General features: G+C 38.0%; 54 protein-coding genes, 1 rRNA gene, 2 riboswitches and 1 other annotated feature. Of the genes, 42 read left to right on the top strand and 13 right to left on the bottom strand.

Annotation, left to right across the window (positions count from 1 at the left end; genetic code table 11):
- The first annotated feature begins 243 nt into the window (after positions 1-243).
- The 5 genes from GLW08_RS20695 to GLW08_RS20675 all read left to right on the top strand — a co-directional run bounded on the left by GLW08_RS20695 (position 244) and on the right by GLW08_RS20675 (position 4670).
- The gene (locus tag GLW08_RS20695) at positions 244-603 is read left to right on the top strand and encodes an SH3 domain-containing protein (protein WP_160850510.1); all 360 of its coding nucleotides are present in this window, start codon (positions 244-246) and stop codon (positions 601-603) included.
- Positions 604-886: 283 nt separating this feature from the next.
- Positions 887-1945, top strand: a complete 1059-nt coding sequence (locus GLW08_RS20690) for a M20/M25/M40 family metallo-hydrolase (RefSeq protein ID WP_160850509.1) — start codon at positions 887-889, stop codon at positions 1943-1945.
- Positions 1946-2033: 88 nt separating this feature from the next.
- A riboswitch (FMN riboswitch) is annotated at positions 2034-2186 on the top strand.
- A gap of 176 nt (positions 2187-2362) precedes the next feature.
- Positions 2363-2941 (top strand): ECF transporter S component, encoded by a 579-nt coding sequence (locus GLW08_RS20685; protein WP_160850516.1) that lies wholly within the window; start codon positions 2363-2365, stop codon positions 2939-2941.
- A gap of 649 nt (positions 2942-3590) precedes the next feature.
- Complete coding sequence (locus tag GLW08_RS20680; protein ID WP_160850508.1) at positions 3591-3926, top strand: hypothetical protein; 336 nt, start codon at positions 3591-3593, stop codon at positions 3924-3926.
- Positions 3927-3941: 15 nt separating this feature from the next.
- A complete protein-coding gene (locus GLW08_RS20675; protein ID WP_160850507.1) occupies positions 3942-4670 on the top strand; it encodes a GNAT family N-acetyltransferase in 729 nt (242 codons plus the stop codon).
- Positions 4671-4816: 146 nt separating this feature from the next.
- Here the strand turns inward: GLW08_RS20675 and GLW08_RS20670 are convergent, their stop codons facing one another.
- The 3 genes from GLW08_RS20670 to GLW08_RS20660 form a co-directional block, all read right to left on the bottom strand.
- A complete protein-coding gene (locus tag GLW08_RS20670) occupies positions 4817-5185 on the bottom strand; it encodes a hypothetical protein (RefSeq protein ID WP_160850506.1) in 369 nt (122 codons plus the stop codon).
- 29 nt (positions 5186-5214) lie between these two features.
- Complete coding sequence (locus GLW08_RS20665) at positions 5215-5595, bottom strand: hotdog fold thioesterase (RefSeq protein ID WP_160850515.1); 381 nt, start codon at positions 5593-5595, stop codon at positions 5215-5217.
- Between the two features lie 479 nt (positions 5596-6074).
- Positions 6075-7022 (bottom strand): 1,4-dihydroxy-2-naphthoate polyprenyltransferase, encoded by a 948-nt coding sequence (locus GLW08_RS20660; protein ID WP_160850505.1) that lies wholly within the window; start codon positions 7020-7022, stop codon positions 6075-6077.
- Between the two features lie 252 nt (positions 7023-7274).
- On the opposite strand from GLW08_RS20660, the gene GLW08_RS20655 reads away from it, so the two are divergent.
- The 7 genes from GLW08_RS20655 to GLW08_RS20625 all read left to right on the top strand — a co-directional run bounded on the left by GLW08_RS20655 (position 7275) and on the right by GLW08_RS20625 (position 16248).
- The gene (locus GLW08_RS20655; protein WP_160850504.1) at positions 7275-8663 is read left to right on the top strand and encodes an isochorismate synthase; all 1389 of its coding nucleotides are present in this window, start codon (positions 7275-7277) and stop codon (positions 8661-8663) included.
- The gene (menD, locus tag GLW08_RS20650; RefSeq protein ID WP_160850503.1) at positions 8660-10396 is read left to right on the top strand and encodes a 2-succinyl-5-enolpyruvyl-6-hydroxy-3-cyclohexene-1-carboxylic-acid synthase; all 1737 of its coding nucleotides are present in this window, start codon (positions 8660-8662) and stop codon (positions 10394-10396) included. Before GLW08_RS20655 ends, menD begins: the two co-directional genes overlap by 4 nt.
- Before the next feature lie 13 nt (positions 10397-10409).
- Positions 10410-11216 carry a 2-succinyl-6-hydroxy-2,4-cyclohexadiene-1-carboxylate synthase gene (gene menH, locus GLW08_RS20645; RefSeq protein WP_160850502.1) on the top strand — a complete coding sequence of 269 codons (807 nt, stop codon included), beginning with the start codon at positions 10410-10412 and terminating at the stop codon, positions 11214-11216.
- Positions 11217-11260: 44 nt separating this feature from the next.
- Positions 11261-12079, top strand: coding sequence for a 1,4-dihydroxy-2-naphthoyl-CoA synthase (gene menB, locus GLW08_RS20640; protein WP_160850501.1), 819 nt, complete (start codon positions 11261-11263; stop codon positions 12077-12079).
- A gap of 114 nt (positions 12080-12193) precedes the next feature.
- The gene (locus GLW08_RS20635; protein WP_160850500.1) at positions 12194-13690 is read left to right on the top strand and encodes an o-succinylbenzoate--CoA ligase; all 1497 of its coding nucleotides are present in this window, start codon (positions 12194-12196) and stop codon (positions 13688-13690) included.
- On the top strand, positions 13687-14787 hold the full coding sequence (gene menC / locus GLW08_RS20630; protein ID WP_160850499.1) for an o-succinylbenzoate synthase: 1101 nt from the start codon (positions 13687-13689) through the stop codon (positions 14785-14787). The genes GLW08_RS20635 and menC overlap by 4 nt, the downstream gene beginning before the upstream one ends.
- Before the next feature lie 429 nt (positions 14788-15216).
- Complete coding sequence (locus tag GLW08_RS20625) at positions 15217-16248, top strand: anthranilate phosphoribosyltransferase (protein ID WP_160850498.1); 1032 nt, start codon at positions 15217-15219, stop codon at positions 16246-16248.
- A 167-nt stretch (positions 16249-16415) separates the two neighbouring features.
- Here the strand turns inward: GLW08_RS20625 and GLW08_RS20620 are convergent, their stop codons facing one another.
- Positions 16416-17459, bottom strand: a complete 1044-nt coding sequence (locus tag GLW08_RS20620; RefSeq protein WP_160850497.1) for an ABC transporter substrate-binding protein — start codon at positions 17457-17459, stop codon at positions 16416-16418.
- 209 nt (positions 17460-17668) lie between these two features.
- On the opposite strand from GLW08_RS20620, the gene GLW08_RS20615 reads away from it, so the two are divergent.
- Genes GLW08_RS20615 through GLW08_RS20600 form a run of 4 tightly spaced genes read left to right on the top strand, consistent with a single transcriptional unit; the run spans position 17669 to position 21310 of the window.
- The gene (locus GLW08_RS20615) at positions 17669-18676 is read left to right on the top strand and encodes a FecCD family ABC transporter permease (protein ID WP_160850496.1); all 1008 of its coding nucleotides are present in this window, start codon (positions 17669-17671) and stop codon (positions 18674-18676) included.
- Positions 18673-19719, top strand: coding sequence for a FecCD family ABC transporter permease (locus tag GLW08_RS20610; protein WP_160850495.1), 1047 nt, complete (start codon positions 18673-18675; stop codon positions 19717-19719). The genes GLW08_RS20615 and GLW08_RS20610 overlap by 4 nt, the downstream gene beginning before the upstream one ends.
- A gap of 23 nt (positions 19720-19742) precedes the next feature.
- Positions 19743-20549 (top strand): ABC transporter ATP-binding protein, encoded by an 807-nt coding sequence (locus tag GLW08_RS20605; protein ID WP_160850494.1) that lies wholly within the window; start codon positions 19743-19745, stop codon positions 20547-20549.
- Positions 20550-20554: 5 nt separating this feature from the next.
- Positions 20555-21310 (top strand): IucA/IucC family C-terminal-domain containing protein, encoded by a 756-nt coding sequence (locus GLW08_RS20600; RefSeq protein WP_160850493.1) that lies wholly within the window; start codon positions 20555-20557, stop codon positions 21308-21310.
- A 375-nt stretch (positions 21311-21685) separates the two neighbouring features.
- Here GLW08_RS20600 and GLW08_RS20595 read toward each other — a convergent pair whose 3' ends face one another.
- Positions 21686-21952 carry a DUF6154 family protein gene (locus GLW08_RS20595; RefSeq protein WP_160850492.1) on the bottom strand — a complete coding sequence of 89 codons (267 nt, stop codon included), beginning with the start codon at positions 21950-21952 and terminating at the stop codon, positions 21686-21688.
- Between the two features lie 122 nt (positions 21953-22074).
- Here GLW08_RS20595 and GLW08_RS20590 point away from each other — a divergent pair, with 122 nt between their 5' ends.
- The 3 genes from GLW08_RS20590 to ytkD all read left to right on the top strand — a co-directional run bounded on the left by GLW08_RS20590 (position 22075) and on the right by ytkD (position 24314).
- Entirely contained in the window at positions 22075-22434 is a 360-nt protein-coding gene (locus GLW08_RS20590; protein ID WP_160850491.1) for a hydrolase, read from the top strand.
- 761 nt (positions 22435-23195) lie between these two features.
- Positions 23196-23801 (top strand): hypothetical protein, encoded by a 606-nt coding sequence (locus GLW08_RS20585; protein WP_160850490.1) that lies wholly within the window; start codon positions 23196-23198, stop codon positions 23799-23801.
- A 39-nt stretch (positions 23802-23840) separates the two neighbouring features.
- Positions 23841-24314: an RNA deprotection pyrophosphohydrolase gene (ytkD, locus tag GLW08_RS20580; protein WP_160850489.1), complete on the top strand. Its 474-nt coding sequence runs from the start codon at positions 23841-23843 to the stop codon at positions 24312-24314.
- A gap of 233 nt (positions 24315-24547) precedes the next feature.
- Here ytkD and GLW08_RS20575 read toward each other — a convergent pair whose 3' ends face one another.
- The 3 genes from GLW08_RS20575 to GLW08_RS20565 are packed head-to-tail and all read right to left on the bottom strand — an operon-like array spanning position 24548 to position 27122.
- Positions 24548-25360 (bottom strand): ABC transporter permease, encoded by an 813-nt coding sequence (locus GLW08_RS20575; RefSeq protein WP_237458526.1) that lies wholly within the window; start codon positions 25358-25360, stop codon positions 24548-24550.
- Complete coding sequence (locus GLW08_RS20570; RefSeq protein WP_160850487.1) at positions 25344-26117, bottom strand: ABC transporter ATP-binding protein; 774 nt, start codon at positions 26115-26117, stop codon at positions 25344-25346. Before GLW08_RS20570 ends, GLW08_RS20575 begins: the two co-directional genes overlap by 17 nt.
- Positions 26118-26129: 12 nt before the next feature.
- Complete coding sequence (locus tag GLW08_RS20565) at positions 26130-27122, bottom strand: ABC transporter substrate-binding protein (protein WP_160850486.1); 993 nt, start codon at positions 27120-27122, stop codon at positions 26130-26132.
- Between the two features lie 93 nt (positions 27123-27215).
- On the opposite strand from GLW08_RS20565, the gene GLW08_RS20560 reads away from it, so the two are divergent.
- Positions 27216-27992 carry an alpha/beta hydrolase family protein gene (locus tag GLW08_RS20560; protein WP_160850485.1) on the top strand — a complete coding sequence of 259 codons (777 nt, stop codon included), beginning with the start codon at positions 27216-27218 and terminating at the stop codon, positions 27990-27992.
- Between the two features lie 65 nt (positions 27993-28057).
- Here GLW08_RS20560 and pckA read toward each other — a convergent pair whose 3' ends face one another.
- Positions 28058-29644 carry a phosphoenolpyruvate carboxykinase (ATP) gene (gene pckA, locus GLW08_RS20555; protein WP_160850484.1) on the bottom strand — a complete coding sequence of 529 codons (1587 nt, stop codon included), beginning with the start codon at positions 29642-29644 and terminating at the stop codon, positions 28058-28060.
- 318 nt (positions 29645-29962) lie between these two features.
- Positions 29963-30073: riboswitch (SAM riboswitch) on the top strand.
- A 374-nt stretch (positions 30074-30447) separates the two neighbouring features.
- Between pckA and metK the strand changes: the two genes are divergently transcribed.
- Complete coding sequence (metK, locus tag GLW08_RS20550) at positions 30448-31647, top strand: methionine adenosyltransferase (RefSeq protein WP_160850483.1); 1200 nt, start codon at positions 30448-30450, stop codon at positions 31645-31647.
- Positions 31648-31903: 256 nt separating this feature from the next.
- Complete coding sequence (gene asnB / locus GLW08_RS20545) at positions 31904-33811, top strand: asparagine synthase (glutamine-hydrolyzing) (protein ID WP_160850482.1); 1908 nt, start codon at positions 31904-31906, stop codon at positions 33809-33811.
- Here the strand turns inward: asnB and GLW08_RS20540 are convergent.
- Positions 33804-34694 (bottom strand): C39 family peptidase, encoded by an 891-nt coding sequence (locus GLW08_RS20540; protein ID WP_237458525.1) that lies wholly within the window; start codon positions 34692-34694, stop codon positions 33804-33806. The two genes, asnB and GLW08_RS20540, sit on opposite strands and share 8 nt — an antisense overlap.
- Positions 34695-34902: 208 nt before the next feature.
- Entirely contained in the window at positions 34903-35418 is a 516-nt protein-coding gene (locus GLW08_RS20535) for a gamma carbonic anhydrase family protein (RefSeq protein ID WP_160850481.1), read from the bottom strand.
- Positions 35419-35495: 77 nt separating this feature from the next.
- Here GLW08_RS20535 and GLW08_RS20530 point away from each other — a divergent pair, with 77 nt between their 5' ends.
- Positions 35496-36284, top strand: coding sequence for an alpha/beta hydrolase (locus tag GLW08_RS20530; protein WP_160850480.1), 789 nt, complete (start codon positions 35496-35498; stop codon positions 36282-36284).
- A gap of 15 nt (positions 36285-36299) precedes the next feature.
- On the top strand, positions 36300-37367 hold the full coding sequence (locus GLW08_RS20525; RefSeq protein WP_160850479.1) for a tetraprenyl-beta-curcumene synthase family protein: 1068 nt from the start codon (positions 36300-36302) through the stop codon (positions 37365-37367).
- 15 nt (positions 37368-37382) lie between these two features.
- On the opposite strand, the gene GLW08_RS20520 is transcribed toward GLW08_RS20525, so the two are convergent.
- Together GLW08_RS20520 and GLW08_RS20515 are read right to left on the bottom strand one after the other, a co-directional pair.
- The gene (locus GLW08_RS20520; RefSeq protein WP_160850478.1) at positions 37383-37946 is read right to left on the bottom strand and encodes a class I SAM-dependent methyltransferase; all 564 of its coding nucleotides are present in this window, start codon (positions 37944-37946) and stop codon (positions 37383-37385) included.
- Positions 37927-38901, bottom strand: a complete 975-nt coding sequence (locus tag GLW08_RS20515; RefSeq protein WP_160850477.1) for a TIGR01212 family radical SAM protein — start codon at positions 38899-38901, stop codon at positions 37927-37929. The genes GLW08_RS20520 and GLW08_RS20515 overlap by 20 nt, the downstream gene beginning before the upstream one ends.
- A 1037-nt stretch (positions 38902-39938) precedes the next feature.
- Here GLW08_RS20515 and GLW08_RS20510 point away from each other — a divergent pair.
- The 18 genes from GLW08_RS20510 to GLW08_RS20425 form a co-directional block, all read left to right on the top strand.
- Positions 39939-40214, top strand: a complete 276-nt coding sequence (locus GLW08_RS20510; RefSeq protein ID WP_237458524.1) for a DUF2524 family protein — start codon at positions 39939-39941, stop codon at positions 40212-40214.
- Positions 40215-40315: 101 nt separating this feature from the next.
- Positions 40316-40535, top strand: a binding site (T-box leader).
- Positions 40536-40613: 78 nt separating this feature from the next.
- Positions 40614-43028, top strand: a complete 2415-nt coding sequence (gene leuS / locus GLW08_RS20505; RefSeq protein WP_160850476.1) for a leucine--tRNA ligase — start codon at positions 40614-40616, stop codon at positions 43026-43028.
- A 540-nt stretch (positions 43029-43568) separates the two neighbouring features.
- Complete coding sequence (locus GLW08_RS20500) at positions 43569-43880, top strand: rhodanese-like domain-containing protein (protein ID WP_160850475.1); 312 nt, start codon at positions 43569-43571, stop codon at positions 43878-43880.
- A 15-nt stretch (positions 43881-43895) separates the two neighbouring features.
- Entirely contained in the window at positions 43896-44231 is a 336-nt protein-coding gene (locus GLW08_RS20495) for a rhodanese-like domain-containing protein (RefSeq protein ID WP_160850474.1), read from the top strand.
- Between the two features lie 528 nt (positions 44232-44759).
- Complete coding sequence (gene cpaB / locus GLW08_RS20490; RefSeq protein ID WP_160850473.1) at positions 44760-45509, top strand: Flp pilus assembly protein CpaB; 750 nt, start codon at positions 44760-44762, stop codon at positions 45507-45509.
- 23 nt (positions 45510-45532) lie between these two features.
- On the top strand, positions 45533-46690 hold the full coding sequence (locus GLW08_RS20485; RefSeq protein WP_160850472.1) for an AAA family ATPase: 1158 nt from the start codon (positions 45533-45535) through the stop codon (positions 46688-46690).
- A 12-nt stretch (positions 46691-46702) separates the two neighbouring features.
- A complete protein-coding gene (locus GLW08_RS20480; RefSeq protein ID WP_160850471.1) occupies positions 46703-48052 on the top strand; it encodes a CpaF family protein in 1350 nt (449 codons plus the stop codon).
- Positions 48049-48972 carry a type II secretion system F family protein gene (locus GLW08_RS20475; RefSeq protein WP_202406276.1) on the top strand — a complete coding sequence of 308 codons (924 nt, stop codon included), beginning with the start codon at positions 48049-48051 and terminating at the stop codon, positions 48970-48972. The genes GLW08_RS20480 and GLW08_RS20475 overlap by 4 nt, the downstream gene beginning before the upstream one ends.
- 4 nt (positions 48973-48976) lie before the next feature.
- Positions 48977-49909, top strand: a complete 933-nt coding sequence (locus GLW08_RS20470) for a type II secretion system F family protein (RefSeq protein ID WP_160850470.1) — start codon at positions 48977-48979, stop codon at positions 49907-49909.
- A 30-nt stretch (positions 49910-49939) separates the two neighbouring features.
- Positions 49940-50155, top strand: coding sequence for a hypothetical protein (locus tag GLW08_RS20465; protein WP_160850469.1), 216 nt, complete (start codon positions 49940-49942; stop codon positions 50153-50155).
- 39 nt (positions 50156-50194) lie between these two features.
- Positions 50195-51610: a vWA domain-containing protein gene (locus GLW08_RS20460; RefSeq protein WP_160850468.1), complete on the top strand. Its 1416-nt coding sequence runs from the start codon at positions 50195-50197 to the stop codon at positions 51608-51610.
- An 11-nt stretch (positions 51611-51621) separates the two neighbouring features.
- The gene (locus GLW08_RS20455; RefSeq protein WP_160850467.1) at positions 51622-53397 is read left to right on the top strand and encodes a hypothetical protein; all 1776 of its coding nucleotides are present in this window, start codon (positions 51622-51624) and stop codon (positions 53395-53397) included.
- Between the two features lie 82 nt (positions 53398-53479).
- Positions 53480-54067, top strand: coding sequence for a hypothetical protein (locus tag GLW08_RS20450; protein ID WP_160850466.1), 588 nt, complete (start codon positions 53480-53482; stop codon positions 54065-54067).
- Positions 54068-54888: 821 nt separating this feature from the next.
- Positions 54889-55170, top strand: a complete 282-nt coding sequence (locus GLW08_RS20445) for a hypothetical protein (protein ID WP_160850465.1) — start codon at positions 54889-54891, stop codon at positions 55168-55170.
- Positions 55171-55190: 20 nt separating this feature from the next.
- Positions 55191-55661 carry a DUF4234 domain-containing protein gene (locus GLW08_RS20440; RefSeq protein ID WP_160850464.1) on the top strand — a complete coding sequence of 157 codons (471 nt, stop codon included), beginning with the start codon at positions 55191-55193 and terminating at the stop codon, positions 55659-55661.
- Positions 55639-56037 carry a TadE/TadG family type IV pilus assembly protein gene (locus GLW08_RS20435; RefSeq protein ID WP_337193969.1) on the top strand — a complete coding sequence of 133 codons (399 nt, stop codon included), beginning with the start codon at positions 55639-55641 and terminating at the stop codon, positions 56035-56037. The genes GLW08_RS20440 and GLW08_RS20435 overlap by 23 nt, the downstream gene beginning before the upstream one ends.
- Positions 56021-56662 (top strand): Tad domain-containing protein, encoded by a 642-nt coding sequence (locus GLW08_RS20430; RefSeq protein ID WP_160850463.1) that lies wholly within the window; start codon positions 56021-56023, stop codon positions 56660-56662. Before GLW08_RS20435 ends, GLW08_RS20430 begins: the two co-directional genes overlap by 17 nt.
- Before the next feature lie 289 nt (positions 56663-56951).
- Positions 56952-57062: ribosomal RNA gene (locus GLW08_RS20425) — 16S ribosomal RNA — on the top strand; the annotation flags it as partial.

Raw genomic sequence — 57062 nt, 5'->3', positions numbered from 1 at the left:
TTTTTTTATATTATATTAGTCTTTAATAGATGCTGTAATGATTTATTAGCAAACAAAGATAAACAAATGAATGTATTTGCTTTTGTTAATTTGTTACATTTATGTGTGTATTGTTATAGTTTTCTAAAGATATGTTTGTTTTTAATCTTAATGCTACAATTACCCGTTAGAATTAGGTAGAATAGGTTTGCCGTTACAAATGGGATAAATGAATTAGCTTGTAATGGAAAAGGGGTATCAATCATGATTTTTGAGGTTATAAAAGAGCATCAAAGCAGCCAACAAGAACCTATACAGCTAAAAATAGGGGATCGTGTTTCGTTTAGTGATCGCTTGAGTGGACCTGAAGGGTGGGAACGTTGGATTTATTGCTATATTGAAGAGACAAACCTCGAGGGATGGGTACCAGAGCAAATTATATATAAATATAAAGAAAACCAAGGCGTGTTAATGAGAGATTATGTCGCGAAAGAATTAAATGTGAAAGTCGGAGATAAATTTCAGTTAATAGAAGAATTAAATGGGTGGATAAGAGGACGATTGATATCATCAAGCGAAGAAGGCTGGCTGCCGAAGGATCATATCGAACCAAGCAGAGAATAAAACGTGCATGTAACCTAGGAACTGTGGGTTACATGTTTTTTATTGTCTAGATAAGATGTACGTTCGATTCAATGTTGGTGCGTTATATAGATGCTGCATAATAACGCTCCTTTTAATTGAGCAACATTATATATATAGTCACATTCATTCTAATTTTATTTTCCCCTTTTGATTAAGTTTCCAAACTTTAACAAAAATCTACATATAAACCATGATTCTTGGTGATTCATAATTGAAATTGGTAAGATTATATAGAGATACATACTAAGGAGGAACTTGACTAATGGAAAATACACAAAAAGATTTTTTATTTGAATTATTAACAACAGCATCTCCATCAAGTATGGAGATGGGCATCCAGAAGAAATGGATGGAATACATTAAACCGTTTGCTGATGAGATTCGTACTGATAATGCTGGTAATGTTATTGGTGTACTTAATCCAGATGCCGACTTTAAAATTTTATTGGCTGGACATTGTGATGAAATTGCTCTAGTCATTAATCGCATTGATGACCATGGTTTTCTTCACTTTGATAAAATGGGGGGCATTAACCCTAAAGCTGCAGTAGGTATGAAAGTTACTGTGCTTGGACAAGGTCGCTCGATTACTGGTGTAGTTGGAGTCAATGCTCAACACCATGGTGGTCTAAAAGGTGACTTTGGGTTAGATGATTTATTTATTGATTGTGGAGCGAAGTCAAAAGAAGAAATAGAAAAATTTGTGCAAATTGGGGATTTAGCTGTCTATAAACGAGAGCCAGAACTATTAATGGATCGCTATATTTCTGGTAGGGGATTAGACAATCGAACAGGAGCATTTATCGTGGCGGAAGTATTACGTCGCCTATCTGAAAAAAATATTAATATAGGTGTCTATGCGGCTAGTACTGTGAATGAGGAAACGAACATGGGTGGAGCTTATTTTGCAGCAGCTGGCTTAGAACCTTCAATGGCAATTGCAGTAGATGTTACCTTCGCTACGGATTATCCACATGTGAATAAAAATAAATATGGGGATGTCCGCTTAGACCATGGACCTGTGTTGGCAAAAGGAGCTCCAATCAATCTGAAAATCAATCGATTATTGGAAAACGCTGCACGTTCTCTAGATATGAACGTACAATATGAATTAACGCCACGGATGACAGGGACAGACGCAGACAAAATGCGCTTAACTGGACGTGGTGTTCCTGTTAGTTTAGTATCTCTACCTTTACGTTACATGCACTCTCCTGTGGAAACAGCTAGTGTTCAAGATATGGAGGAAGAAATTGACTTACTAGTGCAAATGATCAGTGGCATGACAGGAAAGGAAAGTTTAAATCCATTGGAAGACTAATACACACTATTTATGGCAATTAAAACATTTTGCTGTTCAAATTGATTCTTTTTGATTATAATGAGAATAGTATTCAACTAAATAACGATTCCATCTTCGGGGCAGGGTGAAATTCCCGACCGACGGTGAGGAACCCACTTGGTGTTCTAAGTCCGTGACCCGGGAGGCCTTTTTTGGCCGAGCGGTGGACCTGGTGAGAATCCGGGACCGACAGTTACAGTCTGGATGGGAGAAGATGTAGAGCGAAAAGTAGGTATTTTTATACCTTTATTTGCCTATGGTCTTTTTTAACGAACCCTGAAGTCAATGAAACATGGCTTGAGGGTTTTTTTGATGGACTTTAATCAAATAGGTACTGTTCGCTCACCTTCATCTGGGATGTGAATCGGTAGAAAGAGATGAAGGAGGAGATCGATGATGCAACCAAGCAAAGGGCGCTCATCAAAGCTTTTGAAGCTCATTACGTTATCGTTAATGAGCACAATTTCACTGTTACTAATGCTACTAGATTTTCCTTTACCACTTTTACCTGGATTTCTTAAGGTAGATTTAAGTGATGTGCCAGCATTATTTGCTGCACTATTATTCTCTCCAATCGCTGGTGTGATTGTGGAGGGAATTAAGAATCTATTACATTTTATACTTGGAAGTGGCGACCCTATAGGAGCATCTGCAAACTTCTTTGCAGGGCTGATGTTAGTTTTACCTGTATCTATGATTTATCACAGATATAAGAGTGTAAAAAGTGTCGTATCTGGTCTAGTGACAGGAACAATCGTAATGGCTGTTGGAATGTCTGTATTAAATTACTTTGTAATTCTACCTGCATATTCATGGATGATGGGTTTTGAACTTGAAGGAACTAAACTAGGCTACATCACAGCGGGGATTATTCCGTTTAATGTGATCAAAGGAATCCTCGTCGGTATTTTATTTGTACCACTGTTTGTGAAGCTGAAGCCTTGGTTTGAACAAAAGCGAGTAAATGTAACGTAATGAATCACTTAATAAAAAGTAGATAGAGCCTGTGGCATTGTGCCGCAGGCTTTTCTTATGCGTAAAGAAAGTATAAGTTCATTCGCTTACAGGTCTCGTTCCAGCGCTTACTCCTTTTTGGTTTTAAGCAAATCCTATCCCTCCCGAAACGTAACAAGAACAGGGGAGCGCTAAAACGGTGAAGTAAAACACCTTAGTAATATCGTAAACATAAAAACTCTGATCGCCATTTTTGGTGATTAGGGTTTTTTAAGGGAAATTACTCTATTTAAGGATGTTTGTATTTGATAAACTAATAACCAATATTTGTTATTAGTTGAGTTTATCAATCTTGAAAAAATGATAACTTTAATAAAAGTAGTATATTACATTTTTGCGATAGCAGTATTAGTGTTGGCGTTGAATTTTGAAGGTAAATATGTATCTTATTTACTTCTCCCTATGATAGCGTTATTTTTAACCCAAGGTTATCTACAACGGAAAGTAAAAGAGAGAGAAAATAGTTGATTATGCTCTGTAGCAAAATGCAACATGACCAGGCTTTGGTCAAGGCGCATGAGCCTTTCCATTGTCTATATTTATCATTGAGAAGATAAGTTTAAAATTATAAAAAGGTAAAGAAAAGGCGAACAAGTGAGGGGGAGTGTTTATGCACTATGAAGAAAAAATAGTTGCCTATGCTGAAATGTTCAATCAAAAAAAGGATTATGTACAGTGCCATCACATTAGTCGAGAGATGCTATTAGAGGGGGAGCATCGGGATGTCGCGAAGTGTTTGGCTACATTATCGGCTTTGTTGGAGCAGGCTGAGAAGGAAAAGTGGGCTGGGTATCAAAAATTATATAGTAAGTTGATGTTGCAATTGAATCAAGTGGAGGGATTTCCTTTTGATCGACCGAGCCTTATTCGTCAGTTGCAAACATTTGATGAGCAAGTGAAACAGAGTGTGGAGGTCCCTACTATTACCCTTTATAAGACAATGTAATGGGAAGTGTTTAAAATGAGAGCTATGGATAAAATTAAAGTCATAGAAGCTGATGCATACCTAACGATTGAGGATACAAATGTTCTGTCCACAGATGAAATGATGCAGTTGGTCAAGCATGAATTATCCGAGAAACTCCTTAACCAATATAAAAATATAACCGTTCTGGTACATAGCAATTTTCCAGAACAGGTAGAGCAATCTTTAATACAAAGAGGGTTCTATTTCCATGATGAAACTCTCTTTGTACAGAAGAAATTACAGAACGAAGAAATAACTTTCGATTCAGCAATAACTTTGTCATCATTACACCATGTATCCTTAGATACCTTTAAAGAAACTTGGCTAGAAGTAATGTCTGGTTCTCTTAATGCACCTTCTTCTTTACATATGAATGAGCAAATGATGGGTGTTAAAAAAGAGTTGGGGGAGGCATATAAGCATTCTTGTCTTCTTGCATATGAGCAAGAAAAGATAATTGGGATTGTTATGCCTCATATTGAGCCTGGAACAATGAATGAAGGGAGATTGTTTTATTTTGGGCTCATTCCATCTGAGAGAGGAAAAGGCAAGAGTCGAAAACTACATCAAAGAGCATTGGGAATATTGCAACAAGACTTTCAAGCCAGGTATTATATTGGAGCGACTAGTGTTCATAATAAGCCTATGGTTAATACATTTATTTGGAATGGATGCGAAATAATGGAATCTTATAAAGTATATAAGCGTGTAAGGGGAAACTAAAAAGCATGGTGATAAGAGGTAGTTCTTTTCACCATGCCATGATTAATTATCGCACTTTTATTCCCTCTTTTTAAAGGAAGAATATATAACAACGAAGCCGCTGCCGCAGCATAGACGTCGCTATACGGGGGTGCCAAATCTTTTCTTTACGCGTTTTCTTCCTCTTCTACAAGGTAGCGTGCTGTAGGCATCGCTTGTAGACGTTCGAAAGGAATTGGTTTACCAGACTTCTCTGAGTATCCGTATTTTCCATTTTCAATACGCTCTATTGCAGCATTAATTTCCTCCAACTGTTCTCGTGCATGAATATTGAGGGTGTAATCCTTACTTTGTTCAAAGTTTTCTGTTCCTACATCACCTGGGTGATTATCGACTTCTGATAGTTCACCAACTGAGCTTTCTGGTCCACCCTCTGAGCTTTCGTATCCTTTATGGTTATCGAGTTCTTTTTCAGCCTCTTGTTTCATGTTGTATAGTCTGTTTTTAAGGTCTTGTATTTGTTCATTCGTTAACATGACTGGGCTCCTTTCAAGTAGAGGAGCTTCTATTTTGGAACGACACCTACTGTACAACGGGAAACGCAAATTAATGCGTCACTTTCATCGACAATGTTGATTTCCCAAACCATTGTACTTTTACCAATGTGTGTAGGTGTTGCAACTCCATAAACAAGGCCACTGCGTTTACTTTTGATGTGGTTGGCATTGATCTCAATACCAAATACATTATACTGTTCCATGTCCACGTGGAGAATGGAACCAATACTTGCCGCTGTTTCAGCTAGTGCGACACTGGCCCCGCCATGCAAAAAACCGAGTGGCTGGTGAGTTCGTTCATCCACAGGCATAGAAAGTACAACACGGTCCTTGGTTAGAGTTACTTCTTCCATTCCAAGAGCTCCTAGCATTGTATTTTTGTAATCCATTTCCATTAGTTCATCTTCCTTTCTAAAATATTTCCTTTTTAACGAAGTACAAAACATCAGTATTGGGTATGTATTCAAGTTACTATATGAAAAATCCTTCCAGTAGTTTATAAAGAAAGGTGCAAGCGACCATTAATCGACACCGGTACATCCCATGAAGACATGGTACGCCAGTTTGTGGCCTGCTCGTTTTGTGGTGGTCGCTTCTAATTTTCAAATGTCGCTCCTGTTTTGCGATTCTCGCTCGGAAAACACGGAAAGTCGCTCCAGAGATGCTGTGACCTTATATTCTTTAGTCCGGCTTCAAGCATCTATGTTGAGCCATCTTACATTATATATGCAAAGCAATCCGATATTTACCTGTTGTAAGGAGGAGCAGAAAGTTTGCTAGTCGCTAGGCGCAGTAGCTGGATATGTAAGAGCCAAAAGTTAACCCTTCTGTCCTTTTGAAAAAAAAGACAAGCACAATAGGCTTGTCTTTATAAGGTAACGGGTATTAGTAATTGTAATAAAAGGGAAATCCCGAGTAGAATTCCAAAAATCGTATTGGTTTGTGCTGTGAATTTCATTGCTGGAAGCATTTCTAATGGTGACGTTTTGTTTGAAAAGCCTTGAACAGCTTTCTTTGGTTTTGGGATGCTTAAGAATACAATTAACGACCATATAGGAAGCAAACCTGATATAATATAAATGACAATTAGTAGGTAGGCTGAACTAAATAATATGCCTAAAAAGGTGACAGCACCCTTATGTCCAAATAGAATGGCTAATGTTTTACGGCCGTTTTCCTTATCACCTTCAAGGTCACGTATGTTGTTCGCTAATAGTATAGCACCAATCAGGATTGCTACTGGAATGGATATGATAATCACATCGCTAGTAAGATATAACGTCTGAATATAATAGCTAATGCCAATAATAACAGTTCCCATAAAAAATCCTGATATCATTTCACCAAATGGGGTATAAGCAATAGGATAAGGTCCGCCAGTATATAGATAGCCAAATGCCATTGATATGAGTCCAATTAGTGCAATCCACCAACTTGTCGCGATACAAATATAGACTCCCAGAAGCATAGCAATACCGAAAAAGCTTACCGCTAATGCCAAAACTTTCTTAGCAGGTATCCCATCACGAACGATTGCACCACCAATACCAATCGAATGTTCGGTATCTAAACCGCGAACATAATCATAGTATTCGTTAAACATATTCGTTGCAGCTTGTATTAATATAGAAGCGAATAGCATGGCTAGAAACAATCCTATATGGATAGGTTCTTGTAAGCTAGCAAGCATTGTTCCGATAAATACTGGGACGAACGCTGCCGTTAAGGTATGAGGTCTTAAGAGTCGCCACCAGACTTGCCAACCTTTACGTTCATTTAAAGCAGTTTGTATATCTTGTTTTTTCATGCTTTGCATACGTTTCTCTCCCTTAGGAATAGGACAATTAGTTTATATTTGCCCCTAATTAAGTTTAGGCAAACTAGACGACCCTGTCAATTCCCTATTCCCTTTATAATACAGGGAAATATAAGCATTTCTTGAGTCAAACTACAAAAGAGAATACAATAAAGATGGGATTTTGGGAATTTCGTTTATTTTTCGATATAATTATCATTGTCGTGTTGCATAATAGCTAAGCTAGTCCCTGGTTGATTGGAGGGCAATATTTTGATTCAAACAACTTCAACATTATATGAAAAACTATACCGCTCAATAGCTACAATAGATTCTTTACATTCAAGTAAATTAGTAAGTGTTACCACTGAACTAGAGGAAATAAATCCTCTGGCATTTTATCAAGCAGGTAGCACATTTAAGGGAGAAAGGTTCTATTGGTCAAGTGCTGATCGTTCTTTTACCCTGGCAGGTATTGGGGAAGCGGTTAAGATAGAATCGGATGAAGAAGGATTTCAAATTACTGAAGAGCAATGGGTTGACTTAATCAATCATGCTGAAATAGATAACGTCACGAATGCTTCAGGAACAGGACCTGTTGCATTTGGGGGTTTTGCATTTGATCCTTATAAACAATCTTCGGTTACATGGAGTGAATTTCCAAATAGTTCTACAATGGTTCCAAGGTTCTTGTTAACCAAATCTGGAACGAAGTATTTTATTACCATTAACGCGCTTTTGTCTCCTGAGGATTCTACGGCCTTATTTTATCAGGAACTAGTAGACCAGTGTACAAAACTCCTCGGAAAAGAGTTCAAGCAGAATCCAGAACCACAGTTAATCCAACAAGAAGAAGTGGCACCTGAAGAATGGAAACGAATTGTTAAAGACACAACAGAGGAAATAAAAGCAGGGAAGTTAGGGAAAGTCGTTTTAGCTAGGGAAATGATTGCAACATTTTCTTCTGATATAAATATAGCGTCGTTGTTAAACACGTTGCAGGAGCAACAGCATCAAAGCTATGTATTTGCTTATGAACGTGGCGATTCTTGCTTTGTTGGGGCTACACCTGAGCGATTGGTGAAGCTAGAAGATCAAGAACTTCTCTCTACGTGTTTAGCAGGCACAATTGCAAGGGGGAAGACTGTTGAAGAAGATCGCTACTTTGGAGAGCAATTATTGCATGATGATAAGAATCTCCAAGAGCATGAATTTGTCGTGAATATGATTAAGACCGCAGTGGAAACGTGCTGTCATGATGTAGATGTACCAGAGCATCCTGTGTTATATCCATTACGTAATTTGCAGCATTTATACACCCCTGTGAGAGGAAAGTTGTATAATGGCTACACAATTTTAGATGTCGTCAAGCAGCTTCATCCAACTCCAGCATTAGGGGGATATCCCATTAAAGAGTCTATCGAATTCATACGTGAGAAAGAACCCTTCCATAGAGGTTGGTATGCTTCTCCAATCGGATGGTTCGATGCACGAGATAATGGGGAATTTGCAGTAGCGATTCGTTCTGCCCTTATTAGTAATAATCAAGCAGTTCTTTTTTCTGGATGTGGTGTTGTGGAAGATTCTCATCCTCAAGCGGAATACGAAGAAACGGCTATAAAATTTCTACCAATGCTTCATGCTCTAGGAGGATATGAATGACACACACGTCTGAATTAACAAAGTTTGTTGGAAACTTTATAGATGAATTAGCTAAAGGAGGGATGACGGACATAGTCATCTCTCCTGGTTCACGTTCAACCCCTTTATCCATGATGATTGCTGAGCATGAAAGCATCAAACATTGGGTTCATATGGACGAACGTTCAGCAGCTTTTTTTGCACTTGGGATGGCTAAACAACAACAAAAGCCAGTTGCCCTTGTATGCACATCGGGCACAGCTGCAGCGAATTATTATCCTGCTATTGTTGAAGCTTTCTATAGCAGGGTCCCGTTGGTTATTTTAACTGCTGACCGACCACATGAACTTCGTGATGTTGGCGCTCCCCAATCGATTGATCAGATTCACATGTATAGTCGGTATGTGAAATGGTTTCAGGAAGTGGCAATGCCAGAAGATAGCGATACGATGTTACGGTATGTTCGGAGTATTGGCGCAAGGGCGTTACATCAATCCTTAGACGGTAATGCAGGGCCTGTGCATTTGAATTTTCCTTTCCGAGAACCACTTGTACCAGACTTCTCTATGGAAGATGTTTGGGGGAATGATCGACAGGAAAGTTATCATCCTGTAACAAGCGGTAAACGAATGCTTGATACAAGGCAAATCGAGAAGATTAAAGAAGAAATTGTTGGACTTGAGCGGGGGTTATTGGTATGTGGCCCCCAAGAAGACCGGGATTTGGCTGAAGCCGTCACGTCACTAGCGAAACATCTGCAACTACCATTACTAGCAGATCCTCTATCTCAGGTGCGAGCTGGAGAACATGAGAAAGACCATGTGATCGAATGTTATGACGCGATGTTAAAAAGCGAAGAAACTCGTGAAAGGTTTAAGCCTGACTTTATTATTCGCTTTGGAGCTATGCCTGTTTCAAAGCCATATAAATTACTAATTGAGAATCACCCTGACATCGTTCAGTACGTTGTGGAAGATTTTGAAGGTCACCGGGAACCGACTAATAATCATACGAGAATGATTTATGCTGATGGAACGACTTTTTGTAAGCAATGGCTTCAAGAAGTTGGGACGTGGATGTATGATAAATCCTGGCTTGATAACTGGCGAGAAGCCAATAGCATTACAAAAAAGTGCTTGATAGAGGACAAAGGGGTTGGATCACTATCGGAAGGACACGTCATTACAGAGTTAACAGAGTTGCTTCCGGAGAAAAGTTCCATTTATATTGGAAATAGCATGCCAGTTCGCGACTTAGATACTTTCTTCATGACTACACCTAAGCATATAAGAGTGTTAGCCAATCGTGGTGCAAATGGGATTGATGGGATGGTTTCAAGTGCATTAGGTGCTGCTGCTCATGGTGAATCAGTAACATTGATTCTAGGCGATTTATCCTTCTACCATGATTTGAATGGCTTATTGATGGCCAAGCAATATGGAATTGATGTCCGAATTATTGTCATTAATAATGAGGGCGGAGGTATTTTCTCGTTTCTTCCGCAAGCAAATCATCCAAATCATTTCGAGCCCTTGTTTGGCACACCTTTACAGCTTGATTTTCAAAAAGCTGTTGAAATGTATAACGGAAGTTTTACTAGAGTGGAGACATGGGAACAATTTCGAGATGCTGTGACCACGAGTTTTTCTGCCAACGATTTGCACGTTATGGAAGTCATAACTAATCGGGATGAAAATGCACAGTGGCATCGGGATAAATGGAAACGAATCGAAGAATCATTACGAGGTGTATAGGAGGACTTAGAAATTGTATATCACAATAAATGGTACCCATTATTGGGTAGAACAGCATGGTCATGGTCCTCCAATCCTGTTGTTGCACGGATTCACAGGAACCCATCATACATGGGATAACTTTGTAAACGATTGGAATGATCAACTTACAATCATTACAATGGACTTACCAGGGCACGGTAAGACGGATGGTAATACACATTTTACGATGGAGTCTGTTTGTAAGGATATTGACCATCTACTACAGGAATTAGGGATGGAGCGCCTGGATGTATTAGGTTATTCCATGGGAGGACGAACGGCCCTTTCTTTTGCAATGAATTATCCACGGCGGGTGGAGCGTTTAATTCTTGAAAGTGCAAGCCCAGGTTTGGAAGCAGCTCGAGAGCAGCTTACAAGGCAAACGAAAGATGAGAGTTTGGCAGTTGAAATAGAGCGTTATGGTGTAAAGGCGTTCATTAATCGTTGGCAAGAACTACCGATGTTCTCCTCTCAGCAAACTTTATCTGCAGAAGTGAAGCAAGCAATTAGAGAGGAACGTTTATCTCATACTGCAGAAGGATTAGCAGCTTCCCTTAGAGGAATGGGGACGGGGATTCAACCTTCATGGTGGGACTACCTCTCCACCTTTTCTGGAGAGGTTCTACTACTATCAGGAGAGTTAGATGAAAAGTTTACGTCAATTGCTCAAAACATGGAAAAAGCATTTCAAAAAGCGCGTCATATAAAAGTTTTGAATGCTGGACATGCAATACATGTGGAACAACCGAAATTTTTTGGTAAAATAGTAACTGAATTCATTTTTCCAAGTGAGGAGTAATGAAAGCGTTTTAAAGTGTAAAATTAGGTGAGGAGGAATTAATTATGACAGTAGAATGGATTAATGAACGTCATTATGAAGATATTTTATATCAGACATATGACGGTATTGCAAAAATCACAATTAATCGCCCAGAGGTACGAAATGCATTTCGCCCAACAACGGTTAAAGAATTGTTGGATGCATTTGCATATGCGCGCGATGACTCCAAAATTGGCGCTATTGTCTTAGCGGGTGCTGGAGACGATGCTTTCTGTGCTGGAGGAGACCAAAAAGTACGTGGCCATGGTGGTTATGTAGGAGAAGACGAAATTCCACGTCTAAACGTTCTAGATTTACAACGCTTAATTCGCGTAATACCAAAACCAGTTGTAGCCATGGTGTCAGGATATGCCATTGGTGGTGGACATGTTTTACATATCGTATGTGACTTAACCATTGCTGCTGACAATGCTATATTTGGTCAAACAGGTCCTAAGGTAGGAAGCTTTGATGCTGGATATGGTGCAGGATTGCTTGCCCGTATTGTTGGTCATAAAAAAGCCCGTGAAATTTGGTACCTATGTCGTCAATATTCTGCTAAAGAAGCGGAGGACATGGGTCTTGTCAATACAGTCGTTCCTGTTGATCAATTAGAGGCAGAAACGGTTCAATGGTGCCAAGAAATGCTAGAAAAATCACCAACTGCATTACGTTTCTTGAAAGCATCCTTCAATGCTGATACAGATGGTTTAGCTGGTCTTCAACAAATGGGGGGAGATGCTACGCTACTTTATTACACTACTGATGAAGCAAAAGAAGGTCGCGATGCATTCAAAGAAAAACGTAAGCCTGACTTTAAGCAATTCCCGAGATTTCCTTAATTCTTTTTATACCCTTGCCCCATTCCGGGCAAGGGTTTTCTGTCTTATTGATAGGTTAGTCACAGTCCTATAGGGTATCCTATAGGAACCAAAATAAAAAGGAGTAGAGTACCCATGAATGCTGAAACCATTCCGCACTGGTTAGAGAAGCGGGTTGAATTAACTCCAGAACGTGTTGCCATTCATACACAAGAAAACTCGATTACCTTTAGAGAATTACGTAAGCAATCCATGTGTATGGTGGGAAAATTAGCTTCTTTAGGTGTCAAAAAAGGAAGTCACGTAGCCATTTACGCCAATAATTCTTTAGATTTTGTTCGGTTTGTTCATGCTATTTCTTATATAGGTGCCGTAGCTGTTTTTTTAAACACTCGTCTCACACAAAAGGAAATTCGTTTTCAATTAGAAGATGCTAAGTGTGAGTTGGTTATATATGAACAAAATCTATCACCTATTATCGAACCGCTTGGTCAAGAGATGCCAATACGTGTTCACTCATTTAAAGATGTATCAAAACAGCTAGAAGCACCTTTCAAAGCTCAGCAAGAGGTAAGACTAGATGATATTTATACCATTCTTTATACGTCGGGAACAACAGGAAATCCTAAAGGTGTTATGCTTACATACGGAAACCATTGGTGGAGTGCTGTAAGTTCTGCTTTAAACCTCGGTCTGAGTGAAGAAGACCAATGGTTGGCAACGCTTCCTTTATTTCATGTAGGTGGCTTATCGCTTTTATTTAAAAATGTCATTTACGGCATGCCAATTACTCTCCTTACATCATTCGATGAACAAGAAATACATAAGGCAATTATGGAAAAAGGTGTCACAATTGTTTCGGTTGTTTCTGTTATGCTCAAACGACTATTATCACAATTAGATGCTGGGGAAACGTATCCAACGAGCTTTCGTTGTATGCTTTTAGGAGGAGGTCCTGCACCGAAACCATTATTAGAAGAAGCAGCCTCTAAGCATGTTCCTGTCATTCAAACGTATGGGATGACGGAAACTTCCTCGCAAATTGTTACCTTAAGTGCCCAGGATGCATTGCGGAAAATTGGTTCTGCAGGAAAACCCTTATTTCCAGCGCAACTGAATATTATTAACGACCAACAAAACACGAAAGACCAATCCATTGGAGAAATTGTTGTGAAAGGCCCTATGGTGACAAGTGGCTACTATAAACGTCCTGAAACAAATGAGTACACAATAAAAGATGAATGGCTGTATACTGGGGATCTAGGTTATGTAGATGACGAAGGCTTTTTGTATGTTGTAGATCGCCGTAAAGACTTGATTATTTCCGGTGGTGAAAATATATATCCTGCTGAGATTGAAGAAGTTTTAGCTGGATTAGATAGTATTAAAGAAGTAGGTGTAATTGGTCAAGAAGATGATCGTTGGGGTGAAGTCCCGGTTGCATTCGTTGTTTTCCATGAGGGGGTATCCTTATCTACCGAAGAGATTCTATCCTATTGTGCACGTTCACTTGCTAAATATAAAATTCCAAAAATGATTTATTTTGAAGACCATCTACCTCGAAATGCTTCAAACAAATTACTCCGAAGAGATTTGGCGAAGTGGTTGAAGCAAAGGGGAGAAATGGAATGAAGCTAACAAACGTCACATTACACCGTTATGACATGGACCTCGTATCGCCATTTAAAACCCATCTTGGTAAGGTGAGCAAAAGGGAAGGGATTCTTGTAGAGGTAAAGGTTAACCAGGGGATAAGTGGATGGGGAGAAGGAGTAGCCTTTTCCACTCCTTTTTATACTGGTGAAACGGTCCAATCTTCTTGGGATATTCTGACTCAACAGTTTCTTCCTTTTTTAAGAGAGCAATCAATTGAACACCCGCAAGATGTTGCTAGGCTTTTATCAGGTTTTCAAGGTAATCAAATGGCAAAAGCCGCAATTGAAACAGCGGTATGGGATGTATATGCCAAAATAATGCAAAAACCTCTATTTGATTTAATAGGTGGACATAAGGAGAAAGTTGAGGTAGGTGTAGTACTTGGTTTACAAGATGATTTACAAGCTCTCCTTCCTCAATACAAAGAGGCCGGGTATCGTAGGTTTAAGTTGAAGGTTGAAAAAGGGAAGGAACGAGAGCGTTTAGAAGTGGCACGTACGATAGTGCCACCTCATCTATTAATGTTTGATGGAAATGGAGCTTACAACAAAGATGATTTTGACCATTTAAAGTCGTTAGATGATCTCGGTTTAATGATGATGGAGCAACCCTTTCAAGCAGGCGATTTTTATTTGCATCAACAACTCCAAAAGCAAATGAAGACTCCAATTTGTTTAGATGAGAGTATTACGAGCTATCATGATGCTTATCAAGCCATTCAGTTGGAAAGTTGTACGGTGATGAATATTAAAATTGGTAGAGTAGGTGGCTTAACAGAAGCTATAAACATTCACAATCTTTGTGCGGAGCATAATATCCCCGTTTGGTGTGGAGGTATGCTCGAGACAGGTATCTCTAGAGCCCACAATATTGCTCTTGCAAGTCTCCCGAATTTTACAATCCCAGGTGATATTTCAGCATCGAAGCGGTACTGGGAGAAGGATGTTATTATTCCTGAAGTAGAATTAGAAAATGGTTATGTCGTGCTCCCGAGGGAAGATGGAATTGGCTATCATGTTGACCTGGATTACATAAGTGAGATAACAAAGGACTTGTTTGTTATCGATTTATAAAGGGAGTACTGAAGAGCAGGTTACTATTCATAGTAATCTGCTTTCTAATTTATTCTAGCGTACTATAAATATGTTGGCTCGTGCATGACTTAATAAGTTATAGAGACCACGTCCAGCTCCAGCACCCAGAGACTAGTATGCTTCTCTCTCCTCTGTATGATAAGTTAACATCGAATCATTCCGTTCTTCGTGATTCACTTATCTCTTACGGAATCAGGTGGAATTTTGGAGTGATGGAAGCAACATCGAACCAATCCACGTCCTGTGGGCAGCAGCATATAAGTCGCTAAACGGGCGACCTGAGCTTTTGTTCAACAAAAACCCTATTAAACCACTAAGTTTTATTCACTTTTGTGTAGACACCACTTAGGCAGGTATGAAAGAATATACAAAACTGACTCGTACTATTTAGAAGAGAGGTGCCCATACATGCAAGAATGGCTCAAAGAAGTAGCAAGAGGGAAACGAGGTTCAAAAGACTTATCCTATGAACAAACAAGAGAAGCGGCTGCATCTATATTAAATGGTGAAGCAACGGATGCTCAAATCGCAGGGTATCTCGTTGCGGAACGAATCAAAACCGAATCACCTGATGAGATGCTCGCTTTTGTACACAGTTTACGAGAACATAGCCAAGCCATTCCTGTCCCTACACCTATACAAAATAAACTGGTGGATTTCGCAGGCCCCTATAATGGAAGAAAATCTTTTATAGCAACGATTCCTGTTTCCATTCTTTTATCAGAGTACGGAATTCCTGCTTACTTGCATAGTAGTGATGCGTTACCACCTAAATATGGAACGACGGTGAAAGACGTTCTGACCGCATTAGGAATAAAAGTAGAACAAACAGGCCAGCAGATTGCAAATTCTATTAAAGAAAAAGGAATAGGCTTTGCATCTACAGAATCTTTTTGTGCTTCTCTTGGAAGATTAAGACCTATTCGTGAACAATTGCACGTAAGAACGTTATTGAACACTGCAGAAAAGGTATTAAATTTATCAAGTGCTCATTCATTGATGATGGGAGCTTATCATCGTACTGCTATTAATAAAATTTATCCACTGTTTGAAGGACTTACCTATCAAAATGTGTATATTGTTCAAGGTGTTGAGGGATCTGAGGACTTACCGGTTCATCGGAACAGCTTTATTTTTAAGATATCCAATGAGACGTATGAGGATTGGGTAGTAAAACCAAAAGATTATGGTTTACTGGATAAAGAATTTGATAAAGATCATAAGCTATCCATTCAAGAACAGGCAGAGATTACTACTACCCTGTTAAGTGGAGAAGTGCCCGAATCGTATCGATACTACTATAACCAAGTCCTATTTAATGCAGGAATTCGATATTATTTATTTGGGGCCGTGGAGACGATAGAAGAAGGGATCTCGATTGCAAAGGAACAGCTTCGGAGTCAAAGGGGATTACATCAGTTAGAGAGTTGGAAAGAGTAGTAGAATAGAAAATAATATGAAAGTATTTGGTTTTTAAAAGAACTTACCATCATGAAAGGTAAGTTCTTTTTTATACTTATCATGAAATGGTTGGCATTAGAGATACAGTAAGTAGAATAAAAAAAGCAGGCCTAAACATAATGTTTAGGCCTGCTTACTATTGACAATTAATTTGATTCACCATTAAGGATAATTTCTTCTAAATCATCTACCATTTTATTTGCAGCTAGATAGCCGCCAGCTGTATTCCAAATAGCATCACTTACTTCGTGAACATTTCCTTCTTTAACAACGTCTAGGTTTTGGAATAATGGGTCATTTGTCCATTCTTCTTTTAGCTCTGTAGCTGCACCGTCACCTGTTTCATAAGTGAAGTGGAATAGAATGTCCCCGTCCATAGCTGGGATACGTTCTTTTGTTACTTTTTCCATGAAGGCATCTTTGTCTTGTGGTTCAGGACGGTTAAAGCCAATTTGTTCTAAGATTACGCCTGAGAAGGAATCCTTTTGATAAATACGAGCATGGTCAGGTAGGAAACGGACAACAGATACTTCTTGATTTAGCTTGTCGCCGGCTTCGCTTGCAAATTTCTCTAAACGCTTATCGTATTCTTTAATTAGTTCTTGACCTTTTTCTTCCATGTTCAGTGCTTTTGCGTATGTCTTGAAGTTATCTTTCCATTGTCCTTTTAATGTTTCAGAGAAAATAGTTGGAGCAATTTCATTTAATTGATCGTAAATTTTTTCTTGGCGTAGTTTATTACCGATAATAAGGTCTGGTTGAAGGGAAACGATTTTTTCGATATTCACTTCAGATTCAGTACCAACTACTTCTACACCTTCCATCTTGTCAGAGATATGATCATACCAAGGATCTCCTGTCCAAGATTTAACCGCACCTACTGGTGTTACACCAAGTGCTAGAAGAGCTTCTGTTCCTTCGTTAGTAAGAATAACTACCTTTTCCGGCTTTTCTTTCACCGTAGTCTCGCCCATAGCATGTTTTACTGTATATGGTTCAAAGTTGCTGGATGAACTGTCTTCAGAGTTTTCGTTCTCATTTGAAGAAGCCTCTTGGTTTTCATCGTTATTTGAAGATCCTTCGTCAGAAGAGGAACCTTCTGAATCTGAAGAGCCACATGCTCCAAGAATGGCCATTGCCATCACAAGCATAAGAGTAAGTATAAATTTCTTTGAATTAATATGTTTCATGATTTTCCCCCTAATTGAATATGATTCTCATTAGCATTACAAATAACAGAATACCCTGATTGGGATGAAACGTCAAGAAGTAATTGAGAATTCATTTCAATTATAGATGAAAATGATTCTCAAAATCGTTGACATGCGCTTTACAGAGTCATAGACTTAAAGAGGGAAACATTTTAATAGGGAAGTTAGTAGGTTAGGAGTACGTCAATATGTTGTTCCAATCACATATGTCAAAAGGATTTGGTTTAGCGTTTAGCTTCATTCTCATGCTCGTTTGTATGGGATTGAGCGTCGTTCTAGGATATACAGATACAACGATTGGAGATGCCATAACAGCATTTACAACCAATAATACACAAGAGAACGCATATATTGTTATAAGAAATCATCGTTTACCTAGAGCCTTAATCGCTACCTGCGTAGGTGCTTCATTAGGTGTAGCAGGTGTACTTATGCAGGCTTTGACTAGAAACCCACTAGCATCTCCGGGAATATTTGGCGTAAACGCCGGTGCATCTTTTTTTGTGGTGCTAGCCGTATCATTTTCCCAAACTCTGTCACTAGGAATGCTATCATGGGTTTCCTTTATTGGAGCAGCATTTGCTGCAGGACTCGTTTATTTCATAGGAGCAATAGGAAAAGAAGGATTAACGCCAGTTAGATTGACTTTGGCAGGAGCCGCTATTGCTGGTCTGTTTTCATCTTTTACTCAAGGTATTCTAGTTTTAAATGAGAAGGCATTAGATGAGGTATTATTTTGGTTAGCTGGTTCCGTGCAAGGTAGAAGCATGGATGATTTAGTCGACATTTTTCCATATATATTGGTGGCATGGGTGTTGGCTTTCCTTATTAGCCGGCATATCAATATATTAACGATGGGGGAAGATGTAGCCACTGGCTTGGGTCAGAAAACGGCTTGGATCAAAGCGCTAGCTGGAATTATTGTTGTATTGTTAGCTGGAGGTTCCGTGGCGATAGCTGGTCCAATTGGTTTTATTGGTATCGTTGTACCTCATTTTGCCCGAAGCCTCGTTGGCTATGACCAACGCTGGTTGATTCCGTATTGCGGGGTGTTAGGTGCGGTATTGTTAACTGCTGCAGATATTTCCGCACGATATGTTATCATGCCAGAGGAAGTACCAGTCGGAATTATGACAGCTATCATTGGTACTCCATTCTTTATCTATATAGCAAGAAAGGGGCTTAAATCTACATGAGTAAATACATCCCCTTTCGAACAAAAAAAGACCATATTTCATTCTTTTTCGATAAAAAATCGATTAAATATACAAGTGTTTTCGTTATTGTCACGCTGCTTTTATGCTTGGCCTCTACATCATTAGGTCAAGTTCTCATCTCTCCGCTAGAAGTCATTCAAATTCTGTTTGGTAGTGGAGAAGGTGGGAATGCATACATTGTTCAAATTCTACGATTGCCACGAATTCTAATTGCCTTATTTGTAGGAATTGGCTTGGCTGTAAGTGGAGCTATTTTACAAGGGATGATACGCAATCCGTTGGCCTCACCAGATATCATTGGTATTACAAGTGGTGGCTCGGTAGCTGTTGTAACCTTTCTTACCATTTTCAGTGATGAGAATGATGCTTTAACCGTAAGTATTCATTGGCAACCAGTTGCTGCTTTTATAGGGGCGATGGTCATTGGACTAATCGTGTATGCCTTATCTCTAAAAAGTGGTACAACACCAATCAGACTCGTTTTGATTGGTATTGGACTTGCAACATTAATGGACGCATTAACGAATTTGTTCATGATTTTAGGTCCAATCTATCGTGCCGCTGACGCCAATCTTTGGTTAACAGGGAGTGTTTATGGCACGAACTGGGATCAGGTGAAAGTCATTATTCCTGCGATAGTAGGTTTAGTGATACTAGCGTTATTGATTGCCAGACGTATTAATGTGCAAGAATTAGGCGATGAATTAGCTTCAGGAGTTGGTTCTCACATACAACGAGATCGTCTATTGTTTATTGTAGTTAGTACAGCACTTGCTGGAGTATCCGTATCCGTTGCAGGTGGTATTGGTTTTGTAGGATTAATGGCACCTCATATTGCCAGAAGATTAGTAGGAGCGTCATATGGTGCATTGATTCCCATTTCAGCTTTAATTGGTGGAATCCTAGTTGTAGGTGCAGACTTAATTGGGAGAACGCTATTTTTACCTATAGAAGTTCCAGCTGGGGTTTTCACTGCAACGATTGGTGCACCTTACTTTATTTACTTATTGTTTAAAAAATAAGCGCTCCTAAAGGAGAGATTGACATGTCTTCATTACAAACAAAAGAATTAACATTAGCTTACGGTGAAAATACAATCATTAATTCATTAGATATTGATATACCAGAAGGGGAAGTGACAGTTTTAGTAGGAAGTAATGGTTGTGGGAAATCAACTTTACTGCGCTCGATGGCTAGATTGTTAAAACCGCAAGAGGGTGGCGTTATCCTTGACGGTGAAGCGATTGCTAAACTTTCTACAAAAGATGTGGCACAGAAAATGGCCATTCTACCTCAGAGTCCCGTAACGCCAGAAGGCTTAACTGTATTACAATTAGTTAAACAAGGTAGGTACCCTTATCAAAGCTGGTTTAAGCAGTGGTCAAAAGAAGATGAGGAAGCGGTAGAAAGTGCGCTTGATGCGACCAATATGCAGGAATTTAAAGAACGTTCTGTTGATTCTTTATCTGGTGGTCAACGTCAGCGTGCGTGGATTGCAATGACACTAGCTCAAGATACAGATATTATCTTGTTAGATGAGCCTACAACGTATCTGGACATGACGTATCAAATAGAAATTTTAGATTTGCTTTTTGAATTAAATGAACAAGATGGCCGAACCGTTGTAATGGTGCTTCACGATTTAAATCTTGCTGCACGCTATGCTCATCATATAGTTGCTCTTAAAGATCAATCTATTTATGCACAAGGGCGTCCAGAACATGTGGTAACGTGTCAATTCGTGCGTGATGTATTCCAAATGAACTGCAACGTTACAAGTGATCCTATTTTTGGTACACCAATGTGTATTCCACACGGAAGAGGTCGTTGCATTCTTCAGCAAAGTGGGTGAGGGTATTGATCAAGGCTTTCACACAAGAGGAAGTTCAACTGTTAGATGATCATTTTCGCTATTACAACCCAGAAGCATATAGTCATTGGGCACACTATGAAGTCATCCCATTTTCGAAATTAGAAAAGAAGGAAGGAGTAAAGGAAGTATTAGATCATCTTCATTCTTTTTTACAATCTGAAGATTATGTCGCTACAGCTTCCATCCTTACCAAGCGTTTTGCTTATTATATTGTGACAGGTATTCTTGTTCCTATGTCTGCATTTGATAAAGCACCAGTACTTGACAAAAAGCAGTTACAATTGATTCGAGTCGATGAGGATAAGAATTGGTTTCCGAAGTTTAAGGGAAATCATGAAAGTGTTACTTCACCTGGACAACACTCAAGAGAGGACTGGGTTCATGATATAGCTGAAGAAATATTCTCTACTATCGTGCGCCCTGTATTTGCAAATGTTCAGCAAGTTTCCAAATTACCTATGAAAACAATGTGGGAAAATCTTGCTATCTATATCTTTTGGTTTTATGAACTATTTTATCCTGAATTCACATTGGAAAATCATCAGCACATTCAACAGGATTTTCACTATCTAGTTCAATCACTAGAAGGGGAAGCATTCGGAGAAAAACGAAATCCGTTATCTTATTTTCAACAACAAGATTGTCTTAAAAATGGAACTAGAATGCGAAAATTCTGTTGCATGACCTATAAATTAAACGAACAAAGCAATTATTGCAGAACTTGTCCCAATCTTCCTTAAGGAGGATTGGGACTTTTTTAAAATAAAATTTGGGGTTGTACACCTCATGAAATGGTAAAGCAAAGTGTTGAGCAATACTGCCCGAGCGTTTCTGAGCAACCATAATTTCTGTGCTTACATATGTAGCCCAGTGTCCATACGATAAGCTACTCTCATGTTTTCATATTCCCTCTATCTCCTACAGTTTTAGAGGAGGTTCGATTAAACCTGTTGTATCACGTAGCCATATCGAACCAACCTCGGTCCTGTGCAGCAGCACCTACACTGCGCTTTTAGTTGAGGATTTGTTGCAGATTGATGTTATTAGAGGGAACAAGATAGGTTAGAAAAGATACTTAGGATTGGATATAAGCTTTCTATGCACTTACATATTTTTTACGCTTTGAATTGAATGGGTGATTTGTTGTGTTTATCTTGTTGTGATGATGGTAAAGAGATTATCTTCTGGTCTCGACTTTCTATTTCATTCAATACGAATGTGGATACGATTGTTTGTAATTCTTCTTTGCTGCATTCACTTAAGATATGCAGTAAGTCATTCTTGTCTAACTGTTCAATAACAGAGTTTGTAAAAATAGGTAAGTAATCTTTCTCAGAGAAATGTTTGTTATATAACTCGTATAAATTATCAGCGAATTTCATCTCACTCGTCCCTTCCGTTCTTTTTTATAGCTTCTCTTTGTTCATTACATTATGCAGTTATTTTTGAAAGTTGTTCATAATTACGAAAAAGAGTGAAAAAGTAAAGGAAGGAGGGTGATGTTATGGATGATAAGAAGAAAGCTTTTTATGTTAATTTAGGAAGTCGTGAAATATCACAGCTTCGAGATGGGAACAATGACGTATTTAAGATAGAAGCTACTGAAGAGGACATGTTCCGACTACGTCAAGTTTTGAATGAAGTATTCGATTCAGATGAGCGATCATTTTGGAGGGCTCATGTACCGTATCGTCATTACTCCCAAGATATGGATAATGATGAATATGACTCCAATATGAGAAAGGCTTACCAGATGATCTATGAATTTGGTGACGAAGAAACGAGAAAATTTATCAAGGAAATTGGTATGACAGATGACGAACAAGAAGGAACCGTGTATGGAGAAGAAGACCCTTTGGCTTAGCTGAAGGGGTTTTTCATCATTTAGGAGATAGTAAGTTGTCATATGTTAATCAGGAAATTTGATAGAAGAGTTATTCAACAAACGAGGCATAATCTGGAATGCTTGAAATCGAGATAAATTTGGTGATCGTACAGAAAGAGCGATGTACCCGTAGATTTAGTTAGAATAAAGGTGGTGGGACTATATGTTTCATGCTTTGCAGAACAACCAAGATATCTTTTAATAAAATGTGTTTTGTCACAAAAAGATATGTATTTGCCTAACGAAGAACGTATATCATTTGTGTACACCCACAACAAATGGCGATGTTTCCGTTAAACCAAACGAATGCAAAGATGGGCCTGGAAATGGCGAGACTCCCGCGGAAAAACGGATGTGTCGAGACCCCACAGGGCCGCATTTTGGCCCGAGGAGACGAATCGATCCAGATGAAGTTCGACTCAAACCGTCACATCGTGTGACAACGTCGAACGACCCTACATCCTGTAGGGCCGCAGGAAAGCGAGCTATTTCCAGGCCCATCTTTTCTCTAAATAATACAACGGAAACATTTCTCTTACCCAGATTATCTCGAATTCAAGTCTTCAAGATAATGGGGCGATTATGGAGTATCAACAGCTATAGCTATAGAGAGAATTTTTTGTACAAAATGGTCTCTTCCTACTTTATGGGCATGTAAATCACAATTTTTTTAATGTTTATCTACTATCCAGAAAAGGAAGTATATAACTAGAACATCACAGATTTAAGGGGGAGACAATATGAGTAGGTCAGTTATGAGAAAAACATCAGGACTTTTATGGGTAATCATTTCCATTATAATGCTATCAATGCCTCAAAGTACGTATTCTATTCATGCAAATGATACTGCTAAAGGCACTGACCATATTGAACGTACTACAACCTCAATGCAGAAAACGGAGATGAAAGCAGAACAACCTGTATTGGCCAACAATGTTTCAACAGAATCTAAGAGAATGACTACAATTTCTCATAAAATCATTGCGAAACGTACAAATCAATTTATGAATAAACTTGTACAAGAGGCTGGACCTAATAATAAGGTTAAAGCATATGATTCCAAAAATGAACTTATACAATCATTTAAATCCATAAGCACAACTGCTCTTGCAAAGGAATATGTTGATTTTTATTATAAAGAGTATAATAATGGACTGTATATCATTCCAACTGAAACACCACCTTGGTTCAATAAAGAAAAAGAATACCAAACAAAGCAATTAGGCAACCAACATGTTATGGTTATTCAAGAGAATCAAAGTGAGATGCATGGGAATTATACCATTGAGATTGAATTTGCATATGAAAATGATCAATGGAAAATGGTTAGCGTGAACCATAAGTAATGGAATAGGAAATGAAGCATTAAAGGCAGTTGATTAGGATTGTTTACCTTTTATGATTTTTACAACAATGAAGTAAAATTATCATTTAGTGATCACCCTTTTTCTACCTCCCCTAAGCACGTCTGGGTAATTAGTCGATATAAAGAGAAATGGCTGTTAACCGAACACAAAGATCGTGGTTTGGAGTTTCCTGGAGGTAAAGTAGAAGAAGGAGAAACGCCTGAAGAGGCAGCAAAAAGAGAAGTTATGGAAGAGACAGGAGGAGTTGTTGAAGACCTCACCTATATAGGGCAATATTATGTTGATGGTAAGGGTGGATGCATTATCAAGAATATTTACTTTGCACATATCGAGGATCTTACTTCTCAACCAAATTACTATGAAACGAAGGGTCCAGTATGCTTAAGTGAGCTCCCTTCTTCAATTCAGCGAGATTCTTCGTTTAGTTTTATGATGAAGGATGCTGTGTTACCTCATAGCCTCAAATACTTAAAGAAAGCTCAGTTGCTCTAATAAGCAACTGGGCTTTTTATTACTAAAGAGAATGTTAAGCTCTACCACATTACTCTATGAAAGAAAATTAACTCTTTAACATCGAATCACGCATATTTTCGTGTTTCCTTTATCTCCTACTGACTAAGGGGAAGTTCGATTAAGATCGCTGCATCGTGCAGCAACATCGAACCAACCCACGACGTGTGGGCGCAGCATATATGTCGCTAAACGGGCGCCCCGAGCTTTTGTTCTTATTTAGAGTTCTTAATAAGCTTTCGTTCCAACCGATCTACAGCTTGATACATTATGGCAGCACACAAGGCAATCAACATTAAGCTGGATAAGACTAACGTGAAGTCAAAAACTTGGAAACCATAGATGATGAGATACCCCAATCCTTTTTGAGAAACAAGAAATTCTCCTACGATAACTCCAACCCATGAAAGACCAACATTCACTTTAAAGGTGGAGATGATTGTAGAAAAGGAAGCGGGTAACACTGCTTCATTAAAGCATTGGTAACGACTTGCCCCAAAGCTATTTAGCACCTTCAAATAGTTTTCATCGACACCTTGAAAGGCTGAATATACAACGATGGTCGTGATAATAACGGAGATAATTGCTCCCATTGCAATGATCGATACATAACCTGGCCCAAGTGCCACAATAATAATAGGTCCGAGTGCAACTTTAGGCATTGCATTCAGAATAACCAAATAAGGGTCAATAATTTTTGAAAAACGGGGGGACCACCATAAAACTGCTGCAAGAAAAATCCCAATAAAAGTTCCAATTATAAATCCTGCTATCGTTTCGAGTAATGTCACACGTAAGTGCAAAAAGATGGATCCATCTGATACTTTTTGGAAGAGTAAATCGGCAATACTTGATGGAGAACTGAAAAGTAATGGATCAATCCATTGCAATTGGCTTGATAATTCCCATATAGAAAAAAATACAATGAATATAACGAACTGCCATGCCCAAACGTGCTTTTTCTCCTTCTGAAGCTGTTTTAGGTGATGTTCAAATCGTTGTTGATCTTGTTTAGGAGTTGTGTTCAAGCGCATTCAACTCCTTCCATATTTCTTGGAACAATTCATTAAAGTCAGCGTCTTGCCTGGCATCAAAAGGGTCTAGCGATTTTAAATGACTGGGTACGTGAAACGTTGCTGCTACTTTTCCAGGATTGGCACTAAGCAAATAGATGCAATCGCTCATAGCAATGGCTTCTCCAATATCGTGCGTAACGAGTAGGGACGTTTTGTTGTACTTTTTTAATGTATTAGCCACTAAGTTCTCTAGTTTTAATTTAGTTTGATAATCAAGAGCTGAGAATGGTTCATCCAACAAGAAAATGTGCGGGTTTGTGATGAGTGTCCTTGCCAATGCTGCTCTTTGGCGCATTCCACCAGAAAGTTGGGAAGGATAATCCGTCACAACCTTGCCTAGCCCCATATCTTCTAAAATATGAATGGCTTTTGCCTCTATCTCTTGCGTAACATTTCGTTGGATATGTGGACCTAGTAATACATTTTGTTGGATGGTTTTCCACGGAAACAAATAATCTTCTTGGAGCATATAACCAATGGTTGTTGATTGTTTGGAAATAGGAGAACCATTAACAAATACGTTACCTTCTGTAGGTGCTATTAATCCAGATACAATGGAGAGAATCGTGGATTTTCCGCACCCACTTGGTCCTAGAAATGATACAAAATCTCCTTCTTCAATAGTAAGGTTTATATCTTCTATAGCCTTTGTATAGCTCGAAGTAGTGAAGTATTGATGAGAAATATTTTCTAAGGTAAGGAAACCCATGATTCTCCCCCCTTATTCATTTATAATCTTCTCGGCTATTTCTGTATTTACTAACGTCGAATGATCTACATCTTTAGGAAGCTCTCCTGCTGCATCCATAATGTCTTTCAAGTTGTTCCATTCATCTTGATCTAGTATTGGGTCTAGTGCATAAGAACCTTGGCTTTTATAGCGATCCACCACTGTTTCAATTAATTTAGGTTCTGTATCTTCAAAATATGGTTGGATAACATCTGCTATTTCTCCGGCACTATGGTCTTCCACCCAGTTCTGTGCTTTGTATAGCGCACGAGTGAATTTTTCCATATCTGCTTTGTTTTCGTTTATAAAACTATCCTTTGCCATAAAAACAGTGTAAGGTACATGACCAGATTCTGTTCCAAATGAAGCTACAATATGCCCTTTACCTTCTCTTTCAAAAATACTTGCTGTTGGTTCAAATAGCTGAACGTAGTCTCCTGTACCTGAGGCAAAGGCACTTGGGATATTGGCAAATTCTACATTCTGGATTAAATTTAAATCATTTTGAGGGTCAATCCCTTTTTGCTTCAACACATATTCTCCAACCATTTGAGGCATACCACCTTTACGCTGACCTAGGAAGGTACTGTCGTTTAGGTCCTCCCATTCGAAATCAAGCTGTTCTTCCCTTGCAACGAGGAATGTACCATCTGTTTGGGTGAGCTGAGCAAAGTTGATAACGGGATCACTTGCACCTCTTGCATACACGTAAATAGATGTTTCAGAGCCTACAAGGGCTACGTCAGCACCATCTGACAATAAGCTGGTCATTGTTTTGTCACCACCCCATGTCGTCTTCAAATCCACGGATAATCCTTCTTCTTCAAAGAAACCTTTTTCTAATGCTACATATTGAGGGGCGTAAAATATGGACCGTGTTACTTCGGCTACTCGAATATTTGTTGGTTCATTGCCACAAGATGCGAGTGGGAATAGAACCATCAGAGCTAACGAAAAATATAGAAGCAGACGCATTTTTTTCATTCGAGGTCATCCTCCTGTAAGATAAGTATCAAAAGCTATGATAGCTTATGCTCTTGTGCAAAATGTGTGATTGCCTAGAAAGGAAGTATAGTTATGAAAGACGCTACAATTATTTCAAAGCAACGCTACCCATCTCCTCATCCCAGGTTAACGGTATCGCTTGTTACATATTGGAGTGATGGGTTACAAGTGAAGGGTTTTATGGTAGAGCCCAATGATGGGGAGCAATATCCTGGTTTTCTTTATCTACGTGGGGGGATTAAGAATGTTGGAAAGGTTCGAATAGGTCGAATCATTCAATTTGCTTCCTATGGATTTGTAGTATTTGCTCCCTGTTATCGAGGTAATATGGGAGGGGAAGGGAGCGAAGACTTTGCACTACGGGACCGCTTAGATGGTCATAATGGAGCTAGGCTTCTTTTTAATCACCCTCAAGTTAATGGAGAGGTCAATGTGTTTGGCTTTTCAAGAGGTGGGGTTATGGCACTCTGGACGGCTTTGGAGGTTCCTAATATTCACAAAGTTGTATGCTGGGGTGGAGTAAGTGATATCGAGCTTACGTATTGGGAGCGTGAAGACCTTCGTAGGATGTTGAAGCGAGTCGTAGGAGGTACACCTAATAAATACCCAGAGCGATATGAACAACGAACGCCTTTATCTAAAATGGATGAGATCGAGAGTCCTGTTCTCCTTATCCATGGAGCGCATGACCAAAATGTATCGGTGGAACATTCTGAAAAGCTAGAAGACGTGCTGCAGCGACAGGGGAAGCCTGTGACGAGTTGGATTTTTCATAATCTTGATCATTATTTTCCTCCAGCCATTAATCGACGTACCGTGAAACAGCTAGCAGAATGGCTTAAAGAATAAAAAATGGCTAACCCTTTTTTGGGCTAGCCATTTTATATAAAGGAGATGAGGGAGTAAATTTGGTGTTACTTATATGTTGGGCCAGCGTTACGAATTTTTTGGCTAACCCCATCAAATTTGTTGAAATTCTCATGGAATTTCTTAGCTAAATGTTTTGCTTTTTCTTGGTAGTCTGATTCATTCTTCCATGTTTTCTTCGGAATTAATACATCATCTGGAACACCAGGACAATGTGTAGGGATATTAAGACCGAAGATGTCGTCTATTACAGTCTCGCTGGAATTTAATTCACCTTCTAGAGCAGCTTGAATCATAGCACGGGTATAAGAAAGCTTCATTCGACTTCCTTCTCCATATGCTCCACCAGTCCACCCTGTATTAACTAGGTACACATTTGCATCAAACTGATCGATTTTTTCACCTAACATCTCCGCATATGTGGAAGCATGTAATGGTAAAAATGGGGAACCAAAACAAGTTGAGAAAGTAGCTTGAGGGGATGTCACACCTCGTTCTGTTCCAGCTAGTTTACTTGTGTATCCACTTAAAAAGTGATACATAGCTTGTTCTTTTGTTAGCTTACTGATCGGTGGCAGTACCCCGAAAGCATCAGCTGTTAAGAACACAATTGTGTTTGGATGTCCAGCAATACTTGGCTGAACTATGTTATCGATATTTTCAATCGGATAAGCAGCACGTGTGTTTTCTGTTAAAGATGTATTTTCGTAATCAGGTTCTCTTGTTTCTTCATCGAGGACAACATTCTCAAGGACTGAGCCGAATCGAATGGCATCATAAATCTGTGGTTCTTTTTCTCGACTTAAGCTCACACACTTTGCGTAGCAACCGCCTTCGATATTGAAGACTCCACGATTCGACCAAGCGTGTTCATCATCGCCTATTAAGCGACGGTGCGAATCGGCTGATAAAGTAGTCTTTCCTGTTCCAGATAGACCAAAGAACAAAGCAACGTCACCCTCTTGCCCAACGTTGGCAGAACAGTGCATTGGTAGTACATCTTGTTGAGGTAGTAAATAGTTCATGACAGAGAAAATGGATTTCTTGATTTCTCCTGCATACTCGGTACCACCTATTAACACGATACGGTGTTTAAAGGAAACCATGATAAATGCTTCAGAATGAGTACCATCAACTGCTGGATCTGCTTTGAAAGTAGGAGCAGACACAACGGTGAATGCGGTTTCATGATTGGCAAGTTCCTCATCCGTTGGACGAATGAATAATTGTTGTGCGAAAAGATTATGCCATGCAAATTCAGTTAGGACATGAATGGGCAGGCGATATTGCTCATCAGCACCAGCAAACCCTTTAAAGGAATAAATCTCATCCTGAGCTCCGAGATGGTGCATTACTTTTTCGTATAAACCTTCGAAAACTGCCTCAGAAATAGGCTGATTCACACTACCCCAATCAACCTCCTCCTCGGAGGTTTCATCTTCTACGATAAATTTATCCTTAGGGGAGCGGCCTGTGTATCGACCTGTTTCCGCCTGGATGGCTCCTGTTGCTGTTAGTCGCCCTTCCTTACGAAACAATATTTTTTCTACTAATTCTGCGACAGAAAGGTTTTTCATAACTGTTTCCTGTACAAACAGATCAGTCAGCTTTGACTTTTGATTTACCGTACTCATCGAACAAAACCTGCCTTTTTAAAATAATGGGAACATCGTCATGAAGACGAGAAAAAGCAAATAAAGGTAAAAACTGAGTGGACTCTAAAATAATACAAACATAAAAATGATGAGAGTCACAAGTCGTTTTTAATGTAAGAATAGTATAACACATTTATCTCATTAGTCCACACTATTTATATAATTCAAACTTTATGTTTACATTGATTTGAATATTGGCTTTAGCTAGTGGTGTTTTGCTTTGTATCTCCCGGGAAAATCCCCACACTAGTTGACATACCAGGTCCAAAACGTTATGATTGTTCGCGAACGGAAACTATCTTATCCTGAGTTGGTGGAGGGACAGGCCCAAGGAAACCCAGCAACCGTCACTGCATATAGTGAAATGGTGCTAACCTGATGCAAGGTATTGACCTTGAACGATAAGAGCGAAAGGACCCTTTCCCTTTGCTCAGTAACGGGAAAGGATTTTTTATTTTACTTTAGAAAAGTTCCCTTTCTTAAAGGAATATTGTAATAAAAAAGGTAACGACTTTTACTGGAATAGTGAGACGTCGTATTTTTCTAATGCAAAAATGCACATGCATTATTTAAAGACTTCTTTAAGTAATGTTTACACTTTCTGCTTCTTTTTATATATGCACATTGTTTACCAAACGATTATATTATTATTCATTATATCTAGGTTTGATAGCTACTGTTACTTAGTAGAGTAAGGAAGAAATAAAGGTTTGTTTCTTATAAAGTCAGCTGGGTGATGAGTTCCGTGTCAATTCATTGTTTTAAAGGAGGAGTTTGAGGGGATGGCTGCAAATCGCCGCTTATTCACATCAGAATCTGTTACAGAAGGACATCCAGACAAAATTTGTGACCAAATTTCTGATGCGATTTTAGATGAAATATTAAAAAATGACCCAAATGCACGAGTTGCTTGTGAAACAACTGTAACCACAGGCTTAGTATTGGTTTCCGGTGAAATTTCAACGAATACCTACGTTGATATTCAATCCATTGTGCGAGATACCATTAAAGAGATTGGCTACACGAGAGCAAAATTCGGCTTTGATGCTGAAACTTGTGCTGTATTGACTGCTATTGATGAGCAATCAGCTGATATAGCACAAGGGGTAAACGAATCATATGAAACTCGTGAAGGTCAAATGACGGACAAGGAAATTGAAAATATTGGGGCTGGAGACCAGGGTCTTATGTTTGGATATGCTAGTAATGAGACACCTGAATATATGCCATTACCAATTTCTCTAGCTCATAAATTAGCCAAACGATTATCCGATGTTCGTAAGGATGAAACACTAGAATACTTACGTCCAGATGGAAAAACGCAGGTAACAGTGGAATATGATGAAAACAATCAACCACTTCGAATTGATACCATCGTCATTTCTACCCAGCATCATCCGGAAATCACATTAGAACAAATTACAGAAGATCTTAAAGAACAGGTAATCAATCCCATTGTTCCAAAAGAATTATTAGATGACAAAACAAAATATTACATCAATCCAACGGGCCGTTTTGTAATTGGTGGACCTCAAGGAGATGCAGGTCTTACAGGGCGGAAAATTATCGTAGATACGTACGGTGGATATGCTCGTCATGGTGGTGGTGCTTTTAGTGGTAAAGACGCTACCAAAGTAGACCGTTCTGCAGCCTATGCCGCGCGCTATGTAGCTAAAAATATAGTAGCAGCTGAACTTGCGGATTCTTGTGAAGTCCAGCTTGCTTACGCCATTGGAGTTGCTCAACCTGTATCCATTTCTATTAATACGTTTGGCTCAGGTAAGGTATCTGAGGAAGCCTTGGTAGAAGCTGTTCGAAACATCTTCGACCTACGTCCAGCTGGTATTATTAAAATGCTTGATCTGCGCCGCCCTATATATAAAGATACGGCAGCATTCGGTCACTTTGGTCGTACAGATGTAGAATTCCCATGGGAAAAAACCGATAAAGCTTCAGAATTAATGGAACAAGTAAGGAAATAAACTCAAAACTGACCTCTTCTTTTGGAAGGTCAGTTTTTTATATGGGAAAAATGTTTAATGAAAGGACTTGATTAGGAAGGGATAAAGTCTAGCTTTAAAGTACCTACTGAAAGTATAGAACCTAGATATTTTTTAGCTATTCGTACCACTTAAAAATAGGCACTTTCGCTCTAGTTTGTTATAACTTTGTTTTCCCACATAATGCTTTTGTGGTAAACTTAAACAGGAATGTGACCAGAAAGAGAGGATCCTTCGTATGTGTGGTTTTATTGGAGTTATACGACATATGCCTTCTCCTTTAGATGAAGAGGGGAAGCAGAGATTTAAACAAAGAAATGATATTATTACCCATCGAGGACCAGATGATGAGGGATATTACCATGATGAACATGTATCCTTCGGTTTTCGTCGATTAAGTATAATAGATATTGAGAGTGGCCATCAACCGCTAAGTTATGAGGATGAACGGTATTGGATGGTTTTTAATGGTGAAATTTACAACTATGTTGAATTACGTGAGTCTCTTCAAAAAAAGGGGTACACGTTTGAAACAGAATCTGATACGGAAGTCATTGCGGTGATGTTCAGTGATCAACGGGAACAAGCTTTTTCCTACTTGCGTGGCATGTTCTCTATATTAATATGGGATAAGCAAGAACAAACCCTATTTGGTGCACGTGATCCATTTGGCATAAAGCCGTTATTTTATAGTGAACAAAATGGGGAGACATATTTTGCTTCTGAGAAGAAAAGTATTACGCTTCTACAGGAAAATGAGCTTGTCAATACGGAAGCATTACAGCATTATTTAAGTTTCCAATATGTCCCCGAACCATTGACGCTAACAGATGGCATACATAAGGTGGAGCCTGGATATTATTTCGTTAAAAAACCAAGCGAATCCATCGACTTCCATCGTTATTTTCATGCCACGTTTACACAGGTATCAGGGGAACAACAGAAATGGATTAAGCAAATTCAGGATGTCCTATATGATTCAGTTAATGTACATATGCGAAGTGATGTACCTGTAGGATCTTTCTTGTCAGGTGGAATTGATTCCTCCATTATTGTTGCGATGGCACGTGAATTTAATCCCAATATCAAGACCTTTTCTGTAGGGTTTGAGCGAGATGGATATTCTGAGGTGGATGTAGCAAAAGAGACTGCCGATAAACTCGGTGTAGAAAATATTTCGTACACTATTACACCTGAAGAATATATTCAAAAGTTACCAAAAATTATGTGGCACATGGATGATCCACTGGCCGACCCAGCATGTGTACCATTGTACTTTGTGGCCCGTGAAGCAAGAAAGCATGTAACAGTTGTCTTATCGGGTGAAGGTGCAGATGAACTGTTCGGTGGATATAACATTTATCGTGAACCAGAATCCTTGAAAATGTTTGATTCTATGCCAGGCACTGTTAAAAGTTTGTTAGGTCGAGTAGCGAAGATATTACCTGAAGGCGTGAAGGGTAAAAGTTTCTTAGAACGTGGAACTACTCCGTTAAAGGATCGCTATATTGGTAATGCGAAAATGTTTGAAGAAGCTGACAAAAATTCAATCCTGAAAGATTATCATCAGCATTCAAGCTATCAATCGTTAACAGCAGATCTTTACAGCCAAGTTGAATCAAATCATCCTGTAAATCAAATGCAGTACATTGATATGCAGACGTGGCTTCGTGGGGATATTCTGTTGAAAGCAGACAAAATGACGATGGCGAATTCACTTGAACTACGAGTGCCTTTTTTAGATAAAGAAGTATTTAATGTGGCACGTGAGCTTCCCGTAGATATGAAAATAGCAGAAGGGACGACGAAGTCCATTTTACGAAAAGCGTCCCGTGGAATTGTTCCAGACCATGTACTCGATCGTAAGAAATTAGGCTTTCCTGTTCCCATTCGTCATTGGTTAAAAGATGAACTATATGATTGGGCTAAGCAGCTTATACAGAACAGTGAAACGGACCACTTGATTGAGAAAAAAGTCATCATGCAATTGCTTGAAAATCATGTACAAGGGAAAGCTGATTACTCCCGTAAAATTTGGACGGTTCTCATGTTCATGCTTTGGCATCAAATTTATGTAGAACGAAAATATTCCATGAAAGACTTAATGGAAGAAGATAAATCAACAAGCAAGCTATCCATTACTTAATGGAGATCGCTTGCTTGCCCATTTGCACCCAGGCTTCTCGGAAGTCCGAAATGGGTGCTTTTTTCTTTTGCCCAGATAACGGGTCATTAAAATAAATAGATTGACTATCATATCCAGTTACTAAAACGGAGTGTTCTTTCATTGTGATACTTTGTTGTCCTTGAGCTGTATTCCATGTTTCAAAGTATTCTTCAGGTAATTTCTTATACAAAGTATTTGTAATAACCCAGACGGGACGCTTTTCGTTTAATTGCTCTAAGATTTGGAAAAAAGAGCCACCGCTAAAATCATGTACACGTTCCTTGCTTACGTATTGTGCAGTAAGTTTTGCTATCGGCTCATGGTAAACTCCATATCCTGGTTTACTTAGATTATACATGCTGCCTACAAATCCTTTATTCGGATTTCCAAATGATACCTCGCCATCATTTTCACTGTATGGTGTAGTATCCTTTGGAACTTGTTTGGCAAGGTTCATCTTATCCACATCTTTATCATGGTATTGAAGCAACATGCTTAATGATGTGACTTCGCACCCTCTTGGTAACTCGGGATACTGATTAGAGGTAGGAGCTGAGAGCCGAATCTGATCTGCTAAATGATACTGATCAATAAGTGGCACAATCGGCTCTAATTCTTCTGCACTCAAACTGTTTGATGTAACGTGCTCTTGATTTGAACTAAACCAACTTTTGACTGTCGGCATCCAAATATTTTGGTTTTGCTGAAGCGTAATGGTACTTAAGGCTAAGGAAGAAATCAAAAATAATAAACTATACCCTTTTAATAGCTTTCTATAAGGCTGCTGTACCCTTTGGAACAAGGAGAAGACAATAAGTATCGCACTCATGAGGATTGTACTAATCGTTAATGTTCCTAACATCGATTATGGTGCACCTCCTTGTTTAGATTGTCCAGGTAATGAATGATATAGCAGGAAGATTAATCACTTAATGTTCTCAGTAAAGAAAATATAAGTTTTGGCTCTACATGTCTAGCTCCAGCGCACAGCTTCAGGCAGCAACATCGAACCAACCCATGCCCTGTGGTCGGCAGTTTGTACGTCGCTAGGCGGGCGCTTTCGCTTTTCTTTACTTTCGTTGTAAGGATTTATAGTATTGCCCTTTTTCTACATATTCGGTTCTGATTCGGTCCATCTCCTTACTATCTTCATCGGTCAAATTTCTTATTACTTTAGCAGGTCGACCAAATGCAAGTGTATGTGGAGGAATTTTTTTATTGGGAGGAACTAGACTCCCTGCTCCAATAAAAGCTCCTTCCCCTATCTCTGCACCGTCTAATATGGTAGAACCCATTCCGATAAGTGCATTCTTTTTAATATAGGATGAATGAATCATAGCTTGGTGACCTACCGTTACTCCTTCTTCAATAATTAATGGCATGTTGGGACTTTGGTGGAGAAGACTTTGGTCTTGAATGTTAGTTCTTTTTCCGATATGTACAGGGGCAACGTCACCACGAATCACCGTTTTAAACCAAATGCTCACTTCTTCCTCAATGGTTACATCACCCGTAACGACAACATCATCGGCAAGGTATGCCGTATCATGAATGTGTGGTAATTTTCCTTTGTATTCGTATATCATTTGAATCCTCCTTTAACATATGGTGTTATAAATAGTATAACAAAATCTTCTATTTCTAGGGGAAGGAAGCGATTGACATGAAACAAATATTAGCAGAACAACCGAAGGCAACGATTGTAATTGTACATGGTGCTTTTGAACATTCGGGGCGCTATGAATGGCTTGCTAACCGCTTTTGTGATGAGGGGTACCATTGTATATATGGCGACTTGCCTGCTCATGGAGAACATGATGGAAAGAAAGGCCACATTGACTCGTTTCAAGAATACGTAGCTACCATTTCAAAGTGGGTGGAACAAGCTGATACGTTTGGATTACCTATTTTCTTGTTAGGTCATAGCATGGGGGGATTAGCTGTGATTCGAACACTTCAGGAAAAGACCTTGCCTATTGAGAGAGTGATTTTATCCTCACCGAGCCTTGGGCTTACCTTTAATCCACCAAAGCCTTTAAAGGTAATCGCTTCTGGATTGAATATACTAGCACCAAAAATAAAATTCAAAAGCAAAATGTCTTCAGAACTTGTAACAAGGGACCCTATTGTAAGAGCGAATGATGAACAAGATGAATTGATTTTAAAGAAGGTTTCTGTAAAATGGTTTAGTGAACTAAATAAAGGAATGAAAGTCGCTTTTGAAAAAATAAATAGCTATCCAAACTTGCCAACCCTTGTGATGCAAGCTGGAGATGATAAAATTGTAGATAAAGGAAACACGAGAAAATGGTTTGATAGTTTAACTATAGAAGAAAAAAGTTACAAAGAATGGGGAAATTTATATCATGAAATATTTAATGATCCAGAGAAGGAAAAAGTCTTTCAATATGCTAAGGCATTTATAGAACTTCATTCCCCTAAAGCAACGTAAAAGGAGGCTAGGCATTTGTCTGTCCCGAGTACACCTATCCATTTAATGACGACGATTTATAGAAGAATATTCCCATATACCAACAAGGAATTAGCTTATTGGCAAAAAAGAGCCGAGCAAATACCTAATCAAGAACTACGACAGCAAGCGCTAAATTCGATTGAGGCCAAAACGTTTCATTGTGAAGGAGGCTCTATTTATTCCCTCCTCTCCCAAAAAAATTGGAAAGAAGCCATTCGGTTCATAGTAGCATATCAAACGATATCGGATTACTTAGACAACCTTTGTGACCGTAGTACCTCCTTGGACCCAGAAGATTTCAGGTGCCTTCATCAGTCAATGTTGGATGCATTAAACCCTGGAGCGGACCTTAAGGATTACTATGCTTATCGAGAAGAGAAAGATGATGGCAATTATCTCCATGAATTAGTGCAAACATGTCAAGATACCTTATCTAAACTGAATCAATACGAAACGATTAAGCCGTATACACAGGAACTAGCTGCTTTATATTGTGATTTACAGGTACATAAACATGTCACTCTAGAAGAGCGCGTTCCAAGGTTACAGAATTGGTTTGATGAACATGCTGAGAAATGGAATGACTTGAGCTGGTATGAATTTTCAGCTTGTTCAGGTTCTACGCTAGGCATTTTTTGTTTAGTGTCTTATGCTTTTAGTGATCATTTGACAGAAGAGCTCACGCAGAAAGTCTATCATAGCTACTTTCCTTATATGCAAGGGCTACATATTTTGTTGGATTATTACATTGATCAGCAAGAGGATTTAGATGAAGGAGACTTAAATTTCTGTTCGTATTATGAGCACGAAGATCATATGAAGAATCGATTTGTTTATTTTATCGATCAAACCAAACAGCACGTGAATGATCTTCCGCATGCCTCTTTTCATCATATGGTTCAAAAAGGCCTTGTGGGGATGTACTTAGCAGATGGTAAAGTACAGTCCATCCAAGGTGCTAACTATATGGTAAAAGAGTTGCTGAATGAAAGTGGACTAAAGGCGAAATTCTTTTACCTTAATACCAAACTATATCACAAACTAAAACCCGGGTTAGCCTAATAAAAGGCTCCCGGGTTATTTCTTTTCAATAGCTAAAATGAAGGGTGGGTTATTTGCCTGGTTTACAAAACCATAGCGCAATACACTGAATTCTTTTTGTTCAAGTTTTGAAAGGTACTTGAGAAGCGCTTCTTTCTCTTCTTGTCCGCCATGATGACCATGATAGACAACCAAGACTAACAGCCCTTGTGGTTTTAATAAGTCTAGGGTGTTTTGGATAGCTGTCAATGTTGTGTCTGGTTTGGTTACGATAGATTTATCACTTCCAGGAAGGTAGCCTAAATTGAAAATCGCGCCACCCAGCCTAGTTGAAGGTTCCGGAATATAGTTTTTCAGCTTATCGTGACTATCTTGAATTAGTGTTATATTTTTTACATTGTTTTCGTTTATTTTTTGTTCTGTAGAGAGGATAGCCTGCTCCTGTATATCAAAAGAAAGAACCTCTCCGTTCTCCCCTACTAGTTGACTAAGGAACAACGTATCATGTCCATTTCCAGCTGTGCCATCTAACACAACATCACCTTGTTGTACGGAGTCTTCTAATAGGAAGTGTGCATAATCAAGAATTCGTTGTAACATGTAGTTGATTCGCCTCTTTTTTATAATATTTTCCTTGCCAACTGTTTCGTTCTGCAAGCTCTGCATCAATGCTGTTGAGAACATCCCATTTATTCATACTCCACATAGGACCGATTAATAAGTCTGGTGGACCATCACCTGTTATACGATGAACAATCATTTCTGGAGGCAAGATTTCCAACTGATCGACGATAAGTTTCACATAGTCTTCTTTATTTAAGAATTCCAGTTCCCCTTTTTCGTATTGCTTCACCATAGGTGTTCCTTTTAATAAATGCAAAAGGTGAATTTTTATACCTTGTACGTCTAATTGAGCGACAGCCTGAGCTGATTCCATCATCATGTCGTAATCCTCACCAGGCAATCCATTGATTAAATGAGAGCAAACACGAATTCCGTGTTTCCGAAGTTTAGTAACTCCTTCAACATAAGTCTTGAAATCATGGGCGCGATTCATCTTGGACGCGGTTTGTTCATGAATGGTTTGCAGCCCTAACTCTACCCATAAATAAACACGTTCATTTAATTCGGCTAAATACTCAATAACATCATCCGGAAGACAATCAGGTCTAGTTCCAATAGATAACCCTACGACACCATCTTGTTTAAGAACTTTTTCATATCGCTCACGAAGAACTTCAACTGGCGCATGTGTATTTGTGAAGGCTTGGAAATAAGCCATATATTTACCATCTTTCCATTTGTGATGCATTTGGTCTTTTATTTTATGAAATTGTACTTCTAAATCCTCTGCACGATCTCCTGCGAAATCTCCACTACCAGCTGCTGAACAAAACGTGCAGCCTCCGTAGGCAACAGTACCATCCCGATTTGGACAGTCGAAACCACCATCTAAGGCTACTTTAAACACTTTATGTCCAAAGGTATTTTTTAAGTGGTAATTCCACGAATGATACCGTTTTTGACCAAAGGAATATGGAAATGGATTGTCCATTAAGAAACTCCTTTATCTTGTGTGTTGTAATTTAATCTAACTTGCATTGTAGCACGACTAAGTTCTATTACAAAGAGGAGGGATGTAGGTGTGGGGAAATCAGTTGAATTTATTTATCAAGTACTAGTGTAAGGTGAGAAAATTTATTCAGGAAACGAGGGATCATCTTGAAGACTTGGGTTGGAGATAATATGGTGTGGGTCCGATACTTAAAGAGGAGTAGGTGTGGGAGACAACTCGCGTCCTGCGGGTGATCTGGTGAGCCACCTCAGACAAAACCCGTGCCATCCGGGGTCTCACTAACCTCTTTCTCCCGCGGGAGTATCGCCGTTTCTCGCCCAACCATGCTGATATGTTGTGATCGCCCCGCGGTCAAACGTAGTGCGACTCTCCTAACCGACATATAAGACCTTTATTTGTGGCAAACGAGCTTTTATCAAAGATATTTTGGCTGTTCAGTCCCAACTATTGAACTATATGTCCGATTCAATCGAAATCCCCGTAAAATCAAAAAAATCGATTTCCGCGTGGGTTCTTATTTAGCATAATTTAGTTATACCAGTCATCATGTAAGTGTTACTGGCGTAATTAGAGCAAAACACGAATTATATCCAAATCCCCATGACACTCTTATATGGTCATGTTTCCGTTCATCCCAACAAAGTAAAGGTGGCCGGGGAACAAGGAGACTCCCGCTGGAGAAAGAGGTAGGCGATATTCCCCTGAGGGTGTTTTCCCCGAAGGTAGAATGATTAAGGGGAGGTTCGACTAAAATCGTCATCGTGTGACACGTCGAAAGACCCTACATCGTGTAGGGCCGGCAGGACACGCCACCTTTAGTCTGTCGAAGGCAACGGAAACCTTCCTCTTATAACTACTAATAAGGAATTTACCTCAAACTCAAGTCTTCAAGATAATGGGTGGGATTATGAAATATCAACAGATATATGTAAGAAAACCAAATGGAATCAAAAATAAAGACAAACTTCCATGCATTACAAGGCCTTAGAACGCACACATTACAAATGAGGTGATTAATGATGGCGACAAGACAATCCATAGAAAATATGATGAATGATGTGAATGAAAAATTAGAAACAGCAAGAGATCAAATAGAAAGAACAAATAAAATGGGCTACGAAATCAATGAAGAATATACCCAAGCTCAACTTGGATTAGAAGACTTAGAACATGAAATTGATAAGCTTATGCATAGTGCTAATCATCAACAAAAAGAACAACTTCATCGTATGCACTTACAAGTTTCTCAATGCTTGAATGACATGATTCTCGATGAACAAGATTTACAGTAATGTATCACAGATTTCTAAACCCTTTTACTACTGCCTTAATAAACTTGACAAATGCAAATAGCTTCATTAGAATTAAGAAATACAAATGACGTGCCGAAAGTCGAACAGCATTGATAAAGGAATAGTAATAGAGGAACAAGAGCTATAGAGAGATAGCGGTAGGTGAAAGCTATCCTTGTACTTTATGAACTCGCCTTTGAGCTGCAAATTTGAAAGTACAGTAGGATTTGCCGTTTCTCCGCGTTAAGGAGCTTGAGTGAGTGTACATGACACTAACCTGGGTGGTACCGCGGGTGGATATATAAGCCTCTCGTCCCTATTTATATAGGGATGAGAGGCTTTTTCTATATGGCACAGAAATGAACGATATAGTTCGGTAAATTGAGGAGGTAAATGGGTATGGCGTACGATCATAAATCAATCGAAAAGAAGTGGCAAGACTATTGGCACGAGAACAAAACGTTTAAAACAGACGTTTATAGTGACAAAGAGAAATTTTATGCGTTAGATATGTTTCCTTATCCGTCAGGTGCAGGTTTACACGTAGGACACCCTGAAGGTTACACAGCAACAGATATCATTTCTCGCATGAAACGAATGCAAGGGTATGAAGTCCTTCATCCAATGGGGTGGGACGCATTTGGTCTTCCGGCAGAACAGTATGCCTTGGACACTGGAAATGACCCAGAAGCATTTACGAAGCAAAATATTGATAACTTCCGTCGTCAGATCCAATCACTTGGGTTCTCATACGACTGGGATCGTGAAGTGAATACAACGGATCCAAATTACTACAAATGGACGCAATGGATTTTCATTAAGTTATATGAGCAAGGACTGGCATATATTGATGAAGTCCCTGTAAATTGGTGTCCTGCACTAGGTACCGTTTTAGCAAATGAAGAAGTGGTCGATGGTGTGAGTGAACGTGGTGGTCACCCTGTTATCCGTAAACCTATGAAGCAGTGGATGCTAAAAATTACAGAGTATGCAGACCGTTTACTAGATGACCTAGAAGAGCTTGATTGGCCGGATAGCATTAAGGATATGCAGCGAAATTGGATTGGTAAATCTGAAGGTGCTGAAGTGTATTTTGATATTGAAGGTAGCGAGCACACGTTCACCGCTTTTACTACTCGTCCTGATACATTATTCGGTGCAACGTATGCTGTTTTAGCTCCTGAACATCCACTTGTGAAAGATATCGTTACAGAGGAACAACAAGCTGCAATTGATACTTATTTAGATGAAGCAGAAAAGAAAAGTGATCTAGAACGTACTGATCTAGCACAAGGAAAAACAGGAGTATTCACTGGCGCTTATGCGATTAATCCGATTAATGGAGAAAAGCTGCAAGTATGGATCGCCGATTATGTTCTAATGACTTATGGTACTGGTGCCATTATGGCAGTACCAGCACATGACGAACGTGATTATGAATTCGCTCAAACGTTTGGCCTTCCAATCAAAGCTGTTGTAGAAGGTGGAGATGTAGAAAAAGAAGCCTATACAGGTGAAGGTAAGCACATCAACTCTGATTTCTTAAATGGGTTAGATAAGCAGGAAGCAATTGAAAAGGCGATCAATTGGTTAGAGGAAACAGGAAAAGGTTCAAGAAAAACAACGTACCGTCTACGTGATTGGTTATTTAGTCGTCAACGTTATTGGGGTGAGCCTATTCCTATTATTCATTGGGAAGACGGATCAATGTCTCCTGTCAAAGAAGAAAACCTTCCACTAGAACTACCAAAAGCTAGTGAAATCAAACCTTCTGGTACAGGTGAATCTCCACTAGCCAATATCGAGGACTGGGTAACAGTTACAGACCCTGAAACAGGTATGAAAGGACGTCGCGAGACAAACACCATGCCACAGTGGGCAGGTAGTTGTTGGTATTACCTTCGTTATGTAGATCCTCATAACGATCAAAAGGTAGCTGACAAAGAAAAGCTAGAAAAGTGGCTACCAGTTGATATTTATATCGGTGGTGCCGAGCATGCTGTGCTGCACTTGTTATATGCACGTTTTTGGCACAAAGTACTGTATGATATTGGCGTAGTACCAACGAAAGAACCATTCCAGCAATTATTTAACCAAGGCATGATTCTTGGCGAAAATAATGAAAAGATGAGTAAATCAAAAGGGAATGTTGTAAACCCTGATGACATCGTTCATACTCATGGAGCGGATACCCTTCGCCTTTATGAAATGTTCATGGGACCATTAGAGGCAGCTGTAGCATGGTCTACAAATGGCCTTGATGGAGCTCGTCGTTTCTTGGATCGTGTATGGCGTTTATTTACAGATGAAGGTACACAATCTGCTAAAGTAGTAGAAAATAGTCAAAGCACAGACCTTGAACGTACCTACCATGAAACGGTTAAGAAAGTAACGGAGAATTTTGAAGAGCTTCGATTTAACACAGGTATTTCTCAGATGATGGTTTTCATAAATGAAGCTTATAAAGTGGATGAGGTACCGAAAGAGTATGCGGAAGGTTTCGCTAAGCTAATCGCTCCAGTAGCACCTCACCTTGCAGAAGAACTTTGGAGTGTGTTTGGTCATAAAGGGACAATCAGCTACCAAGCTTGGCCTAACTATGATGAAGTCAAGTTAGAAGACGATGAAGTTGAAATCGTTCTTCAAGTAATGGGGAAAGTACGAGCAAAAATGAGTGTCCCTAAAGATGCAGATAAAGACGAACTTGAAAAGCGGGCGCTAGAAGATGAAACAATCCAAGAATGGATTGAAGGTAAGACAGTTCGTAAGGTGATAGCAGTTCCCGGGAAGCTTGTAAATATTGTGGCGAATTAAATGAATGAATAGACCTTCAGCCATATGCGGCTGAGGGTCTTTTTATTGATAAAAAGAATTAATCCTGATTATTACGATAAGGATACATACCATTAAGCGTATGTATTGACTTGTGTTCAAAAATATTTAAAATTAGAAAATGCAGAATTCAAACAGGGGGGGGAGAGGTCATGACCTCAACTTATAGGAGGAATGTTATTCATTTCCTGTAAGTCTTGAGTGCGTCAATTTTGGCATCGTTCCTTTTTTCTATTGTTGTAGCTCTTAATGGTTATGTACTCATCTCAGATCGTGACCCCATGTGTAGTATTTCTCGATTAAAGAACTCTTTTTTTGTTTCTTTTTCACAACTATTCTTGTTTCAATCGATTTGATTTTTATCCTTTTTTCTTTATTTGTTACTACAGAGGCTATTAAATATAAGAACATGGTGGTTGGAATTAGTGAGCTTAATAGGGGCAATGACTTTTGTTTGGATTAATTATCCTATATTCCTTAAATCGAATCTAATACTAAACAATACAATAGGAGCATTCCTTAATGTACAATATTAATGAAATAAATGGTGGAGAGCTTGAATCAAAGCTTAGTCAGAATAATACAATATACGTGGTAGATGTAAGAGAAGACGACGAAGTGGCTCAGGGAATGATTCCAGGAGCTGTGCATATACCATTACAGAAAATACCAGAATCAATAAATCATTTACCAGAAGACCGTGAGCTAGTTATTGTATGTCGAGTAGGAATGAGGAGCATGAATGCCTGCTTGTTTTTAAAACAATATGGATTCGAACATGTCTCAAACCTTTCTGACGGAATGCTAGGGTGGACTGGCGAGATAGTCGTATAAAGGAGAGTGACAAAAATGTATATCATAGCCATCGTTGCCTTAACAGCCATATTGATTTGGTTCGTTCGCAATGTATCCTTACCTCATATGTACTTGAAAAAGGTTGACCAAAGTACAATTTCAAACGATCGTTATTGTGTTATAGATGTGCGAGACTATGTATCAGCACACAATCAACCATACCCTAGTGCACAAAACATACCATTATCCTACCTGCCAAGAGAGCTAAAAGAGACTTTTGATTGCACTAAAGATATCGTACTGATTAGCGATGATGTACGTGGTGCTAGAATTGCCGCAAAAATGCTTCGTAAGAAAAACAATCGCCCTATATATTATTTTCAAAGTTAAAAAAACTGCTTCCTGGCAAATAGGAAGCAGTTTTTATTATTATATAGAGTTTTTTTATGAAGTGTTTGAGTTAGTTAAATTGTACAAGGTAATTAACCACCTTTATATAGTAAGTGGGAAATATGGGGCTTGAATTATATATATTTTATTGGTTATTTACATTCAAAAAACTTTACATTGTTAAAATAAACTAGACTAAAGTTGTGTGTTTTGTAATATATAGTTTTTAATTCCTATTACCTAATGAAAAATAGATATCAAAAAAATAATATATAGATTTATATTAAGAAAAAAGACTTATATGTATGGTTGGTTTTTATATAAAAACTAATAAATGTTAAAAAAAGTAGTACTTTATGTATGCGAATATGTATTTGACGTCCAATTTTACTTGATTTATGTTGTAAAAAAATAAGATTATATCCATTTAATGGTTTTATTGTGTCGAATGGTGGTACATACATACTAATTTCGACCAAAGGAACTATGAATCACAATCTAATTATTTTAGTAGAAAGAGGAATTGGTATGCTGGAATCGAAAAGACGTGCCATCATTTTTTTAGTTATTGCATTTGCATTAGCAGCAATAGCAGGATATTTGGTATTAGACAAAGTGAAATCACTTAACTCAGAACTTGGAGGTATGACGGAAGTGTACATAGCAGAAGGGAATATACCTTCACGATCGTTAATTTCTGAGTCTCAAATCACTGTAATGGAAATACCAAATAAATTTGTTACTGATTCCCACGTTACGGACAAACAAGAATTACAAAATAAAGTGCTTGTCGTCCCCTTAAATGAAGGGGATATGATTACCTCTAATATGGTAAAACCTGTATCAAATCTGAGGAATGAAAACCATAGGTTAGTTGCTCTCTATCGTTCAGAGAAAATTCAATTTGATCAAGTTATTGAAGCGCTTGATAGAGTAGATATCATTGTTTCTGATGAACGAAGTGGTGAAAAGGTAACAGAAGTATTTATGAAGGATGTGCCCGTAGCTTTTGCAGAAGGAGATGAAGATAGCTTTGCCGGAGTAGCAGTTGAAGTCAATGCTAAACAAGCTCCTAAGTTAATTCATATCCAGAACTATGCAGAGCATATTCGTGTACTCAAAGCCAATGTTGGCCGTGATGGAAAAGCCACCAATGTAAAAGTGCAAGAGGGTGAAGAACAATCAACTAGTAATGAACAAGAATCAGGTTCATCAAACTCCAAAGAACAGAGTGAAGATAGTAATAATGATAGTCAAAAGAAAGAATCAAACGATTAATATATATCCTAAGGAGTAAGAGTATGAATACAAATCTTGACGTATTATTGGTGAGTGATGAAGAAGCTATTCAAAATCAAATAAAAAATTCTATTGAAAGTAAACATGTTCAAGTAAGTGTGATACCACCCAATGACGTTATAAGAGAAGTCAATCGTACACCTAGGGATATGGTGATATATCTTCAGTCTGAAACGGGTAATGCTGTAGAAAATATCCAATATATTAAATCAGCAAGTCCATCCACATTTGTGATTTTTATCGCGCAATCGGCCGATTTCTCATTACTTAGAGATGTGACAAGGGCAGGAACGGAAGAGTTTTTTGTATATCCCGATGAACTAAGCTTATTCCTTAGTCGATTCCCTACTATTCAACAAACCTATATGGCTAAAAAGGAGTCTGATGATCAACAATCTTCCCATCTATTAGGAAGAGGGAGAGGTCATATAATCTCTTTTTATAGTGGAAATGGTGGAGTTGGGAAGACGGCCTTATCGGCAAGTTTTGCTCAGACACTGAAGCTTGAATCAGCTTCAGAAGTTGTATTAATAGACTTTAATATGCAGTTTGGTGGAATGGAAAAGTTACTATCCATTCAGAGTAATCGTTCCATTGCAGATTTGCTTCCTGTTATTTCAGAGCTCAATGAAACGCATATACGAAATGTTTCTCAAACAGAAGAATTTTCAAAATTAGAAGTGTTAGTTAGCCCATGCGACGCTGAGGTAGCCGAAACTTTAGATGATTCATTTATTGCTAATGTTTTAAGGACATGTAGAAGGTCATTTGATTTTGTGATTATTGATTTGCCTACAGATATAAACGAGAAAGTTGTTACCGCACTAGAAGAATCCGACCGAATCTATTATATTTTACTTCCAGAAACACCAGCACTAAAAACGTTAAAGCAGTTTGAGGAGCTATCCGTACGTCTTGGTATTGAATTAACTTCACGTATGGAAATCTTAATCAATCAAACAGGCAAAGATAACGAAATAAAGAAAAAAGATTTAAAAAACTTACTTCATTTCCCGATAGCAACCTCTATCAGAAGAGATATAAAAGGGTTGCAGCCTTTTGTTAATAAAGGAGTACCAGTTCGGAGGTCGTCAAACGAAAAAAAATTGATTCCTTTTGCTAAGGATTTACACAAATTTGCTACATCGCTATTAAAATAGGAGGCTTTAAAGATGTCGTCCTTGTTTGAAAAACGGAAAGAAAAAATGGTCCAAAAAAATCCAAATTCATACGAATACGAAAATAGGTTTGTAGATGAACTAGTAGAGCATTACAAAGCTAGATTACTTCGAGATACGAACTTAGAAGCATTGACTCAGTTATCTCAAGGCGAAATGCGATTGAAAATAGAACAAATCGTTTCTCAATTTATGTCTGAAGAAAAAGTAGTTATTTCACGTCATGACAAAGAACTACTAATCACGAGAATTCTAGATGAATCAGTTGGGTTTGGTCCACTTGAACCTCTCATTCACGATAACAGTATAACGGAGATACTTATAAATGGGTATGAAGAAGTCTTTGTTGAACGAAATGGAAAGTTGGAACTAACAGAAATAACCTTTCGAAATGATGAACATATCCGACATATAGTGGATAGAATTGTAGCACCTTTGGGAAGAAGAATTGACGAGAGCTCCCCGATGGTAGATGCGCGTCTACCAGATGGAAGCCGAGTGAATGCGGTTATTCCGCCCATAAGTTTAGATGGGACACTCGTTTCTATACGTAAATTTAGAGATGACCCATTTAAAATGGAAGACCTTTTACATTTCCAAACACTTAATGATTCGATGGCTAGATTTCTGGATGGAGTTGTCAAAGCAAAACTTAACACATTAATTTCTGGAGGAACTGGCTCTGGTAAAACTACATTGCTAAATGTAGTAGCCGACTCCATTCCTTATGAGGAACGAGTAGTTACTATAGAAGACTCTGCAGAATTGAAGCTGGATCGTAAAAATGTAGTAGGTATGGAATCTCGTCCTGCCAATGTGGAAGGGAAAGGTGAAATAGGTATTCGAACTCTAGTTAAAAACTCTCTTCGAATGAGGCCAGATCGGATTATTGTTGGAGAGGTTCGAAGCGGTGAGGCATTTGATATGCTTCAAGCCATGAATACAGGACATGAAGGTTCCATTACTACCGTTCATGCTAATTCACCAATGGATGCGTTAAGAAGAGTGGAAGCTATGGTTATCATGGCTGGAATGGAACTTCCAAGTCATGTGATACGGGAATATATTATCGGGGCGCTAGATATTATCGTTCAACAAACCCGTTTAACCGATGGTTCCAGAAAAATTGTAGGAATATCAGAGGTAGTCGAAAACAATGATGGTTCACATGAGATAAAAGATATTTTTGTATTTAGGCGAACAGGAATGAATGGTGACGGATCGATAGAAGGCTATTTTACTGCTACTGGCTATGTTCCCAAATGCCTTGAGCAATTGAGAGTATTTGGAGTGGACTTAACAGAGGATTTATTCTCATCTCATGTTCAGGAGGAGTCAGTATGATTGCAACATTTGTCGTTGCCTCCGTCGTTGTATTTTGCCTGGCTATCTACTCTTTTTTAGGTTACCGAAAGGAGAAGCGTGAATGGAAAAAGAAAATCAATGATTACTATAACGAAGGTGAAGCCAGGAAAAGCATTATTGTTTTGCTTGGTGATCGTTTTGATCAGACAGATTCAGCAAAACTGATAAGAAATAAATTGAGAGATGCTAATATGCCATTCACTCCATCGGAATATATAGGAGCAATTATTGTTGGTTTTATGGGAACTGTAATGTTCTTACAAACCTTTTTTAATATAGATTTTCTTACAGCGATTGTGCTGTCAGGTCTTATTGTAGAAGCTGCCAGAAGAGTATTGTTTATTATTAGAAAAAATAAAATGAAGGAACAACTTGCTTCTCAATTACCAGAAATATGCAGATTGCTAGCGAATTCCACACGATCAGGAATGACCTTAAATCAGGGAATACAAATGGTAGCTCAAGAAGTGAATGAACCAGCTAGAGGTGAATTTAAAAGGCTAGCTCAAGAGCTTTCGTTAGGAGTTGGGTTTAAATCAGCCCTTAATAGTATGGAAGAAAGAATAGATAATAGAGAATTCAAGCTATTTGTTGCTACGTTATTAATTCAAAAAAAAGTCGGTGGAAACCTTCACCTTATTTTGGATGAAATGAGTAAAACTATGGAAGAAAGGAAGCTGTTACAACAAGAAATTCAAACTATGACGGCGGAGCAAAGATATATATCATATATTTTACCGGTTATTCCAATTTTCCTCGTCCTTATGATGAATAACATCATTGATGGGTTTCTAGATCCATTGTTTTCAGGAGTAGGTATTATTTTATTACTTTTTTTTATTTTAGGAACCGTTCTAACTTTCTTCTTGGTTAGAAAGGTGACCAATATAAGGGTGTGAGCAAATGGATGGAATGATTGTCATCATGTTAGTTTTGTGCCTAACTTTTTTAGCTTTTTCCTTAAGGAGTTTTTATGTTTATCTAATGAAGAAGAAGAACGTTAAAGAAAAGATGGAGAAAGATGTAAAAGTTTTTGAAGGAAATCAAAAGAAGGAATCTAGATGGGAAATGCTAATTGCAAAAATGTTCCATTATGCTGATGATTTTTCTGGGATTGGTCAACGGGTCAATTTTGGTAGTGAGAATCATGATGTTCACAAATGGCTCATTCAATCAGGATATCCCTATCATTTAACAATTGAAAGATTTCAAGGCTTAAAAATGTTCATGGGGATTCTTGGGTTGATTGTTGGAGGTAGTGCATTAGTACTTGGACTACCGTTCGCAACTTTTGCTGTAATACTATCCCCTCTAATTGGCTATGCGGGAACGATAATATGGATTAAAAATAGAGCAAAAAAAAGACAAGAAGAATTGTCTTATCAACTTCCTGATTTTTTAGATACGATGAGTGTTACCGTTCAGGCAGGTGTTGGACTAGATCAAGCGTTGCGTGATATTGTTCCGTATTTTGAAGGCCCAATTAAGGAAGAATTCGGTCGTTTTATTCAAGAAATGGAGGTAGGTGTTCCAAGAAATGAAGCCTACCAATATTTATTAAAACGAAATGACAGTGAGGAATTTCAGTTACTTATTAAATCATTAATACAGGGAGAACAATTAGGTGTCCCTATTTCCGATACTTTTAGACAACAATCAGAAGAAATGAGAAAAGTAAAGAAAGAAAAAGTGAAAGAGAAAGCAGCGAAAGCATCTCCGAAAGTTACATTAATCACAACATTTATCATTGTACCTTCTTCCATGTTGCTAATTGCAGGTTTGATGATTATAAATATGTTTAACCAAAATAGGAACATTTTTCAGATGTTTCAATAAACACTTTTCACAAAGAAAGGAGAATGAATCATGCAAAACCTTATGCGTGGTTTTTATGCGAAAATGTATAGCTTATTTCATAACGAAAGAGGAGCGCAGTCTCTTGAATGGTTAGGTTTAGCGGCATTATTAATCTTGGTTTTAGGGATAATTTCTCAGGTTCTTGGAAACGAAGGGAAGAGTCAGGTGAAAAATATATTAACAAACATATTCGATAGTATCAGCAAAATGGTAGGTGGAGGCTGATAGAGTAGCTATTAAATAGATTGTGTGATGGGGGGGAATATGGTGAGACGTAGCTATTCCATTTTTTCAATAGTTCTTTTATTTTTTCTGATAGCTTGTAGTCAGAATAATGAACAACAGGCAGTAGATAAAAATAATCAAACAGAACAAAAAGACAGTGAAAATAGCGAAGGTAAAAAGGATTCTTTATCAAGTGACGATAATAACAGCCAAAACAATGCTGAAACTCTGGATATGAGTAATAAAACGGTAGAGGGGCTTCCAGATACGTATAAAGCATTAACGAGTAAACGTGCTGGACCTCATCAAGAACTTTATAAGTACACAGATGAAGCGAAACGTTTGGAGTTCTATCAGGACAAACTTCCAATATTACCTGAAAATCCTTCTAATAAACAGTTAGATTATTTTTATCAAGAAATATTAAAGCTTATTCAAAGAGATTTTAATGGACCAGATAAACTAATTGATAACATGCGTTTTCAAAGTTTGGGGAGTCCAGATGTTGAGGATTCACGTTATCAGTTTAAAGAGAATTTAAATATCGAAATTATTCTAGATGCATCTGGGAGTATGGATGAAGATGTATCTGGCCAAACGAAAATGGAGGCTGCAAAAGAAACAATCCAATCCTTTGTTCAAGGTTTACCAGAGAAAGCCAAGGTAGGCATAAGAGTTTATGGTCATAAAGGAAGTGAATCCGAAGCTGACAAACAAAAATCATGTAAAAGTACTGAACTAATCTATCAAATCTCAGAAATTGATCAAAAAAAGTTGAGCCAAACATTAAAAGGAGTAGAACCTACTGGTTGGACACCTATAACCAAGGCTTTTCAAGAAGCGGAAAAGGATCTAAAAGATTTTAATGGAGATCGTAATACAAATATTGTATATCTTGTTAGTGATGGCATTGCAACATGTGAAGGGGATCCAATTCAAGCAGCTAAAGATTTATATTCATCTGAAGTAACCCCAATTATTAACGTGATTGGATTTCAAGTAGATCAAAAGGGACAGAAACAATTAGAAAACATTGCGGATACAACAAAGGGGATATACGAAACAGTAGAAAATCCGAATCAATTAAAGAAGGAATTCGACAAAGTAAAAGAAGTTGCTCAGTCATGGGAAGATTGGAAAGATCATTCAGAGACTAAGATTTCTGTAAAAGACACGGAAAACTCTCTGGATATCTTTGGTTATATTACAGATGAAGAAGGAAAAATCATCGATGAAAGAATGCAGGCAGAATCTATATTCTCCGCTTATTGGATGGAAGGAACAATGAGCAAGGAATCTTATCAATATTTAGAGGAGAAAAACCACGCTTATCATGATTGGATAGTGAAAGAAGTAAAGGAATTAAAAAGTGAATTAAATAATATTAGAGAGAAAAAACATCAAGAAGCACTAAAGGCATTAGAGGAAAAGTATAAGAACAATACGAAGGAATAAGGAGTGACAACATGCGATGGAAAAGACAGAGCTTGGTAAAATATACAAGCGCTGTATTAGCCTTTACAATTATACTTTTAAATCTATTTCCTATTGTGACCTTGGCAGGTTTTATAAAACCCGGAACACCAATATCACCTGGAAGTCCAATTCAACCAGGTGATGCTATACCAGAAGGGAAGATGATTGTCCCGGGGGATGTTCAAAAAAACGGGCAACCAAGCACAAACGGGAAGAGTATAACTTCTGGGAAACCCATAATAGAGGGTGAATCAAATAGGGAAGGCGGTTTTATTGTACCGAATGCTCCTTATCCTGCTGCTATACCTAGTAATTCTTCCGTTTCAGATATAGGAGGCACCCCTTTACAAGGTGGACAAGATACAAATGGTAGTGCAGTTAACCCTGGAAAAGGAAATTCAAGTGGGCAAGGCCCTAATGGGAACGCTAGTAATCCTGGGGAGGGACTTTCGGGTGGCCAAACTTCGAATGGATCTACCAATGCTTCAGGAAAAGAGCAGAACAATGGACAAATTGCTAATAATGGTTCCCCAATTAATTCGGGGAATGAACTACGTAATTCTACAACAACACAAGGCGAAGGTACAGATGGTAATCGAACTTCCGAAGGTGAAGCAATCAATCCTCAAGGGCAAGGGTTAGATGGAGATAATCCAAACGCAGCCAATAACTTAGGAATCCCCACTCCTAATGGTTCAATTACTAATTCAGCACAAGAAACAGTAAGAGGGCAAGATTCTAATAGTTCGCCAAATCAAAACCCTAACTCTTTAGCAGGTGAACGAACTAATGGAAATGAAATACGACAAGGTAATCCTTCTAAAACGCAATCAAGTTTAAAAAATAATAGTTCAAACACAGATAGTAAACTGAATGTTAGTGGTACCTCCAACACTTCTTCTGAGGATCAAGGTTCCAATTCCTTCTTAGCAGCTATGTTTGCTTCAGGTGGTGAGCATGAATCTACTGCTGACAAATCAGTAGCTGTTGTAAAGGATGTAAGAAGGTATGTAACAAACTTTGGAGATGACATGGCCCAAGCTGCTGCGGCAAAAGCAGCAGGCTTTAAATTTGATTACAAAGGAAATAATTGGTATTCGATTAAAGGGAAACAACAACTTGATAATAAAGTTAGCAATTGGTTTTACAACCGTTATCGTTCATATAGCCAAGGTGGCCATACCAAATCATTTGGGCCCTATTCGAGGCGCGTTAAATTAAATGGAAAATACAATGCATTCATGTCTTCTAAAAACTTAGGTAAATCTAGTGCTACTAAATTACAATTAGCTAAAGCAGGTGCTAAGGATTCGTTAAGTAAGAACTATAATCCTAAGACAGCTTTTAGGCTGTCAAACATAAGCAAATTAAATGGAGCTGTTACAGTAGGTTTATCTTCATGGAATTCTATTTCTGAGTATAATAGCAATGCTGATAAAGAATTTGCTTCCACAAATTTTGCTGCGGATCTAACTACAGATGTGGCAATCGGAGTTGGAACAACAGCTGCATCTGGTGCTGTATCAGCTATGGTAGCGGGGGCAGTGGCAGGTTCAACAATACCTGTGGCAGGAACAATTGCTGGAGCCGCTGCGGGTTTAGCTCTATCGATTGGTGCTAGTCTCTTCTTAAATTCTAGAATAGGTAGGAAGTTAAAAAATGGTCTTAGTAATACAATCAAAAAAGGATATGACGGTATCGTTAATGCAGGAAAGAAAGCTGTTTCAGCAGTTAAAAATGGATTAAGTGGCTTGTTCGGAACATAGTCCTTCAAATTAAATATGAATGCAATAGAATGGGGGACAATTGCAATTCCCTCATTCTCAAATCATAAGGGTAGGTGATTTTTTGTCATCAAATAAGGCAACATTTACAGAAGCGGAAATCCATTCAACTTTTCTATTCAATTTATTTTTAGGTTCACTATTCTCTGTTGCGCCTCAACCTTCAATGGACTCATTTCTCGTTAACATAGCAATAGTATTCATAATCCTATTTTTACAAATAATTACGTGGATAAAATATGCTCACAGAAAAGTATTTGTTATAGAATTTCAAAAGATTTTTATGTTTTTACCATTATCTATCTTTTTGCTGATTCCTATATTACGAGTTTTTTATGACAATCGTTTCTTCTTTCTATTAGCCTTAGGTTTATGGTTAGCTGTAGCTATTGTTACTTATGTCTATAGACACACAATCATTTTGGGACTTCAAGAAGAGGGGACTAAAGTATTAAAGTTATTTATTGCTTATTCTTTAATCATTATTCTATTTGGCATAATCATTTTATTTTATATAAATTATGCGACAACACCATCGGGATTTGTAGTAGCAGTTATTTTTTATCTATTAAATTTTATATTCTTGTATTTAGTTTTCCCAATAATGAAAAATGCTTATTTAAAAGAAAAAGAAACAGAATTAGACACTTAAATATGTAAAATTCTTAGTAAGATATGTGATTCTATAATTAAAGCGAGTGATAGAACAATGTTTAATTTTAAAGGGTTTTTATCCGCTGTCGGGATCATACTATTTATCACTATTTTTGTATCTTTTGTTCTAGGGTTTTTTCGTAATATTCCTCCCAATTTTACGGTGGGTACTATTTTTATAGTAACGTATATATCCCTTGGTATAGCTGCCCCTTATTGGAATCCAAACACACCATATTTTGCTACATTTATTTGTAGTGTAACTCTCACAGTTCTTAATATATTCTTTGCAATCTTCTTTATGGATATCTTTTTGCTAACAAGTCCAATAAGTGTAAACAACAGTATTTTATACAGTACACTAGTCTCATTATCAGTTGCGTTGTTCTATCAGAAAATCAGAACGAGGCAAGGTGAATAATTAAGATAAAATTAATATAGGTGTGATACTAATTGGTGAGAAATGTATTTGAAATGTATAATCGATACTTAATTACAATTATATTATTATGTGTGATTTTGGTAGTACCAACTTCTTTCTTCTTAATCTATACAGTTTATTATATTTATAGTTTAGACACTTTAGAGTATCCAAATCTCTATACTTTATTTTTGCTCATACTTAATTTTTCTTTATTGTTTCCACCTTTTTTTAGGTTAGTTATGGAGGATTCCAATGATAATGCATTTACGTTAGCACTATTACTCAAAACGTTTATAAGTAAAATAGGAATAATAGTATTTTTGACCTTAATCTTCTATGTTATCTCAATATTTGGAGCCATTTTATTGTTGATTCCGACAATAATAGGGGTATCAATGATGGTTCTATTACCTCTATTTATTGAACAAAATGAAGTGAAAGAATCTATTGTAAAAGTGTTCAGGATAATAAGGATAGAAAATATAGGCTTATTTATGGATCTATTGGGGATTGTATCCATTAATGTCCTATTATGGGCAGGGGTTACTTATTTAGTTGTAGATTTTGAGAATAACCTATTAGTTTATATAACCTTACGTACCCTGTTACATTCAACTCTATTTCCACTAATTTATTTCTATTTGACATTGAAATATAAAGTGGAGATGAATATGTAAAAGGAAAGAGGGAGAGTAGAATGGAATTAAGGGAGAAGGAAGAGGAAGTAATTCCTTTTAAAAAGGTGAATATTGTTCTTATGGTTTTCTTAACCATTTTAACAATTGGTATTTATACAGCATATTGGTTTATAAATAGAAAGAATACATTGGATTCTTTTTCAAAAAAAAATTATATACCAAGTAAATGGTGGTATGCTTTTCTTATCTATCTTTCTATCTCGTTTGTGTACACGTTTCTTGGAGGGTTTCTTTTTTCTGGATTTGGGTTAGCAATTTTAGACTCAATAGATACTATCATTACATTTTACTTCGTTGGGTTACTATATTATTCAGTTTTTAGATTAAAAGAAATGATAGAAGCACAGGCAAAAGAAGCAAACATTAAGTCATGGCTTTTAGTTTTATTTAATCTTTGGTATATCCAATATAAAATTAATAGCTTAAACGAGTTAAGGAGGGATCCACGTGAGGAAGATTCGTATGCGTAATGAAAATGGGTCAATTAGTATAGAATTTCTGGGAATCCTTCCTTTTCTATTTATGTTTTTCCTTCTCCTTTGGCAAGTAGTTGCCTCAGGTTATGCATTTATGAGCGCAAAGAGCGCTGTAAATGATGCCGCAAAGACATATTCTATAACTGAGGACGTAGAGAAAGCACAAAATACTGCTCAACAAGCTCTGAGTGGAAGTACCGTAATAGAATCAGTTGATATTACAGCAAATTCTTTAGGGGATGGTCAATTTGAGGTTGTGTTAAAAGCAAGGCACCCATTGATTTTTGTTCCTGACAAGTGGGATGAATTGAAGAACATTCCCTTAACCCAGAGAGCAATAGGAAGAGTGTTAGTTGATGAAACATCTTAACAATGAACAAGGAAATTCAGTTTTCTATTTAATATGGATGCTTGGTATTGTGGGGGGTGTTTTAATTATAGTTTTCAATATGTCTAATATTTTCATTGTAAAACAGAATGCTAGCATGGCAGCTGAACAAGCGGCACTGGCAGGAACTTCGGTTATTTTAGAAGAGACACAAAAAGCTATAGAAGACTTTGATGAGAAAGCGATTGCTCAAAAACTTTTGGATGGTGGTGATACAATCGAAGAACAAATAGATGAAAAGCAGAAAGAGTATTATAACAATGGCTATTCAAATTCAAGGGCATTAATCTTTGCTTATAATGAGGTTTTACCAGAAAAAATGAACAAATACGAAAAGTTAAAAGAGGAACTAAGCGATCATCTATCCAGCAATAAGATAGATGGAAAAATAAGAAATGAAGTTATTTCTGTCATTCAAAGGAATAGCGGATTGAGTGAAGAAACTGAAGTTGAGATAAACAAGGATGAATGGTACATAGAGGTCAAAACTGCATCAAGATATGAAACAATATCTTCTGGAGAGTACGTAGAGGAAGAGTTATCAGAGGATGTTGTGCAAAAGGGGCAAGGGCCTTCATTAAATTATGTCGAAGAAATATTTAATTAAAAAATAATAGATTTTATTGACATGGGGTTCTCAATCTATTATATTAGGTTGTGCTGTTTCATAAGAAGACAGTAAACGACACAAAAGCCATCAAATACCAAAGATAAATATTAAGGAAATGTAAATTTAATGTTGACTTTTTGTTAAATTGGGTGCTATACTTTGAATGTGTCGAAAGGTGACATATTGAACTTTGAAAACTGAACAAAACAACTTGTAAACAACCTGTTAATTTTTTAACGAATTAGCCAGTAATCATTTTGAATGATGCATAGGCGAACTTCTTCATTTTATGGAGAGTTTGATCCTGGCTCAGGACGAACGCTGGCGGCGTGCCTAATACATGCAAGTCGAGCGCGTGAAGCAACATGATCCCTTCGGGGTGATTGTTGTGGATCGA

The sequence above is a fragment of the Pontibacillus yanchengensis genome (assembly GCF_009856295.1).
Classification (GTDB): domain Bacteria; phylum Bacillota; class Bacilli; order Bacillales; family BH030062; genus Pontibacillus; species Pontibacillus yanchengensis_A.
Note: the sequence above shows the minus strand (reverse complement) of the source record. Positions and strands in the feature narration are given on the sequence as shown.

Coding starts and splice junctions, on each gene's coding strand:
- metK (WP_160850483.1), top strand. CDS start 30,448: ATGGCTGCAAATCGCCGCTTATTCACATCAGAATCTGTTACAGAAGGA.
- GLW08_RS20445 (WP_160850465.1), top strand. CDS start 54,889: ATGATGGTTCTATTACCTCTATTTATTGAACAAAATGAAGTGAAAGAA.
- GLW08_RS20595 (WP_160850492.1), bottom strand. CDS start 21,952: ATGAAATTCGCTGATAATTTATACGAGTTATATAACAAACATTTCTCT.
- GLW08_RS20635 (WP_160850500.1), top strand. CDS start 12,194: ATGAATGCTGAAACCATTCCGCACTGGTTAGAGAAGCGGGTTGAATTA.
- GLW08_RS20460 (WP_160850468.1), top strand. CDS start 50,195: ATGGTGAGACGTAGCTATTCCATTTTTTCAATAGTTCTTTTATTTTTT.
- GLW08_RS20675 (WP_160850507.1), top strand. CDS start 3,942: ATGAGAGCTATGGATAAAATTAAAGTCATAGAAGCTGATGCATACCTA.
- pckA (WP_160850484.1), bottom strand. CDS start 29,644: ATGAGTACGGTAAATCAAAAGTCAAAGCTGACTGATCTGTTTGTACAG.
- menB (WP_160850501.1), top strand. CDS start 11,261: ATGACAGTAGAATGGATTAATGAACGTCATTATGAAGATATTTTATAT.
- GLW08_RS20625 (WP_160850498.1), top strand. CDS start 15,217: ATGCAAGAATGGCTCAAAGAAGTAGCAAGAGGGAAACGAGGTTCAAAA.
- GLW08_RS20605 (WP_160850494.1), top strand. CDS start 19,743: ATGTCTTCATTACAAACAAAAGAATTAACATTAGCTTACGGTGAAAAT.
- GLW08_RS20485 (WP_160850472.1), top strand. CDS start 45,533: ATGAATACAAATCTTGACGTATTATTGGTGAGTGATGAAGAAGCTATT.
- GLW08_RS20535 (WP_160850481.1), bottom strand. CDS start 35,418: ATGATATACGAATACAAAGGAAAATTACCACACATTCATGATACGGCA.
- menC (WP_160850499.1), top strand. CDS start 13,687: ATGAAGCTAACAAACGTCACATTACACCGTTATGACATGGACCTCGTA.
- GLW08_RS20475 (WP_202406276.1), top strand. CDS start 48,049: ATGATTGCAACATTTGTCGTTGCCTCCGTCGTTGTATTTTGCCTGGCT.
- GLW08_RS20470 (WP_160850470.1), top strand. CDS start 48,977: ATGGATGGAATGATTGTCATCATGTTAGTTTTGTGCCTAACTTTTTTA.
- GLW08_RS20590 (WP_160850491.1), top strand. CDS start 22,075: ATGGATGATAAGAAGAAAGCTTTTTATGTTAATTTAGGAAGTCGTGAA.
- GLW08_RS20465 (WP_160850469.1), top strand. CDS start 49,940: ATGCAAAACCTTATGCGTGGTTTTTATGCGAAAATGTATAGCTTATTT.
- GLW08_RS20690 (WP_160850509.1), top strand. CDS start 887: ATGGAAAATACACAAAAAGATTTTTTATTTGAATTATTAACAACAGCA.
- GLW08_RS20660 (WP_160850505.1), bottom strand. CDS start 7,022: ATGCAAAGCATGAAAAAACAAGATATACAAACTGCTTTAAATGAACGT.
- GLW08_RS20500 (WP_160850475.1), top strand. CDS start 43,569: ATGTACAATATTAATGAAATAAATGGTGGAGAGCTTGAATCAAAGCTT.
- GLW08_RS20685 (WP_160850516.1), top strand. CDS start 2,363: ATGCAACCAAGCAAAGGGCGCTCATCAAAGCTTTTGAAGCTCATTACG.
- GLW08_RS20665 (WP_160850515.1), bottom strand. CDS start 5,595: ATGGATTACAAAAATACAATGCTAGGAGCTCTTGGAATGGAAGAAGTA.
- GLW08_RS20585 (WP_160850490.1), top strand. CDS start 23,196: ATGAGTAGGTCAGTTATGAGAAAAACATCAGGACTTTTATGGGTAATC.
- GLW08_RS20540 (WP_237458525.1), bottom strand. CDS start 34,694: ATGTTAGGAACATTAACGATTAGTACAATCCTCATGAGTGCGATACTT.
- GLW08_RS20495 (WP_160850474.1), top strand. CDS start 43,896: ATGTATATCATAGCCATCGTTGCCTTAACAGCCATATTGATTTGGTTC.
- GLW08_RS20620 (WP_160850497.1), bottom strand. CDS start 17,459: ATGAAACATATTAATTCAAAGAAATTTATACTTACTCTTATGCTTGTG.
- GLW08_RS20670 (WP_160850506.1), bottom strand. CDS start 5,185: ATGTTAACGAATGAACAAATACAAGACCTTAAAAACAGACTATACAAC.
- GLW08_RS20695 (WP_160850510.1), top strand. CDS start 244: ATGATTTTTGAGGTTATAAAAGAGCATCAAAGCAGCCAACAAGAACCT.
- GLW08_RS20455 (WP_160850467.1), top strand. CDS start 51,622: ATGCGATGGAAAAGACAGAGCTTGGTAAAATATACAAGCGCTGTATTA.
- GLW08_RS20610 (WP_160850495.1), top strand. CDS start 18,673: ATGAGTAAATACATCCCCTTTCGAACAAAAAAAGACCATATTTCATTC.
- GLW08_RS20530 (WP_160850480.1), top strand. CDS start 35,496: ATGAAACAAATATTAGCAGAACAACCGAAGGCAACGATTGTAATTGTA.
- asnB (WP_160850482.1), top strand. CDS start 31,904: ATGTGTGGTTTTATTGGAGTTATACGACATATGCCTTCTCCTTTAGAT.
- GLW08_RS20615 (WP_160850496.1), top strand. CDS start 17,669: ATGTTGTTCCAATCACATATGTCAAAAGGATTTGGTTTAGCGTTTAGC.
- GLW08_RS20510 (WP_237458524.1), top strand. CDS start 39,939: ATGATGGCGACAAGACAATCCATAGAAAATATGATGAATGATGTGAAT.
- GLW08_RS20560 (WP_160850485.1), top strand. CDS start 27,216: ATGAAAGACGCTACAATTATTTCAAAGCAACGCTACCCATCTCCTCAT.
- GLW08_RS20520 (WP_160850478.1), bottom strand. CDS start 37,946: ATGTTACAACGAATTCTTGATTATGCACACTTCCTATTAGAAGACTCC.
- cpaB (WP_160850473.1), top strand. CDS start 44,760: ATGCTGGAATCGAAAAGACGTGCCATCATTTTTTTAGTTATTGCATTT.
- leuS (WP_160850476.1), top strand. CDS start 40,614: ATGGCGTACGATCATAAATCAATCGAAAAGAAGTGGCAAGACTATTGG.
- GLW08_RS20570 (WP_160850487.1), bottom strand. CDS start 26,117: ATGGGTTTCCTTACCTTAGAAAATATTTCTCATCAATACTTCACTACT.
- GLW08_RS20680 (WP_160850508.1), top strand. CDS start 3,591: ATGCACTATGAAGAAAAAATAGTTGCCTATGCTGAAATGTTCAATCAA.
- GLW08_RS20565 (WP_160850486.1), bottom strand. CDS start 27,122: ATGAAAAAAATGCGTCTGCTTCTATATTTTTCGTTAGCTCTGATGGTT.
- GLW08_RS20515 (WP_160850477.1), bottom strand. CDS start 38,901: ATGGACAATCCATTTCCATATTCCTTTGGTCAAAAACGGTATCATTCG.
- menD (WP_160850503.1), top strand. CDS start 8,660: ATGACACACACGTCTGAATTAACAAAGTTTGTTGGAAACTTTATAGAT.
- GLW08_RS20440 (WP_160850464.1), top strand. CDS start 55,191: ATGGAATTAAGGGAGAAGGAAGAGGAAGTAATTCCTTTTAAAAAGGTG.
- GLW08_RS20480 (WP_160850471.1), top strand. CDS start 46,703: ATGTCGTCCTTGTTTGAAAAACGGAAAGAAAAAATGGTCCAAAAAAAT.